At 48.7% G+C, this 57,671-nt stretch carries 45 protein-coding genes and 2 pseudogenes (1 of these 47 running past the window's edge); 40 read left to right on the top strand and 7 right to left on the bottom strand.

Annotation, left to right across the window (positions count from 1 at the left end):
• The 3 genes in view from L9W92_RS10510 to L9W92_RS10500 are tightly spaced (at most 59 nt apart) and all read right to left on the bottom strand, a layout consistent with a single transcriptional unit that may run on beyond the window.
• Positions 1–1,606, bottom strand: partial view of an AAA family ATPase gene (locus L9W92_RS10510; protein WP_240083715.1) — the 5' portion only. 1,460 nt of this gene lie to the left of the window's left edge; 1,606 of the gene's 3,066 nt are visible here — the first part of the coding sequence; it begins with the start codon at positions 1,604–1,606; its stop codon lies beyond the left edge, outside the window.
• A gap of 6 nt (positions 1,607–1,612) precedes the next feature.
• Complete coding sequence (locus L9W92_RS10505; RefSeq protein WP_240083714.1) at positions 1,613–2,803, bottom strand: exonuclease SbcCD subunit D; 1,191 nt, start codon at positions 2,801–2,803, stop codon at positions 1,613–1,615.
• Between the two features lie 59 nt (positions 2,804–2,862).
• Complete coding sequence (locus L9W92_RS10500) at positions 2,863–4,350, bottom strand: methyl-accepting chemotaxis protein (RefSeq protein ID WP_240083713.1); 1,488 nt, start codon at positions 4,348–4,350, stop codon at positions 2,863–2,865.
• A 426-nt stretch (positions 4,351–4,776) separates the two neighbouring features.
• Between L9W92_RS10500 and L9W92_RS10495 the strand changes: the two genes are divergently transcribed.
• Positions 4,777–5,382, top strand: coding sequence for a hypothetical protein (locus L9W92_RS10495; RefSeq protein ID WP_240083712.1), 606 nt, complete (start codon positions 4,777–4,779; stop codon positions 5,380–5,382).
• A gap of 153 nt (positions 5,383–5,535) precedes the next feature.
• Here L9W92_RS10495 and L9W92_RS10490 read toward each other — a convergent pair whose 3' ends face one another.
• The gene (locus L9W92_RS10490) at positions 5,536–5,754 is read right to left on the bottom strand and encodes a hypothetical protein (protein ID WP_240083711.1); all 219 of its coding nucleotides are present in this window, start codon (positions 5,752–5,754) and stop codon (positions 5,536–5,538) included.
• Between the two features lie 142 nt (positions 5,755–5,896).
• Here L9W92_RS10490 and L9W92_RS19325 point away from each other — a divergent pair.
• Positions 5,897–6,040: pseudogene (locus L9W92_RS19325) on the top strand (DNA alkylation repair protein); the annotation flags it as partial.
• Between the two features lie 3 nt (positions 6,041–6,043).
• Here L9W92_RS19325 and L9W92_RS10485 read toward each other — a convergent pair.
• A complete protein-coding gene (locus L9W92_RS10485) occupies positions 6,044–6,151 on the bottom strand; it encodes a TipAS antibiotic-recognition domain-containing protein (RefSeq protein ID WP_240083710.1) in 108 nt (35 codons plus the stop codon).
• A 97-nt stretch (positions 6,152–6,248) separates the two neighbouring features.
• On the opposite strand from L9W92_RS10485, the gene lepB reads away from it, so the two are divergent.
• The 19 genes from lepB (at position 6,249) to L9W92_RS10390 (ending at position 27,173) form a co-directional block, all read left to right on the top strand.
• Positions 6,249–6,788 carry a signal peptidase I gene (lepB, locus tag L9W92_RS10480; RefSeq protein WP_240083709.1) on the top strand — a complete coding sequence of 180 codons (540 nt, stop codon included), beginning with the start codon at positions 6,249–6,251 and terminating at the stop codon, positions 6,786–6,788.
• Between the two features lie 21 nt (positions 6,789–6,809).
• The gene (locus tag L9W92_RS10475; protein ID WP_240083708.1) at positions 6,810–6,986 is read left to right on the top strand and encodes a hypothetical protein; all 177 of its coding nucleotides are present in this window, start codon (positions 6,810–6,812) and stop codon (positions 6,984–6,986) included.
• A gap of 55 nt (positions 6,987–7,041) precedes the next feature.
• Entirely contained in the window at positions 7,042–7,551 is a 510-nt protein-coding gene (gene rsgA / locus L9W92_RS10470; RefSeq protein WP_240083707.1) for a GTPase RsgA, read from the top strand.
• Positions 7,552–7,708: 157 nt separating this feature from the next.
• Positions 7,709–9,958 (top strand): replication restart helicase PriA, encoded by a 2,250-nt coding sequence (gene priA, locus L9W92_RS10465; protein ID WP_240083706.1) that lies wholly within the window; start codon positions 7,709–7,711, stop codon positions 9,956–9,958.
• A gap of 14 nt (positions 9,959–9,972) precedes the next feature.
• On the top strand, positions 9,973–10,431 hold the full coding sequence (gene def, locus L9W92_RS10460) for a peptide deformylase (RefSeq protein ID WP_240083705.1): 459 nt from the start codon (positions 9,973–9,975) through the stop codon (positions 10,429–10,431).
• Positions 10,432–10,551: 120 nt separating this feature from the next.
• Entirely contained in the window at positions 10,552–11,508 is a 957-nt protein-coding gene (fmt, locus tag L9W92_RS10455) for a methionyl-tRNA formyltransferase (protein ID WP_240083704.1), read from the top strand.
• On the top strand, positions 11,505–12,293 hold the full coding sequence (locus L9W92_RS10450; protein WP_240083703.1) for a DUF116 domain-containing protein: 789 nt from the start codon (positions 11,505–11,507) through the stop codon (positions 12,291–12,293). Before fmt ends, L9W92_RS10450 begins: the two co-directional genes overlap by 4 nt.
• A 71-nt stretch (positions 12,294–12,364) precedes the next feature.
• Entirely contained in the window at positions 12,365–13,720 is a 1,356-nt protein-coding gene (rsmB, locus tag L9W92_RS10445) for a 16S rRNA (cytosine(967)-C(5))-methyltransferase RsmB (RefSeq protein WP_240083702.1), read from the top strand.
• A 47-nt stretch (positions 13,721–13,767) separates the two neighbouring features.
• Positions 13,768–14,841 (top strand): dual-specificity RNA methyltransferase RlmN, encoded by a 1,074-nt coding sequence (gene rlmN, locus L9W92_RS10440; protein ID WP_240083701.1) that lies wholly within the window; start codon positions 13,768–13,770, stop codon positions 14,839–14,841.
• Positions 14,842–14,931: 90 nt separating this feature from the next.
• Positions 14,932–15,693, top strand: a complete 762-nt coding sequence (locus L9W92_RS10435; RefSeq protein WP_240083700.1) for an FHA domain-containing protein — start codon at positions 14,932–14,934, stop codon at positions 15,691–15,693.
• 2 nt (positions 15,694–15,695) lie between these two features.
• Complete coding sequence (locus tag L9W92_RS10430) at positions 15,696–16,199, top strand: FHA domain-containing protein (RefSeq protein ID WP_240083699.1); 504 nt, start codon at positions 15,696–15,698, stop codon at positions 16,197–16,199.
• Positions 16,177–16,890 carry a Stp1/IreP family PP2C-type Ser/Thr phosphatase gene (locus L9W92_RS10425; RefSeq protein WP_240083698.1) on the top strand — a complete coding sequence of 238 codons (714 nt, stop codon included), beginning with the start codon at positions 16,177–16,179 and terminating at the stop codon, positions 16,888–16,890. The genes L9W92_RS10430 and L9W92_RS10425 overlap by 23 nt, the downstream gene beginning before the upstream one ends.
• Before the next feature lie 230 nt (positions 16,891–17,120).
• Positions 17,121–18,329 carry an FtsW/RodA/SpoVE family cell cycle protein gene (locus L9W92_RS10420; RefSeq protein ID WP_240083725.1) on the top strand — a complete coding sequence of 403 codons (1,209 nt, stop codon included), beginning with the start codon at positions 17,121–17,123 and terminating at the stop codon, positions 18,327–18,329.
• The gene (locus L9W92_RS10415) at positions 18,326–19,720 is read left to right on the top strand and encodes a peptidoglycan D,D-transpeptidase FtsI family protein (protein ID WP_240083697.1); all 1,395 of its coding nucleotides are present in this window, start codon (positions 18,326–18,328) and stop codon (positions 19,718–19,720) included. Before L9W92_RS10420 ends, L9W92_RS10415 begins: the two co-directional genes overlap by 4 nt.
• A 63-nt stretch (positions 19,721–19,783) precedes the next feature.
• On the top strand, positions 19,784–21,655 hold the full coding sequence (gene pknB, locus L9W92_RS10410; protein WP_240083696.1) for a Stk1 family PASTA domain-containing Ser/Thr kinase: 1,872 nt from the start codon (positions 19,784–19,786) through the stop codon (positions 21,653–21,655).
• On the top strand, positions 21,633–22,532 hold the full coding sequence (rsgA, locus tag L9W92_RS10405) for a ribosome small subunit-dependent GTPase A (RefSeq protein WP_240083695.1): 900 nt from the start codon (positions 21,633–21,635) through the stop codon (positions 22,530–22,532). Before pknB ends, rsgA (L9W92_RS10405) begins: the two co-directional genes overlap by 23 nt.
• On the top strand, positions 22,532–23,218 hold the full coding sequence (rpe, locus tag L9W92_RS10400; RefSeq protein ID WP_240083694.1) for a ribulose-phosphate 3-epimerase: 687 nt from the start codon (positions 22,532–22,534) through the stop codon (positions 23,216–23,218). The genes rsgA (L9W92_RS10405) and rpe overlap by 1 nt, the downstream gene beginning before the upstream one ends.
• 34 nt (positions 23,219–23,252) lie before the next feature.
• The gene (locus tag L9W92_RS10395) at positions 23,253–24,224 is read left to right on the top strand and encodes an REP-associated tyrosine transposase (protein ID WP_240083693.1); all 972 of its coding nucleotides are present in this window, start codon (positions 23,253–23,255) and stop codon (positions 24,222–24,224) included.
• A 381-nt stretch (positions 24,225–24,605) separates the two neighbouring features.
• Entirely contained in the window at positions 24,606–27,173 is a 2,568-nt protein-coding gene (locus tag L9W92_RS10390) for an adenylate/guanylate cyclase domain-containing protein (RefSeq protein ID WP_240083692.1), read from the top strand.
• Positions 27,174–27,191: 18 nt separating this feature from the next.
• Here the strand turns inward: L9W92_RS10390 and L9W92_RS10385 are convergent, their stop codons facing one another.
• Positions 27,192–28,445 (bottom strand): hypothetical protein, encoded by a 1,254-nt coding sequence (locus tag L9W92_RS10385; RefSeq protein WP_240083691.1) that lies wholly within the window; start codon positions 28,443–28,445, stop codon positions 27,192–27,194.
• Positions 28,446–28,589: 144 nt separating this feature from the next.
• Between L9W92_RS10385 and L9W92_RS10380 the strand changes: the two genes are divergently transcribed.
• The 19 genes and pseudogenes from L9W92_RS10380 to L9W92_RS10295 all read left to right on the top strand — a co-directional run bounded on the left by L9W92_RS10380 (position 28,590) and on the right by L9W92_RS10295 (position 55,679).
• Positions 28,590–30,791 carry an AAA family ATPase gene (locus L9W92_RS10380; RefSeq protein WP_240083690.1) on the top strand — a complete coding sequence of 734 codons (2,202 nt, stop codon included), beginning with the start codon at positions 28,590–28,592 and terminating at the stop codon, positions 30,789–30,791.
• A 202-nt stretch (positions 30,792–30,993) separates the two neighbouring features.
• The gene (locus L9W92_RS10375; RefSeq protein ID WP_312038089.1) at positions 30,994–31,539 is read left to right on the top strand and encodes a Pvc16 family protein; all 546 of its coding nucleotides are present in this window, start codon (positions 30,994–30,996) and stop codon (positions 31,537–31,539) included.
• Positions 31,540–31,550: 11 nt separating this feature from the next.
• Positions 31,551–32,351, top strand: coding sequence for a carboxypeptidase-like regulatory domain-containing protein (locus tag L9W92_RS10370; protein ID WP_240083688.1), 801 nt, complete (start codon positions 31,551–31,553; stop codon positions 32,349–32,351).
• A 125-nt stretch (positions 32,352–32,476) separates the two neighbouring features.
• Positions 32,477–34,219 (top strand): phage tail sheath family protein, encoded by a 1,743-nt coding sequence (locus L9W92_RS10365; protein ID WP_376741801.1) that lies wholly within the window; start codon positions 32,477–32,479, stop codon positions 34,217–34,219.
• Between the two features lie 53 nt (positions 34,220–34,272).
• The gene (locus L9W92_RS10360; RefSeq protein ID WP_240083686.1) at positions 34,273–34,707 is read left to right on the top strand and encodes a phage tail protein; all 435 of its coding nucleotides are present in this window, start codon (positions 34,273–34,275) and stop codon (positions 34,705–34,707) included.
• Positions 34,708–34,832: 125 nt separating this feature from the next.
• Positions 34,833–35,210 carry a phage tail assembly protein gene (locus L9W92_RS10355; protein WP_240083685.1) on the top strand — a complete coding sequence of 126 codons (378 nt, stop codon included), beginning with the start codon at positions 34,833–34,835 and terminating at the stop codon, positions 35,208–35,210.
• Positions 35,207–35,398 carry a DUF6760 family protein gene (locus L9W92_RS19150; RefSeq protein WP_312038088.1) on the top strand — a complete coding sequence of 64 codons (192 nt, stop codon included), beginning with the start codon at positions 35,207–35,209 and terminating at the stop codon, positions 35,396–35,398. The genes L9W92_RS10355 and L9W92_RS19150 overlap by 4 nt, the downstream gene beginning before the upstream one ends.
• Positions 35,395–35,844 (top strand): annotated as a pseudogene (locus L9W92_RS10350) (phage tail protein). The gene L9W92_RS19150 and the pseudogene L9W92_RS10350 overlap by 4 nt, the downstream one beginning before the upstream one ends.
• Before the next feature lie 41 nt (positions 35,845–35,885).
• Complete coding sequence (locus L9W92_RS10345) at positions 35,886–40,439, top strand: hypothetical protein (RefSeq protein ID WP_240083684.1); 4,554 nt, start codon at positions 35,886–35,888, stop codon at positions 40,437–40,439.
• A 30-nt stretch (positions 40,440–40,469) separates the two neighbouring features.
• On the top strand, positions 40,470–41,096 hold the full coding sequence (locus L9W92_RS19145) for a CIS tube protein (protein ID WP_240083683.1): 627 nt from the start codon (positions 40,470–40,472) through the stop codon (positions 41,094–41,096).
• 5 nt (positions 41,097–41,101) lie between these two features.
• Entirely contained in the window at positions 41,102–42,199 is a 1,098-nt protein-coding gene (locus L9W92_RS10335; protein ID WP_240083682.1) for a phage late control D family protein, read from the top strand.
• Positions 42,196–42,912 carry a phage baseplate assembly protein V gene (locus L9W92_RS10330; protein ID WP_240083681.1) on the top strand — a complete coding sequence of 239 codons (717 nt, stop codon included), beginning with the start codon at positions 42,196–42,198 and terminating at the stop codon, positions 42,910–42,912. Before L9W92_RS10335 ends, L9W92_RS10330 begins: the two co-directional genes overlap by 4 nt.
• A gap of 166 nt (positions 42,913–43,078) precedes the next feature.
• Entirely contained in the window at positions 43,079–43,480 is a 402-nt protein-coding gene (locus tag L9W92_RS10325) for a gp25 family contractile injection system sheath assembly initiator (protein WP_240083680.1), read from the top strand.
• A 22-nt stretch (positions 43,481–43,502) separates the two neighbouring features.
• The gene (locus tag L9W92_RS10320; protein ID WP_240083679.1) at positions 43,503–46,568 is read left to right on the top strand and encodes a putative baseplate assembly protein; all 3,066 of its coding nucleotides are present in this window, start codon (positions 43,503–43,505) and stop codon (positions 46,566–46,568) included.
• 33 nt (positions 46,569–46,601) lie between these two features.
• A complete protein-coding gene (locus tag L9W92_RS10315) occupies positions 46,602–48,854 on the top strand; it encodes a putative baseplate assembly protein (RefSeq protein ID WP_240083678.1) in 2,253 nt (750 codons plus the stop codon).
• Between the two features lie 21 nt (positions 48,855–48,875).
• Positions 48,876–50,990: a phage tail protein gene (locus L9W92_RS19140; protein ID WP_240083677.1), complete on the top strand. Its 2,115-nt coding sequence runs from the start codon at positions 48,876–48,878 to the stop codon at positions 50,988–50,990.
• Between the two features lie 83 nt (positions 50,991–51,073).
• The gene (locus tag L9W92_RS10305) at positions 51,074–52,660 is read left to right on the top strand and encodes a hypothetical protein (RefSeq protein ID WP_240083676.1); all 1,587 of its coding nucleotides are present in this window, start codon (positions 51,074–51,076) and stop codon (positions 52,658–52,660) included.
• A gap of 15 nt (positions 52,661–52,675) precedes the next feature.
• The gene (locus L9W92_RS10300; protein ID WP_240083675.1) at positions 52,676–55,117 is read left to right on the top strand and encodes an eCIS core domain-containing protein; all 2,442 of its coding nucleotides are present in this window, start codon (positions 52,676–52,678) and stop codon (positions 55,115–55,117) included.
• 22 nt (positions 55,118–55,139) lie between these two features.
• The gene (locus L9W92_RS10295) at positions 55,140–55,679 is read left to right on the top strand and encodes a hypothetical protein (protein ID WP_240083674.1); all 540 of its coding nucleotides are present in this window, start codon (positions 55,140–55,142) and stop codon (positions 55,677–55,679) included.
• A 1-nt stretch (position 55,680) separates the two neighbouring features.
• On the opposite strand, the gene L9W92_RS10290 is transcribed toward L9W92_RS10295, so the two are convergent.
• Positions 55,681–56,907 (bottom strand): hypothetical protein, encoded by a 1,227-nt coding sequence (locus L9W92_RS10290; protein ID WP_240083673.1) that lies wholly within the window; start codon positions 56,905–56,907, stop codon positions 55,681–55,683.
• Between the last annotated feature and the right edge of the window lie 764 nt (positions 56,908–57,671).

The raw sequence follows: 57,671 nt of genomic DNA, 5'->3' as shown, positions 1-57,671 counted from the left end.
TTAATTTTTCCGAAGGCAGCGCCGCTTTACTACTGGCGGGGGCCGGATGCTCAAGTGAGCCGCAGACAGGGCATGGCGAGCCTGCCGTTAAGCGGCCGGCCAGGATGGCGGCCTGCCCGTTGTTCCAGTCCTCTTGCAGCCGGGCGAGTTCTTGCTTTGCCGCGGCGAATTTGTTTGCCGCGCGCGACAGTTCTATACCGGCTGCGTCAACTTCCCGCAAGATTTTTGACAGGTCCTTGCGCAGGCCTGCAAGGGCAAGCCCTTTCTGGCTGAGCTGCTCGGCCGCCCCGCATATAGTTTCCAGCGCGGCGGCTTGGGCGGCGTGGCTGGAAGCTGCTGACAGTTCCTTGGATTTTTCCTCAATGGAAGCCTTGATAGCGTTCAAAGATGATTGAGCCATGTTTTGATTAGTTTCCGCCATCTGCAATTCTTGTTGAGCGACGGTAACTTTTTTACGGGCTTCGGCCAGCGCGGCGACTTTCCCGGACAGTTCCTCAAGCCGGGTTAATTCGCGGCCGGCGGCTTCACGTTCCGGTTCTTTCGCCAGTTCTTCTTTCAGCTTCTTTTCGGCGCTTTCCTTTGCTTGCAGCAATGCCTCTTTGCTCTGGAGCTTGCTCCGGTGAGACTTGGCTGCGTCGAGTGCTTCCTCCCGCCGGGTGCGCATGGTTTTTTCCACGTCGGCCAGGCTTGCGGCCTGGCGGGCTTTGGCCAATTCCACTCTTCCGGCTTCAATTGCCCGCGCTTTGGAGTCCAAAGCCGCCACGGCAATTTCAGCCTGCTTTTTTTCGGTCAGCTTTTCCAGCGCCTGTTTGCCGGCATTCAGCCGCTCCCGCGCAGCGGTGACTTTTTTTTGGCTTTCTTGCACCTGCTTTGCCGCTTCTCCCAACCGGATTATGTGCAGATTGTGCCGCTCGCTTAGTTCTTCCCGTGAGCTGGCTTTTGCTTCCTGCAAAATCCATGTCTTTTGGGCGGTAGTTTCCTCGAAATTCTTGTGCAGCGCTTTTGCGGATTGTTTTAAGGATTCTTCAACGCGGCGGTAATGTTCGGTGCGGAAAAGAGTTTCCAGGATGACTTGACGCTCACCGGAATTAGCGGTCAGGAGTTTATGAAATTCTCTCTGGGGAAGCATAACCACCTGGCGAAATTGGCTGCTTTGAAAACCGAGCAGTTTTTCCACGGCTGCTGTGACTTTGCCCCAGCCGTTCGCTAAGACAGCTCCTTCCGCCGCGTCGCCGACGAGTCCGGTCCGTTTCCACAAGGTGGCTTCCGCGCGCATGGTTGTCGTTCCTGCACCACGCTTTTTCGGCCGCTCTTGTTCCGGGTTGCGCTTGACGCGGTATATTTCGGCACCTACGGCAAAATCGAAAGTGATTTCAGTGACAGCCGACAGGTCGGCATGGTCGCTGCGCATCTGCCTGCCTTCCCGCTCCGCGCCGCTGGTGTCTCCGTACAGGGCGAAACACATGGCGTCAAGAATTGTGGTTTTGCCGGAGCCGGTCGGCCCGTGAATCAAGAAGAAAGAACGGGAGCCGAGTTCCGTAAAGTCCAGCGCCTGAGTGCCGGCATATGGGCCGAAAGCGCTTATCGTCAGCTTTAATGGTTTCATTTAAATTCACCTTTGTTCTTTCGGGTAGAATAATTCAACTGTTTGGGCGAACGTCCGGGCTTCCTCGCTGTTAAGGGGAACTCCGGTTACTTGTTCGAAGAATGAAGAAAAGAGATCCATATCGCTGAGGCGCCGGTGGTCGCCGCGCGGGCCGCGCAGCTCGCCGCCGTCAAGCAAAAATGGACGCTCGATGTGCAGAACGTTGGGATAGATTTCACGCAGCTTGCCGAGCGCGTCAAGGAGCGCACCGGTGTCTTTCAGAGTTACCATAATATAATCTTCTTTGTTTTCTCCGTTTTTCGGAGCGGTCAGAATATCTGTCAGGTAACCCTCCAGGCAACGCACGTCACGGCGCGGTGAAAGAGTGACTTTATCCAGATTTATATTGCCGGCCTCATCCATTTCCACCAGATTAATTGATTTCCGGTGCGGGGATTCAGAAAAGGAATATTTCAATAAAGAACCGGCATAGTAAATTCCAGTCCCGGTTTTCTGGGGTTTGTGCAGGTGCCCCAAGGCAGCGTAATTGAAGGATTGGAAACATGCGGCATCAACCATTTCCGTTCCGCCGATGGTAAGAGGACGCTCTGATTCGCTGCTTTCACCCCCGGCGACATAAGCGTGGGCAACGGCGACAGCCCTTGAGCCGCGGGGAAGCGACGCCGTATAATGCTTGAGCAAACAGCGCATGGCGCTGTTGTAGTCTGTCGCATCCGGAGCCGCCAGTGTTTCTCTTACCACGGAAGGCTCCGCATAGGGAACCGGGCAGAAATATACCGGCCCGTGCGAGTCTTGAAGAATGATGGGGGCAAGGTTGGTACTTGGCTGTCCAATGATAAAAAGTCCCTGGCGGGCCAGCAGGCGGGTGCCGAATCCAAGCCGTTCAGGGCTGTCATGGTTGCCGGCGATCAGCAGCACAGGAACTGAAAAGTCCATAAGAACGCGGGAAATTACCTCATCTAAAAGCTTTACCGCGTCCGTGGGCGGCACGGAGCGGTCGTAGACGTCTCCGGCAATAATAATCACATCCGGCTTGACGTCACCGGCAACTTGAAGAAACTGCTCCAGCACATAAGCCTGATCATCTGTCAGGTGGATGCCGTGAAAAATACGTCCCAAATGCCAGTCGGAGGTGTGCAGTATTCGCAATTCTATTTCCCCCATGAGATAATAATCGCCGCACGCAATGATGGTCATGTGTAAATTTCTATCCTTGGGGCGTGATTACCTTCATTATTGAGAAACGGAATTTGACTTTAATCATTTAACCGCACGTCCGCTCCCAGCACACCAATAACCGGGCCATGAATGTCCCGCACTGGAACGGATATGGTCAGGCATAATTTTTTAGTTATGGCGGATAAATAAATGTCCGAAACGTATTCCTCACCGGCGGCGGCCCTTTGCCACCACCGGCGAATCTTGGCGTTAGCCAAACCGGCCGGCGGTTCGGAAAAAACAAACGTGCCGTCCATACGGTTCGACCATACTGCCTCGAGTTCAGGCTGCCTGCTAAGCAATTCTCTCAGTACTTGTTGATGCTCTTTATTATCTAGGGACGTGATGCGGGATTTTTCAGACTCCGCGCGCAGTACTTTGAGCAGCCGCTTTATTTTTTCTTTATGGGCCGCGCTGCCTGTAATGGCGCTGACATCCAGCTTTACTTTCCCGCTGACATCTTCCAGCATATCTGCGGCTTTTTGCAGGCGCACTCCGGTCGCGCTGATTTCTCCGAAGTTTTCTTTTTGCGCTTCCGCCGCCGCGCCAACCTGCCGCAGATAATCCTTGATTTCCTCGCTGCTCTTTTCCACTGCGGATGAGATGGCCGACACCGCCCGGGCGATTTCAGTCAACACCGCTTCGGCGTTTACCGTACTCTTAACTCCGTCAGCGATGCTTCTCCGGTCGTTTTCCGCCGTTGATTTAACCTTTTCAACCTCTTTGCGGATTGATTGGAGTATTGCAACTGTATCACCCACTGCTGAAAAAGTTTTTTCAGACAGATTTTTAACTTCTTCGGCTACGACTGCAAAGCCACGGCCATGTTCACCGGCCCGGGCAGCCTCGATGGAGGCGTTAAGCGCCAGCAGCTTGGTTTGATCAGAAATTTCCGCTATGGCGGTAAGAATGACGTCAATCTGCCCCACTGCCGCATCCAACGTTGTTACGTATTCAGCCACTTGGGTCGAGTCAATATCAGCTTGTTCGATAGCGCGGCGGGCAGAACCCATTTCTTCCAGACAGGTGGCGACAGACCGCTCGTTCTCCCGGGTCTCTTGCCGTAATTTCCTGGACATATCAGCCAGTGAACCGGCCACTTCTTCCACCTTGGTAAAGTCTTTGGCAATTTGCCCGGCTGTCTCGATAGTCATATTCATTTGTTCAACAGCGGCGGAAACCTGCTGCGCTGCCAGCTGCGCCTTCCCCGCCATATCCTTTAACAGCTTGGCGGTTTTGTCGACGGCTTCAGTCAGACCGATATATTCCTTGGGATAATGGTGTTCCTTGTTTTGGACGGCAACCCTCCCCGCGGCAAGCTCCATTATCTCCTGGCGCAGGGAAGCAAGCCACTGGCTGCTGCCTCTCCGCCGCCACGTGCCGAATAACAATCCGGTAATTAGCGTGTTGACAATCAACGCCGTTACCGCCCTGACCTCCCAGTGGCAAAAATAAGCTAAAACTGCTACCGAGAGCAAAGCAGAGCATAGTAAATAAGCTCTTGCCAGGTGTTCACTTTTTAACATATTTTCAAACCACCCCACACTGGAAAATCCGCCTCCGGTGAACTGCGGGCGGCCAATAAAAAAGCCCTCACCGCTAGAACGGCCAGGACTTCACTGTCTTAATTCCTTATATCTCCATTGATCTTTAGGAACAATAAAATTATAACAACGCAATGGTTTAAGAGCAAGGATTTTTTAACAGCATTGGCTTTGGGTCCTGGCATGGTTTCTTGGATAAAAATCATTATTATAATTTACTGGGATGGTAAATACTAATTATGATTTTTAATTTGTATAATTACTTTATTTGTTGGGTGGTGTCAAAACTCGCTGTTCGTGGTAAAATGTTTGCATGTGATAATTTGGTTTTAAGTATTTTGTACAAGTTTAAGGGGCAGAAGGGTTTGCGCGTAAGCTGGATTATTCGTTGAACAGGAGGAGAAATCTGTGATTGACGAAGTAAATATGAGCGATATCGACCCCATGATATATGAAGGTGCAAAATGGGATGCTTCTGAAGTATTATATAAGCCGAACGAGTTTGAAGGCAGAACTCTAACGAATCCTCCCGACTTTGTGATAAAGAAAGATGGTATTGCCTTCTGGATACAGATGAAGGAGCTAGCAGAAACAGAGCGGGAGAATGGGCGGTCAAAGGATATAGCGCATATCAGAGGTTGTTTGACTGAGGCGGCCGGAGTATTCGACTGGGATACGGATGATCAGAATATAAATCTGATTGTTATGAAGACCGGCCAAGCCAGCTATCGAAATATTGATCTTGGACAAGCTGTATTCGGGGATGAAGTGTTTAAATATGGAAGATTTGGAAAACGGGAATGGCATAGGGAAAATAATGGATTCTTTCACGATCCCGGCTTTTGTTCTAAGGTGGCGGGGGTAATTGTTATAAAACGCGAAGAGCATTCGCCGATAAGCGGATATGCTAAACTGCTGTTTATTAATGATAGATTTAAAGATAGATTGGAGCAGATACGTTTAATTTTGGATTTCGATAGGGCTATCTACTTTAATGAATTGATGCTTGATTAAGACTAAAAAAACAGTTTATATATATTATTAGAAGTTAAGATGTAAATAGTTAACTAATTTTAATTAATGTATGGATATAACTGATAATGAAAGAGAGCAAGCATTGAGGAGTTGATTGGCAACGACGATGAACAGGTTATATTCCCGGGTTGGTCATGTCCTATTTTTTCTTCTTGTTGGGTAGGGTGTAACTATATACCTTACCCCTACAACCATCCTGATTAATTTATTTAAAAGGCAAATGATTTTTGCAAACTCCCAGTTACAGATATCCTTTGCAGCGGTATTGATATTGTATTTACTGATATCATTATCATTATTATTTTTATTGTTTTTTAAATTTCCGAAATTATTTAATATAAACCAATTCATTATTTATACCTCCACTATGTTGATTATTTGCATAAATAAATCTGAATATACATTAAAAGTGGAGGTGTGTTCACTTAGACAAACTTAAATCTTTCTAGTTATTTGTTTTTGCTCCAATTGAATTTGAGCTCTTAAAACAGGCTATTGTGAAGATGCGTTCGTAGCATTCGATTGGGCTTACCGGATGCAAAAAAATTATAAGCCGGTTGATATTGAGATGTTTGAACGGTGGGTTGAGCAATATGTTGATAATCGGGATTTAAAGGAACAGGTAATGAAAGGATAGATTTTATGCTTTATTCATACAATAATGCTGGATGGCGTCATTATAGTATGCGGCAAGACCGGGAGCAAATTTATCATAAAACGCGGTAAATCTCCCGTCGGAAATATACATATTGCATTGGAAGAATAAGCATAAATTTCAATAGTAGTAAATAAAAAAATAAGATATAATTGAGTAAATCTACCAGATAACTTTTAAGGAGAAAACAATGGGATCTAAAATAAAAGAAATATTTTTTGACTGGATAAAAATTATCGTGGCGGCCATTGTGCTGTCCTTATTTGTTAGAAACTACGTTGCTGAGGCGAAATGGATCCCTAGTGAGTCGATGCTGCCAACTTTAAAGGTTGGAGACCACATAATAATAGACAAACTTTTTTATAAGCTCAACGGAGCAGGGGGAATCAACCGCGGTGATATTGTTGTCTTCAATCCGCCGCAGTCTGCTAATTTAAGCGAAAAGGTCTTGATTAAAAGAGTAGTTGGTTTGCCCGGAGAAACGATTTCGGTAAAGAGCGGGTCGGTTTACATTAACGGAAAACAAATTAATGAACCATATATTCTTGAAAAATCCAGTATGGATTTTGCGCCTTTGGAAATACCTGACAATGAAATATTTGTGATGGGAGATAACCGCAATATCAGCTATGATAGCAGGTTTTGGGGGCCATTGCCCCTTGCCAATATTATCGGCAAGGCTGAATTTCGTTATTATCCCATTAATGAAATGGGAATAATTAATCCCTAGGTTTGAAAACGAGTATAATATTTGGAAGAATATTTAATTATATCTGAAGCAAAAGAAAATCTCGATATTCAGAGAAAAAAACAAGGATTGATTAAGGATTTTCATTGCATAATAAATCAAACGCTGAAGGAGCTGATCTTCATGTTGAAAGCACATATTGCGGAGTCGGTGGTAACAGGGGAGGTGCGTTCAGACTAAAATTAATCCGCCCTCCCCTTGCCATGCTATCAAAATAGGGAGGACAAATTTAATAATGAGTAAAATAAATTTATATGATATAGGGCTTTCCGCACGATATGCCCAGGAAGCTGCGATATATGGCGGCAATTTCTATTTGGCGAGAGTTTCAGCGCAGCACAATGACAAGGGCAGGCATACTACCACTAACAGACAGCTGCTTGTATTGCCTGAAGGCGGAGTGGTAATCGACACTCCCGGAATGAGAGAACTTCAGATACTGGACGCCGACTTATCGAAGTCTTTTTATGACATTGAGAAATTGGCCGAAAAGTGCTATTTCAGGGATTGCAGGCATGAGTCCGAACCGAAGTGCGCTGTAAGGAAAGCCATTGAGGATGGGATATTAGCCGCCGGGCGATTTGAAAATTACAAAAAGCTCCAGCGGGAGATGGTCTTCGAAGAACGCAAAAGCACAATGACCGCCGCGCAGGCGCAGAAGCAGAAGATGATCGATATGATGGGAACGCTTGATCGATATAAGCAGGTGCAAAAATTTAACAGAAAGAACAAAGGCGGCAGGTAATCCAAGAGGCTGTACCGCAATATTAATTTCGGTACGGCCTCTTTGCCGTAAGACGTCAATATTAACCTCTTTTCCCAGACGCCTGGTGATGTTTATCACCGGGCTTTTTTTTGATATAATAGCTCTAGGTTTGAAAAGATTTCCCCTGGAGGGTATAATGAAAAAAATTGGAGATTATGCCGAGGTGATTATCGCGCTGAATACCCGGAGCATTGACCGGGTTTTTCACTATGCCGTGCCGGCTGCTCTTCAGGATAAAGTTAAAATAGGTGTCAGAGTACAGGTTCCTTTCAACAACAGGCGTCTGACCGGGTATGTCACCGGCTTCGGCTTTCCGGAAAACACGGTAAATATCAAGGAGATTGCCGGGGTATTGGACGCTGAGCCGGTATTTACCCCGGAATTATTGGAACTGTCCCGCTGGATGGCTAAAAATTACCTCTGCAGCACGGCGGAAGCGCTTCAGCGGATCTTATCCCCTCGCTTGCTGGTAAAAGGAACGCGGCTGGTGAAACAAGTTCACCCGGCTATCCCGGCGGAAGAGTATGATAATGTGCTGAATTCACTGCGACGAGCTCCAAAACAGGCGGCCTTATTAAGAAAAGCGATGATTAATCCGGGGTTGACCCGCAAGGAACTAGCCGAGGCGGCGGGCGTGTCAACTTCAGTAGTTGACGCGCTAGTTGAAAAGGGCCTTCTGCTGACATCACCGGCGGTTTTGTCGCGGCGGCCGGGCCGGACCGCGCAGACCCAAGTTGCTCTTGATCCTAACGGGCTTATTCTCAATAACGGGCAGAAAGCCGTTTTTAATCAAGTCGCGCGGGAAATCAGACAAGGCTCTTTTAACGTTTTTCTCTTGCACGGCATTACCGGCAGCGGCAAAACCGAGATTTACCTGCATGCTGTTTCAATAGCCCTGGAAGCAGGCCGTCAGGCGGTTGTGCTGGTGCCTGAGATATCACTGACGCCCCAAATGGTGGAGTTGTTCCGCGAGCGCTTCGGCGGGCAAGTGGCTGTCTTACATAGCGCGCTTTCGGGTGGGGAAAGATATGACGAATGGCAGCGGATCAAGGAAGGCGAGGCGCCTGTGGTGCTGGGGACCCGCTCGGCGGTCTTTGCCCCTCTGCCCAGGGCGGGACTGTTTGTGATAGACGAAGAACACGAATCTTCTTATAAGCAAGACGACCACCTGCGCTATCATGCCAGGGAGGTTGCGATAAAAAGAGCCCAACTGGCAGGGGCGGTGGTATTGCTGGGCAGCGCCACGCCTTCCCTGGAATCGCAGCTGAAAGCTTCCGCAGACGGCCCGTACCGGTTGTTGAAGCTTACGGACAGAATTGACGGGCGTCCTCTCCCGCCGGTGCGGGTTGTGGATATGCGTCGGGAAACGAAGGATGGAAACAGCGGCATTTTTAGCAGAATACTTGTCGCCGCGGTAAACAGGCGCCTGGAAAAAGGTGAACAGGTGCTGCTTTTCTTGAATAGACGCGGTTACGCAACTTTTGTAATTTGCCGTGAATGCGGGCTGGTTCTAAGGTGCCCGCGGTGCGATATTTCCCTCATCTACCACCGGGACGGCCGCTTGCGGTGCCATTACTGTAATTATACCGTCAGGTCACCTGATTTATGTCCCACCTGCGGCAGCCAAAATATCAGGCATTTCGGGACGGGCACACAAAGGGTGGAAGAAGAGGCGCGCCAGTTTTTTCCGGAGGCGCGGATTCTCCGGATGGACAGTGACACAACTGCCCGCAAAGGAGCACACTTAAAAATAATCAGCGCTTTTCGCGACAGGCAGGTTGATATCTTAATCGGCACCCAGATGATTGCCAAGGGCCTGGATTTTCCCGGGGTGACTCTGGTAGGGGTGATAAATGCCGATACAACGCTGCATATGCCTGATTTCCGGGCGGCTGAGCGTACTTTTCAGCTATTGACTCAGGTGGCCGGCAGGGCCGGGCGGGGTGACTTGCCGGGTGAGGCGCTTGTCCAGACATATACCCCGGATCATTACAGTATCACTGCCGCCGCCGCCCATGATTGCGACCGGTTTTACCTTAGTGAAATGCCGGTGAGGCGCTCTTTGGGATACCCCCCTTTCAGTCACCTGGCCCGGCTCCTGTTTACCCACGAGGATGAGGAAGAAGTGAAGAAAGGAGCCGGACAGGCTAAAGAGATATTAATAAACATGTTGACCGGCAGTGATAAAAATATCTCTATTCTCGGGCCGGCCCCCGCGCCGTTGAGCAAGATAAAAGACAGATACCGCTGGCAGTTGGTTATTAGGGCTTCCCGTCGTGATTGGCTGAGAGATGTGATTAAAGAAAGCCTGTCCTTATTGGAAAAGGGGCCTTCATCGATCAGGCCGGCGGTTAATGTGGATATTAACCCGCAGGGAATGTTGTAAAAGGAGGAAACGTTTTGGCAATATATAAAATAGTGGAGTTGGGAAATGCCATTTTAAGAGAGCGCGCCAAAGCGGTGCCGAAAATAACCTCAAATATTTTAAAACTTCTTGATAATATGGCTGATACTTTGTACAGCGAAAAAGGGGTTGGCCTGGCCGCGCCGCAGGTAGGCGTGGCGAAAAGGGTGGTTGTTATAGACGCCGGCGAAGGCCTGGTTGAGCTTATCAACCCTGAAATAATCAAATTTGAAGGCCAGGCCACTGACACCGAAGGGTGCCTGAGTATCCCGGGCACTGTGGGGGATGTTACACGGGCCGCGTCTGTTGAGGTGAAATGTCAGGACCGTCATGGCAAGGAGCGAATTATTCAAGCAAGTGACTTGTTTGCCAGGGCGCTTCAGCACGAAATAGATCACCTGGACGGTGTCCTGTTCATCGACCGGGCGCAGAAGGTATGGAAAGTAAAGAATTAAGTTGGGAAGAAGCTGTATTCAGTAGTTAGTAGTCAGAATGAGAGAAAGTGGTTTATTATTTTGAAGTATGCTGAATTCTGACTCCTGGATTCTGAATACTTGAATATTGAGGGATGAGAGATGCGTGTAGTATTCATGGGAACGCCGGATTTCGCGGTGCCGTCATTAAAGGCCCTGGTTGAGGCCGGCCACGACGTGCGGGCTGTTATAACGCAGCCTGACAGGCCGAAAGGCCGGGGTAAAAAATATGCGCCGCCGCCGGTAAAGGAAGCTGCTCAAAGTTTAAAACTGCCCGTTCTGCAGCCGGCCCAGGTAAAAGAGCCGGAGTTTATTGAACAATTGCGAAGTTATTCACCGGAAGTTATTGTGGTCGTTGCTTACGGGCGGATTCTGCCGCCGGCTATTCTGTCACTGCCTGAACATGGCTGTGTAAATGTCCACGCTTCCTTGCTGCCGAAGTACCGGGGCGCGGCGCCTATTCACCGGGCGGTGATCAATGGTGAAAAGGTAACGGGGATTACCACCATGTTTATTGATGAGGGGCTTGACACAGGAGACATGATTCTTAAGGAAAAAGTTCCCATCTTTGGTGAAGATACCGTCGGTGACCTGCACGACCGTTTGTCTGTTGCGGGGGCGCGTCTGCTGGTCGAAACACTGGACATGATCGGGCGGGGGCGGGCGCCCAGAATTCCTCAGACCGGCGAATCCTCTTACGCGCCGGTGCTTACCGGCGCGGACGAATTGATCATATGGGACAAACCGGCTCAGGATATCTATAACCTGATCAGGGGCATGAACCCTTGGCCCGGCGCGCGTACCTATCTGGGAGAAAAAATGCTGAAGATCTGGCGCGCCGGTGTTCTTGATGACGAGCAAACGCTGGCCTGTCCGGGGAGAGTGATGGGTACTGTGCGGGAAGGTGTTTTAGTCGGTACTGGCAGGGGGCTGCTGGTAATTACTGAACTTCAGATGCAGGGAGCAAAGCGCATGAGCGCCGCCGACTTTTTAAGGGGCACCCCGGCCCCGCTGGGTGTGATTCTTTCAAATGCTCCGGGGAAGGACGGTATGCGGTGATATCAGGAACGTTAAACCCGGTGCGGAAAAGGTTGTTTGTCGGCCTGCTGAGCGCCAGCCTGCTGGCGGCTTGCTTGCTTCTAACGGCGATATGGTACATAACGGCCAACCCGGTTAGAAGCATGTTTGATCAGGTGCTCTTGCTGGCATTGGGAATTTTATTGCTGGGCGGTATCGTGGTGGCCGGTTTTGGGGTCGGGGGCATTGTGCTGACTATTATTTATGCGAGGGATATTTCGGCCTTCCGCGGCCCGATGCGGGTGGCCTTGAATATTTTCTTTCCACTCGCGCTGTTTCTCGGCCGTTCATTTCATATTGAAAAAGACAGGATTAAAAACTCATTTATCGAAGTGAACAATTTTTTGGTCAGATCTAAAACCCTCAACCTGCTCCCGAGTCAGGTCTTGCTGCTTGTGCCGCACTGCCTGCAAAAGAGTGACTGCCCGCATAAGATAACAGTCGATATTAATAACTGCCGACGCTGCGGCGGGTGTGTGGTCAGTAAGCTTCTGGAGCTGAGAGATCAGTATGGCATTAACATAGGTATGGCCACCGGAGGCACGCTGGCCCGGAAATTTGTCCGGGAGTACCATCCCCGTGGTATTGTGGCTATAGCGTGCGAGCGTGATCTCACCAGCGGCATTCAGGATTCCAACCCCATTCCGGTGCTGGGAGTTACGAATGAGCGGCCTTTCGGGCCATGTTTCAACACCCAGGTGAAATTGCCGAAGGTGGAGGAAGCCATCTGCTTTTTTATCAGTGAGAGAAGTAAATTGGTTGGCTGAAGCTTACAGCAACGAGAATAATATAGTAACCAGATATATATTTTGTGAATATTTGGAAAGGATGTATCCAGTTGCCCCAAATAACAGCCAGAGAACTGGCCTTGCAAGTGTTAAGAGCAGTGGAGGAAGACGGCGCGTATGCCAATCTGGCCTTAAATCAGGTCTTGGAAAGATACCGGCCCGGTAAGCTCGACCGGGCTTTTGCCACTGAATTAACTTATGGAACACTGCGGACACGCAATACTCTTGACTGGGTGCTGGGGCAATTTGTTAAAAAGCCGCTAACATCTCAGACTATTGCATTGCGCAATATCCTGCGCCTCGGTGTGTACCAGCTTATGTGCATGGACCGGGTGCCGCCGTCCGCTGCCTGCAATGAAGGGGCGGAGATGGCGCGCAGGCATGGACATCCCGGCTCGGTGAAGTTTGTCAATGGGGTGCTGCGCAACGTGGCAAGGCAAATAAAGGAAATTAAGTTTCCTCAACTGGCGGACGACCCAATCGCCCATATCTCGCTGCGCTATTCCCACCCGGCATGGCTGGTGGAAGGCTGGCTGGCGCGATTCGGCCCGGAGGAAACGATCTCCCTTTGCCGGGCCAATAATGAACCGGCGCCGAATACGGTGCGCACGAACACTTTGAAGCTGACGCGGGCCGAGCTCGCGGGCAGGTTGAGAGAAGACGGCCTGGCTGCGCGGGAAACCGCATATGCTCCGGAAGGGCTTAACATCGAAGACTTCTTTTCTTTGAACGCACTGGGTGCTTTTCAAGAAGGGTTGTTTCAGATCCAAGATGAAAGTTCCATGCTGGCCGGCCGGGCTTTAATGCCCCGGCCCGGCGCCCGTGTGCTGGACGTTTGCGGCGCGCCCGGCGGTAAAACCACTCATTTAGCGGAACTAATGGAAAACCGGGGTGAAATCCTGGCGGTGGATATCCACCCGCACAAGATCGCCTTGATTGAAGAGAATTGCCGCCGCCTCGGGATTAATATAGTCGAGGCGTTGGCGATGGATGCCGAAAGATTGCCGGAACAGCTGGATGAATGGGCTGATTTTATCCTGGTTGACGCTCCCTGCACCGGGCTGGGTGTCCTGAGACGCCGGCCTGATGCCAGATGGCGCAAAGAACCGGGCCAAATCCCGGCGATAGCGCGGCTGCAGGCCGGGATTTTAAAAAGCGCCGCCCGGTGTCTGAAGAAGAAGGGGGTGCTCGTATACAGTACCTGCACGATTACCCGTGAAGAAAATTTGCGTCAGGTTGAAGACTTTCTTTCCCGTCACCCGGACTTCAGTCTGGAAGACTTAAGCCCTTTTCTTCCGGTTGGCTTGGATGAGCAAGGGACTATGCGTTCCGGTTATTTGGAGATTCTGCCTCACCGGCATGGGATGGACGGCTTTTTTATATCCCGCATGAGAAAAAAGGGATAGGGCAAAATGATGGAGAATAGTTTTATTTAAGAAAGAGGAGCAGTTCAATGTCGGTCAAAATCGATTTGCGGGACCTCACCCTTTCTGAGTTGGTCGGTTTGACGCGGCAAATGGATGTCGAGACGTACCGGGCGAGGCAGATGGCAGAATGGGTCTTTCAAAAAGGCGCCGGATCTCTTGAAGAAATGACCAACTTGCCCCGTGATATGCGCGGGCGGCTGGCGTCCATAGCCGGGATTGGGCGCGTTGAAGTCATCAAAAGACAGGTTTCCCGGGGTGGAGACACAGTAAAGTATCTCTTCAAACTGGATGACGGTCAAGCGGTTGAAAGTGTTTTGATGAAACACAGCTACGGCAACTCTGCCTGTATCTCCACCCAGGCCGGTTGCCGGATGGGTTGCCGTCTCTGTGCCTCAAGCCTGGGAGGTTTCGTCCGGAACCTGCGTTCCGGTGAGATTTACGGGCAAGTTCTCGGTATGCAAAAGGACGCCGGAGAAAGAGTGAGCCACGTAGTGATCATGGGTTCCGGCGAACCGCTGGACAATTACGCGGCCACCCTTGCTTTTATAAAAAACGTTACTGCTCCTTACGGTCTTAATATAGGGCAGCGCCATATCACTGTTTCCACTTGCGGTCTGGCGCCCCGGATCAGGGAGATGGCCGGTGAAAAACTGGCGGTTACTCTGGCGGTGTCGCTGCACGCGCCGAACGATCACCTGCGGGATGAGTTAATGCCGGTTAATAAAAAATACCCGTTGCGGGTATTAATGGAAGCTTGCCGGGAATACGCGCTCAAGACAGGCCGGCGGATTACCTTTGAATACGCCCTGATTGCCGGTTTAAACGACGGGCATGAACTGGCCGCTGAATTAGGCGCGCTGCTGTCGGATATGCTCTGCCACGTTAATTTGATCTTAGCCAATCCGGTGCCGGAACGGGGTGTCAGGCCGTCTGCCAGGCGTCAAGCGCTCATATTTAAAAATATTCTTGAAAAAATGGGTATACCCGTTACTGTTCGCCGGAGTCTTGGCGGGGATATCGACGCCGCTTGCGGGCAGTTGAGGCAGAAAACTCTGGCAGGTTGGCATGACGCGTGCCTGCAGGGCGATTTTGAAGCCTGACGCAAAAGAGCGGGCGAGTGAGCTTGCAGAGAAGCGAATGAACTGGGCGAAGCGTTTGAAGTATAACCAGCGGATCAGGAGGTGAGCTCCTTGGGTGTTTTCTCAGGTTTGGAAGGCAGTTTGGAAAAATATATTGAAGGGTTTTTTAAAGACAGGTTTAAAGGACGCGTTCAGCCGGCCGAGATAGCGAAAAAGCTGGCCAGGGAGATGAGGGACCGCAGGCGGGTCAGTGTCAACAGAATTTACGTGCCTAATAAATTTACTGTTCACCTTAATGCTAGTGATTACGATCATATTGCGGCAATAGCTTCGGCATTTTCCGGTGAGCTTCAAGAATATGTAAATCAGAAGGCCAGAGAAAAGAAATATACCCTTGCCGGCCCGCCGGCCGTGGATTTTGTCAGAGAAGAGCTCGAAGAAACAGGGTTTATAAAAATAGAATCCGGTTTTAGCGAGGCGCCGCCGGAGGATGAACCAGCAGAGGCGGATGCGGGAGTGCTTGAACACACCCAGCTTTTTCGCCTGGCCAAGGATATTACTGTTGTGGAAAAGACGCCTGCCGTTTATGCCCGGCTGAAAGTTGAAGCCGGTCCGGAAAAAGGGAGGATTATTAATTTGAGTAAAGCCAGCCAGGTGATCGGGCGGCATGCCGGGTGTGATATCGTTCTGAACGACTTCAGTGTATCCCGGCGCCAGGCGCGGCTTGAATGGGTACAGGGCAGGTTTGCCATCACCGATCTTGGTAGCACCAACGGTACGTGGGTGAACGGTTCCAGAATCGTGTCAAAAGTGCTTGAACCGGGAGATGAAGTAGCCCTGGGCACCACAGTATGCGCATTTAAGGTGGATTAGACATGCTTACCATATTAATTACGGCTTTGCGGTATGCTTTTTTATTGCTTCTCCTTATTTCTATTTTCAGGCTGATTAAATGGATGATCGCCGACCTGAAAGAAGTATCGTCTCAACAGGTAATAGAAAACCCCCCCGGCAGGCCGAGAGAAGAACCCCGTTCTTCTTTCGGGACAACCGGTGAAGTAGAACTGGTGGTTGTCGAAAGCTCCGTATCCCAGCCAAAATCAGGCGACACTTTTGGTTTCCAAAGGGAAACTCTTATCGGCAGGGACGAACGGAGCGATATAATTATTGCTGGCACATTTGCCTCTGCCTGGCACGCGCGTATATACTTTAAGGAAGGACAGTACTGGCTGGAGGATTTGAAAAGCACCAACGGCACTTTCTTGAACGAAATCCAGGTGAATCAGCCGATTGTTTTGGCAAATAGAGATAAAATTAGAATCGGGGGAGTTATTTTTCAGTTTGTGAGGTGGGGGTATGAGATGGGCGCAGATCACTGACACGGGTTTATCAAGGAGGGTTAATGAAGACAGCCTGCTTGTGTTGCCGGAAATGGGGCTGCTGGCGGTAGCGGACGGGATGGGCGGACACCAGGGTGGTGAAGTCGCCAGCGGATTGGCGCTTCAAACGTTGCAGAAAGAGCTCGCCCGCTTGCTGAAAAAGGGTGAATCGCCTGAGAAAGCCCTGCTCAATTCAGTTAAAGTGGCCAATGTTTCGGTATTCAAAATGTCCGTACGGAAGGAAGAACTTAAGGGCATGGGAACGACATTAACCGCGTGTTTGAACTGTGCGGGCGACCTTATTATCGCTCATGTGGGTGATAGCCGGGCCTATTTGATTCGCCGGGGTGGTATTCGTCAATTGACTCAAGACCATTCACTGGTGCAGGAACTGCTAAGAAAAGGCGGCATTAACGAAGAACAGGCGCTTCAGCACCCCCAGCGCAATATGCTGACCAGGGCGCTCGGCACTGCGCAGTCGGTGGCGGTGGACCTTTACCGGGATAAATTAGCGGCAAACGATCTCCTCTTACTGTGCACCGACGGCTTAACCCGTTATCTTCGCCAGGAGGATCTATTATATGTGATCAAATCTTCCCAAGGGATTAACAGCGCGGTGCATGCCCTGCTCGGCAAGGCGCTTCAGTATGGAGGCGCGGACAATGTTACCATTATTCTGGCCCAGTTTTAAATTAGGAGTCAGACTCCCATGAAGCTTCGCTTCATCATCAGATAGCTGAAAATGGTAATGATTTATTTTTACCGTTCTCTTATTTTTCATTCATTAATATAAGGTTCCGGGGGAATAAAATGACTGACGGCAGTTACGGCAACTATATCAGCGCGGTGGCAAAAAGCGCGGCCCGCAGGAAAGGCCGGCGGGTTGAGTGGAAGCTGCTTTCTCTTATCGGGGTTTATGCCATGATCGGGGCGGCTGCGTTGTACCTGGGATCGGCCGGCGCGGCGGACCGGAAGGTCGTTTTCGCCTGCGTCTCAGTTGTCGCGGCCTACTTTTTGGTTAGTTTTTACTGGCATTATTCGGGCTACCGCGGGGATTGCTTTTTGTTGCCGTTAGTCGCCTTGCTTTCCACTACCGGCCTGATTTTCTTGTTTCGCCTGGATCCGGCTTATGGCGTGCGCCAGTTTTTCTGGCTGCTGATCGGGCTGGGAGTTCTGCTTTTAACCACACGGCTGCTTATTGATTTCCGGTTTTTAAGCGACTATAAATATATTTACGCGCTTGCCGGTTTGATTGCCCTTATCCTACCCGTTTTTTTCGGCCAGGAGCAGGGGGGGGCGAAGAGCTGGCTGGACCTTGGCATCTTTAATTTTCAGCCGTCCGAGTTTGTTAAAATCTTAGTAGTGCTTTTCCTGGCCAGTTACCTGTCGGAAAACAGGGCCGTCTTGACCGTCGGGACCAGAAACCTGGGCGGGCTGGCTTTGCCGGGGCCGCAGGAGTGGGGCCCGCTGCTGGCCATGTGGGGAATTTCCCTCTTATTGCTGGTGTATCAGAAAGACCTCGGCGCGGCGCTGATTTATTTCAGCACCTTTCTGACCATGGTTTATGTGGCCACCTCCCGTATTCTTTATGTTCTGTTTGGTTCGACGCTGTTTGCCGCGGGGGCGGCAGCCAGTTTCTACATGTTTGACCATGTGCGGGCCAGATTTGAAATATGGATGAACCCGTGGCCCAATATAGAAACTACGGGATACCAGATCATTCAGTCGCTTTTTGCGATTAACTCGGGCGGTGTGCTCGGCAGCGGTCTCGGGCTGGGATTTCCGGGATACATTCCGGCTGTGCATACCGATTTGATTTTTTCCGCTATTTGTGAAGAACTGGGTTTGGCAGGCGGCGCCGGTATTATTATCCTTTTTATGCTCTTTGTTTACCGGGGAATCAGGATTGCTTTAAAAACGACAGATGAATTCGCCGCCCTGGCAGCTTCCGGGCTGACCGCCCTGCTGGGTTTACAGGCTTTTATCATTATTGCCGGGGTAACCAAGCTGTTACCCCTGACCGGCATTACTCTTCCGTATATAAGTTATGGCGGCAGTTCGCTGGTGGCGAACTTTATATTGCTGGGGCTTTTATTAAATATTTCCCACGAGGAAGAAAGCGATTTATGAAGCAGAATATTCTAAAACTAGGTTTCTTGCTATTGGGCTTATTTTTAATCCTGGTGGGCTACCTGTCTTATTTGCAGGTGGTCAGGAACCCGGCCCTGGCCTCGAATCCTTATAACCGCCGCGTGCAGGAGATGGAGAATCAAACTGTGCGGGGAAACATCTATGATGCCAAGGGTGTTGTCCTGGCCCGGACGGAATTTGACGGCAAGCAAGGCCGGCGGGTTTATCCCCAGGGGGATGTCGCGGCGCATATTATCGGTTACGTTTCCGACCGGTACGGGCGGGCGGGCCTTGAATCCGCATACGATTCTTATCTGCTGGGCATGGAAGGATCCGACAGCGTCAGGAATTTTATCAATAGGCTCCTGGGTAAGGAGCAAAAGGGCGGGGATCTGACGCTCACTATTGACTCTTCCCTGCAGGAGCTTGCAGAGCAGCTGCTGGGGAACCGGCGCGGGGCGGTTGTTCTCGTTGACACCAGGACGGGAGCTTTGCGGGTAGTGGCCTCAGCCCCGGGTTACGATCCCAACCGCCTGGAGGAATACTGGCCGGTTCTGGTGCAGGCGGCGGACTCGCCCTTGCTGAACCGGGCGGCGCAGGGCGCTTACCCACCCGGTTCAACGTTCAAAATTATTACTGCGGCGGGAGCGCTGGCCGACAAACCCGGACTGGCCGACAGCACTTTTAACTGCCAGGGTTACTTGATGGTAGGCGGGTATAAGCTGACCGACCTGGCTGTGCATGGCGAAGTGGATCTGAAAAAGGCTCTCGCCGTCTCATGCAACACCACTTTTGCGCAGTTGGGCCTCGGGTTGGGCACCGACAGCTTTTACCGCACCTTTAAAGCTTTCGGGCTGGATCAGGACCCCGGCCCAGGAATCGCGGTGCGGCCGGGCACGCTTGCCGCTCCGGGTGATATGATTCAGACAGAACTGGCCAGCAGCGCCATCGGACAGGGCGAGGTGCTGGTAAGCCCGCTGCATATGGCCCTGGCGGCGGCGGCCATAGCCAACCAAGGTGTGATTATGCATCCCTACCTGGTTGAATCGGTAAGAGACTCCTCCGGTGCAGCCGTTCAGTCCGTAACGCAACGCCAGTGGCTTACCGCAACCACCCCGGCCATATCCGGAATCATTAAAGAAGGGATGATCGACGCGGTGCGCGGCGGCACGGCGACAGCAGCGGCTGTTTCCGGGGTGAAGGTGGCCGGTAAAACCGGCTCCGCGCAAAACCCGCACGGTAAGACGCACGCCTGGTTTATCGGTTTCGCGCCCGCGGAGCAGCCCAGGCTGGCTGTCGCGGTGGTTTTGGAAAACGCCGGTTCGGGCGCGTCTGTCGCGGCCCCGGTCGCGGGCAGTCTTCTGGCGACGGCTCTGGCGAAGGGGTATTAGATTGGCGAGCGGCGTGCAAAAAATAACTTTGCTAACGTTTAGTTTAGATTAGAGGTGAATAAAATGATCGGGAAGCTTTTGGGGAACCGCTATGAAATTGTGGAACAGCTGGGCGGCGGTGGTATGGCCATAGTTTATAAGGGCCGGGACACCATTTTGAACAGATTGGTTACCATAAAAGTGCTTCGTTCCGAGTTCAACAGTGACGAAGACTTCGTAAAACGGTTTCGCAGAGAGGCCCAGGCTATCGCCAGCCTCTCACACCCGAATATAGTCAGCATTTACGATGTCGGCCGGGTAGATGAAGTTGACTACCTGGTCATGGAATATGTTGAAGGCGACAACTTAAAAAATCTGATCCGGCTGCATGGCCCTTTAACCCCGGCCAGGTCCGCCCAAATTGCCCGACAGATCAGCGACGCGCTGGAACATGCCCATGAAAACAGCATCGTGCACCGGGATGTCAAGCCGCAGAACATTTTAATCACCAGGGACGGACGGGCCAAACTGACCGATTTCGGGATCGCCAGGGAGGCCACCGCCGCTACCCTTACCCAGACCGACGCCGTCATGGGCTCGGTTCATTACCTTTCCCCCGAGCAGGCGCGTGGAGAAAATACCGGACCGCGTTCCGACATCTATTCCCTGGGTGTCGTATTGTATGAAATGGCTACGGGAGCGCTGCCTTTCCAAGGGGACACCCCGGTCGGCGTCGCTTTGAAGCATATCCAGGATGAGCCGCCCCGCCCTTCCCTGCTGAATCCGGCGGTGCCGTTGAGCTTGGAAAAAGTAATCGCCCGGGCCATGACGAAGAGCCCGTCCGGCCGGTATGAAACAGCGAGACAGATGGCGCAGGAACTTGAGGATATAGCCGGAGCCGGCATAAAAGACCCGCCGCGGGCTGAGCCCGATGATGAATTCGCCACCAGAGTGATTCCCACCGTGCACAGGGCGGCCGGGGATATCCAGCCCGCTGAGAGGGATGTGCGCGGGAGAAAAAGAAGCAAGAGATGGCTCTGGTCGGCGTTGATTCTTCTGGTGCTGTTTGCCGCGGGGGCCGCCGCGTTTCAGTTTTACTTCAATATACCGGAAGTGACGATGCCTTCCGTCGAGGGAAAGACCCTTGATGAGGCTAAAAACATTTTACGCCGGCAGGGTATAAAAAAAGATCCTCAGGTGTTCTTGAACTACCATCCCAGTGTGCCGGAGAACAGTGTCATTTCCCAGAAGCCTGCGGAAGGCGACAAGATAAAAGTAAACCACACCGTAATTCTATATGTCAGCCAGGGAGCGGAACTGCGGGAGGTGCCTTCGGTCATCGGCCAGAGTTTCAGTAATGCAAAAAGCATGATTGAAAGAAATGATTTAAACGTAGCCATGCCCTATCAGGAAGGGTACAGCAATGAATATGCGGAAGGAGTCGTGATGGACCAGGAGCCCAAAGGCGGCAAACTCGCAAAAGGAAGCCAGGTAATCTTGCATGTCAGTAAAGGAAAGCAGCCCGTGATGCATAAGCTGCCCGACCTGACCGGCCTGACGCTGGAGAAGGCGAAAGAGGAATTGTTGAAACTTAAGTTAATCCTTGATGAAAATGTGAACAGGGTTAGAAGCAGCAGTTATCTCTCCGGGCAGGTGACAGACCAGAGCCCGGCCAAGAACACAGAGGTCGAGGAAGGCTCCGAAGTGCATGTAACCGTAAGCGACGGGCCGGGCCCGGAAAAGCGCACTAAAAATGTAACCGTCCCATTTAACGACGATAAGAAAGAGCACAAGCTGAGAATCGTGCTGAATGATGTGCGGGGCGCTACCGAAGTTTTTAACGGCACTGTCAGGAATGAAAAATCGGTGACCAAACAAATAACCTATTATGGTAAGGCGACTGTTCGAGTTTATGTGGATGAAGTCCTGGTGGATGGTGATATACCTCTTGATTAGCGGGGAAAACCTTGTTCAGGGCATTGTCCTGAAGGCGTACAGCGGCCATTATTTTGTTCATGACGGCGGCTGTGCATGGGAGTGCTCGTTGCGGGGGCGCTTCCGTTACGAAAAACAGCAAGTCCTGGTTGGAGACCGGGTGGAACTGGCGCCAAAAGCGGACCGGGCCGGGGTTATCGTGAAAGTATTGTCCCGCCGCTCCGCGCTGTTGCGGCCGCCGGTAGCCAACGTGGATCAAGCGATAATTATTTTTTCCGTACGGGAACCCGAGCCCAATCCCGGCTTACTGGACCGCTTTCTCATTACGGCAGTCATGAATCAGATTGAGCCGGTGATATGTTTCAATAAAATCGACCTTATAGAAAATGGCGAGGTTGCTCTTGTTTCCCGCTATCAGGGTGTATATACTGTGGCGCTAACCAGCGCGGTGACCGGAACGGGTCTGGACAGCCTGCGGGAGAAACTGCGGGGAAAAATTTCGGTATTCGCCGGCCCTTCCGGGGTGGGCAAATCGACGATATTAAACGCCATAGTGCCGGAGTTGAAACTTAAAACCGGCAGAGTCAGCGAAAAATTAAAGCGGGGCAAACATACGACCCGCCATGTGGAATTGATATCCCTGCCTGAAGGTGGATTGGTGGCGGACACCCCCGGTTTTTCCAGCCTGGACTTGCCCGATATCAAGCTGGAGGAACTAGCCGGCTACTTTCCGGAAATGGAAGAGTACAGCGGGGATTGTTACTTTAGCGGCTGCCTTCATGACAGGGAACCCGGGTGCGCTGTCAAGAAAGCGGTGGAACAAGGGGGAATTGAAGAATCACGCTACCGGCAATATGTTGAATTTTTACAAGAATTGAGAGGCAGGAGGCGGTATTGATGGTCAAACTGGCCCCTTCCATATTATCCGCGAATTTTGGGGCGCTGCTTGATGATGTTCGGCAAGTTGAAGAGGCCGGGGCGGAGTACCTGCATATTGATGTTATGGACGGTCATTTTGTCCCCAATATTACCATCGGCCCGCTGGTGGTGAAGGCGCTCAGGCCGAAAAGCCGCATGTGTTTTGACGTCCACCTGATGATTGAAAACCCGGAGCTGTACATTGAGCAGTTTATCAACGCCGGCGCGGACTTGATTACCGTGCATGTGGAGGCCGCACGGCACCTGCACAGGCTCTTAGCCCTGATCAAGGAAAAGGGTGTGCGGGCGGGCGTGGCGTTGAACCCGGCCACACCGCCCGGTGCCGTGGAGTATGTCCTTCCCTTGGTGGATCTGGTCTTATTAATGACCGTCAACCCAGGCTTTGGCGGACAGGCGTTTATTCCCGAAGTGCTGCCCAAGATCAAGGCTGTCAGGCAAATGCTTAACAAGCGGGGTTTAAAAGCTGAAGTCCAGGTCGACGGCGGGGTGAACCAGGACACGGCTGCCGCTGTGGTACAAGCCGGCGCCACGGTACTGGTAGCCGGCTCGGCGATTTTCGACAGCGCCGATATCGCTTCCGCCGTGCGTCAGCTCAGAATAATAATGGGGTCAGCCCTTGACATTGGACAGGTAAATATTTTATAATTTTCCATAATACCAGATAACGGAGTGGGATATCATGGCTAGACCCCTTAGGCTTGAATATGAGGGAGCGATGTATCATATAACGGCACGAGGGAATGAAAGAAAAAAGATATTTTTTATGCCTGACGATTATGAAAAATTTAAAGATTACCTTAAAGCTGCAAAGCAGAAATATGGCATAATTATACATAGTTACGTTTTAATGAGTAATCACTATCATTTAATATTAGAAACTCCCGACGGAAATTTAAGCAAGGTAATGCATAATATTAACAGTTCATATTCAACATATCTAAATATTAGGCGAAAGAGGAGCGGTCATTTATTTCAAGGTCGGTATAAGGCAATTCTCGTTGACAAAGATAACTATTTAATAGAATTAAGCAGATATATACACTTAAATCCCGTAAGAGCGGGAATAGTTAAACAGCCTGAAGACTATGAATACAGCAGCTATAGAGTATTTGCGGCAGGTAAAGAGGACGAAATCGTTGACCAAAATACGATATTAAATATGATAGCGGACCAGATGGAGACGGGTAGAAACCAATATTGTAAATATGTCAATAGCGGAATATCTGAAGAAATAAAGAATCCTTTTGAAGCGGTCTATGGCGGGTTGGTAATGGGCGGAGAAATATTTATAAAAGAGGCCTTGCGGCAACTTAAGGATTGCAATTTGGAGAAAGATGATATTTCATATAGAAAAGAATTAAAGAGCACATGCAATATCGAAGAGATAATAGAAAGAACAGCCAAGCTTTTAAAAGTCTCAATTGAAGATATTAAAGAGAGTAAGATTCCTCAATACAGAAAGATTGCTATATATTTTGCTAAAAAGAATACAGGTGCCACTAACAAAGAAATTGGGTCATACTTCAAAGGATTAAGTTATTCAGGAGTAGCAAAAACAAATGAACGATTTATTAAGGAAATGGATGGAAATAAGGAGATCAAGGCTTGGATAACCGAACTTGAGCAAAATCTGTCCAATGTCAAGGGCTGACCCCAAAAAATAACTGGGACCACCAAAAAATAACTGGGACCATAGAACACGGTTGGTGTTCTTGATGGGTACCCAGTTATTTATTTTTGGGTCTTTATATTTAAAAATATTTGTTTAAATTGTAAAATTGTTATTTAGATTTGTTAAAATATCAACTATAATGGGATAAAACAGTAATAATTGGCATTAGAGGCTGTAAAAATGAGGAAAAATTTAATTTATCTTTGGATAATCGCTGTTATTTTAGCAATAATAGGATTTCTAATTTATTATCATACTGACATGCTTAGTAAGTCACCTGTTAATAACAGTTTGTCATTTGTTAATATATCCCATGTGGAATCGGATGCAAATAATAACTTGTTCGTCATTGATCAGTCAATGAAAAGATTAGTTAAAACAAATCCTTCCGGTGTTTTAACCAGTATTATCGACAGCGATAACGGAAAGAAAGACTCTTCCGTGCTGTTTGCCGATGTTGTTGCCGATAACAGCGGCTCGTTTTACGTGTTATCCACCGTTTTAGACGCTCAGGGTTATTATGTGGAATCGGAAGAAATCAACCGGTATACGCCGGCAGGCAATTTTGACAAGCAGTTGTACCGGGTGGAATATGACCGGGAAAATAGACCGAATCGCACAGGACGGCTGAAAACGCTGGATATCAAAGATAATTTTCTTTACTTTTACAGTGTCGGGCAGGACAAAATAATACTGAACAGATTGACTCTGAATGGAGATAATGTTGATAGCTTATTCAGTATTTTCTTAGACGGGGAAATGTTTTTGTCCGAAATTGCAGGGCTGGAATTCGGTTCAATATTCTTCACTACAAAAAAAGGTGAAATTTATCAAATCAATGACTCCGGCAGGCCGGTTCTGGTTTATTCCAGCGGCAGCGGTGAAAAATCACTGCCGGTATATTTGGATGTTGGTGCGGACAAACATATTTATTTTGCCGATGTTTACAGGGAGGAAATTGACCGCCTGCGTACCGGTGAGATTAATTCCGCCGAGACACTTTTGTCGGAAAGAAAACTTTATGAGCAGGGGTATAGCGTTCCGTTTTCAGTGCTGAAAGATCTCAGTATAAAGCAAGACGGGTCGGTTCTCATTGCCGCCTCCGACCGGGTAATTTGTGTCCGGCCGGACGGCGGGATAAATTTTATATTAGAAAAAGTAAAATTCCCATATAAGACAATGGCTATGCGATTGTTGGCCTGGCTGCTGGTTTTGCTGGCCGTTGTTTTGTTTTTGCGCGGATGTAGAATTCTCTATGTCGATATCATGCAAAAGAAAATTTCTTTGATTTTTAAACAGCTTTGTTTTATTCCGGTGATTGTGCTGGCCATGGTTCTTGTGTCAAGCGTTATTAATGCAAGTTACTCCCAGAAATATGAAGCCGAAATTTACAGCAAATTAAAACTGCTGGCGCATATCGGCATCCAGATGATTGATAGCGAGCGTTTGTCCAAAATCACCACCCCCGGGCATTTTTTAAATAGTGACTATAAAGAGATAAAAGAAAAGATTAATTTAATATACGATGATAATTCATCTGAAAATGAAGAAGGCTTTTATTTTGTAGTTTATAAGTTGGAAGAAGAAAAACTGTATTGGTGTATTACTGATGATGACAATATGAGTCCGTTTTATCCTTTCAATATTCAAAATAATGACTACTACAAGGTGATCAGGGACGGGCAGTTTATCACCGGTCATGAAAGCGACGCGGAAGGCGAATGGATGTATGCGGTCGGGCCTTTGATGAACCCGGAAGGCAAGGTTATCGGGGCATTTGAAACCGGCATGGACCTGAACAGTTTTAACGAACTAAAAAGAAAATTATTCCTGACTGCCGGCAAGAGCATTGCAGCCGCGGCAATTGTTATTATCGTGTTATTTATGTTAATGACCTATTATTTGCTTTCCTCAATCCAAATTTTGCGGAATGGTGTCAATGAAATGGCAAGCGGAAACTGGGACGCCACTGTCTCGGTGAAATCCAGGGATGAGGTGGGAGAACTCTGCGGCGGGTTCAATAAAATGTCGGAATATATCAGGAAGTATATCGCGGATATTACCATTTTAAACGAGTCCTATTTGCGGTTTGTGCCGCAGCAGTTTGTACATTTTTTGGGAAAGCAAAGCATAGTCGATGTTCAACTAGGGGACCAGGTGAAGGAGGAAATGAGTGTTTTATTTTCAAGCGTCCGTTCATTCAGCCTGCTCTCAAAGACGTTGAGACCGGAGGAAAGCTTTGATTTGATTAACGCGTACTTGAAGAGAGTCGGTCCGATTGTCAGGAACAATGGCGGGTTTGTGGATGATTACACGGGCAACGGCATCATCGCCTTGTTTCCGGGTACTGCCGGCGAAGCGCTGCGAGCCGCCGTCGATATGAGAAAAGAACTGGAAAGGTATAATGAACAACGTCTGAAAGAAGGTTATCTTTCCATTGACACGGGTACGGGCATTCACCGTGGTCCGCTGATGCTGGGCATCATCGGGGAAGAAAAAAGGCTGGAAGGAACAGTCATTTCTGATAATGTCGACCTCGCGGCGACTATTGAAAGAATAACTGAAAAGTTCGGCGCGTCGATATTGATTACCGAGAATATGCTCGGTGAGGCGGGTGTAAGGGAACAGTACCAGTACCGGCTGCTGGGATTGGTGCAGGTAAGCGTCAAGGAAGAACCGGTAAAAATATTTGACCTTTATCAGGGAGATCCGGAAGATATAAAGAAGCTGAAGCATGAAACCAAAGATATATTTGAAGAAGGCATTATGCTTTACCGGGACGGGCGCTTTTATGACGCGCGCAGCAGGTTCGTCGAAGTGGTTAGAGAAAACTTCCGGGACGAAGCGGCTAAAATTTACTTCTTTTTATGCGACGAGTACTACAAAAAGGGAGCGCCGGAAGGTTGGAACGGCACTTTGCCTGCTTGAGTTTTGTCTCCCGATTCATTAAGGTGATGGTTTTCTGAACACCGGCATTTGGGGGATGACCACCTGTTCCTCATTATTTCGGTAACCCGGCTTTTGGGCTTTGATATTAAATGTATACGTTTGCGAGGTGTCCCAGGGGAAATTGTATAACCAGGTGAATTGATTATCTTCCACAACAACAGGCTGACCATTGATTGAAACAGCGGCCCCGGGTGTGGTGGTTCCCTCGATTGTCAGGCTATGCTCATTAACAGCGTTTGTTTTGACCGTTAATTCGACCTTGGGCGCTAGACGGTTAACCGCGATAAATCTGGTTGATTTTTTTTCAACGGGGCGGCTGGCGGTCAATTCAAACAGATTTATACCGATTTTGGGCAATGGGACCGAAATCTCAAAGTCACCGCTTTCATTGCTGACTGTATTTTGGTCGGCGATAAAAACATCGGCGCCCGGGGAAGCCTTGCCGCTCAATTTTATGCTTTCGGCATCGGTTTCTTCCGGCTGATTGACTGTCAGGTTGGTGAATGTGGAAACCTCAACTAAATATGACTCTGTTCTTTCCTGCCCGTCGACGTCTGTAACGCTGACCTGAATCGGCGTTTCAATTGTATCCGTTAAATATTCGGGACTTATGGAGGCCAAATTGATCAGATCGTAATTCCTTATTTCAAAATTCTCCCGGCCGGTCTTTGAGTTGGCCTTATTGAACATATGGTTGACGGAAATTGTATTTAAAGGATCGGTAACCACGGCAACCCGTTTAATGCTGTCACTATTTACAATGTCATCAGTTATACTAACTTCTAAAGTAATGGGTAATTTGTTTTTTTCTATAGTGTAATGAAATTTTCTTTTTATGCTACCGGGGGATTTAACCGTAAATTGTATTTCATTAGTCCCGCTTTTCAGCTCGCCGGGTAGAATTTTAAACGATGCCTGACCGTTTTCGTTGGCCGTTTTCGTTTCAACTCTGTCCATTGTAACGGAACTGCCTTTTGATATGTTCACAGAGGACGCTTTCTTCATATCCATTGTCACTAAACTGCCTTTGGGAGTCTTTGTTTCCAGGATAAACGCTCTGTCTGCGTTCTCTCCGGTGAGTTGATGCGTCGCGCTGAAAGTCGGCCGGTGGATGCAGAGATAGGTAAAGACGAGCAATAACACGATTGCCGATGATATGACAATGGCTTTAGTTTTGTTGATTTGATTGGCGCGCAATTGGTAATCGTTTAATTTCCGATATGCGGCCGACTTGAGTTGAGCGTTGTCCACTAAAGTTTACCCCCGGATTGTATGAATATGTATGAATATGAAATAATTCTTCGACATGATTGGTAGATATCCTGTTTAACTTGACAAAATAGCAGCTTTACGTAAAACAAGTTCACTCAAATTTAAGAACGGTGTTATGATTATATGTCTAAAGTAGCGGCAAGCCTCAATGAATTGAATATTATTCGCGAGTATGCCGGCTGTTGGGAGCATATTTCCGACGAGTTGAAATGGCTGGATTTAAAAATCCGGGTGCTTCTGGCAAAACAGCGGAAACAACAGCCGGCAGACCCGTATGAGCAATTGAAGGGCCTGGTGTTGTCGGAAGCTGAAGTATACCATCTTTTAGATGGTGTTGAACAGCCGGCTCATGAGCACGCGGTAGTAAAAAAGTTGACGGAGCAGTTAGTTCAGTTGGAGTCAAATATTCAAAAAAGACTTGGCTTGAGCAATGAGAAAGGCATCTTTCTGACACTGCCGTACCTATCAGATGTCTTTAAATTAACGCCTTTCGAAGAACGGTGCGTTGTAATTTGCCTGGCGGTTGAACTGGATCGCAAATATGAAAAGCTGTACGCGTTTTTAAATGATGATGTGACCTGCAAAAGCCCCACTGTGGATTTGAGCATGAAATTGCTTTGCGCGACGCCGGAAGAACGGCTGGCTGCAAGGATGTCTTTTACCCCGGGGAATAATCTGTTTAAATATCTTTTCAATGAAGAAAAAAGTGCCGATACCGGGAGTTCCCTGCTGGCAAAAACGCTAAAGCTGGAAGAGCGCATGATGAGATTCCTTTTAGAATCTGAGCAAATAGATGACAGCATTCGTTCTTTCACGGAAATATTTCTTCCCGTGGATGAATTGACACCACTTCTTTCGGGACAGGAAGTACAGGCGAAAATTCGTGAGTTCACCTGGTCTAAGCACTGCATCTTTTATTTGCACGGACCTTTGGGAGCCGGGAAAAAACTTCAGGTAAAACATTATTGCAAATATTTAAACCGTCCTTTGATGATTGTCGATCTTCGGATGGCCGGGGCGCAGGAGCAGCCTTTGGAGAGAATGATCGAAAAAGTAATGCGCGAGGCTATTTTGCACCAGGCGGTTCTTTGCTTTGACAATTTCCAGTGCTTATTTGAGAACGAGCAATCCCGCAGGAATGTTAAAGAATTATTTGAGCTGTTAAAGGTGTTTTCCGGAATGATTTTTTTACTGGCCGACTCTTTCAAAAAGCCGGTTGAGTTCAGCAGGGAATACTATTTTATTGATATTGAATTTAAAATCCCGAAGGATTTCGAACGGAAAAGATTTTGGGAATATTTCGGTAGGGGTCATAACCTGAGTAAAGAAATCGACTGGGGCGCTGTGGCCGGCAAATTTAGCTTTACGCCCGGTCAGATCCGGGACGCGTTGCTGACGGCGAAAAACATGGCTGCCTGGCATTGCAGAGAGGGCGAGAGGATAGAGAATGAAGAGCTTTACAAAGCTTGTTACGCGCAGGTGCGCCATAACCTGGGGGAAAAAGCGAGCCGGATCCAACCCAGGTATGGTTGGGATGACATAGTTTTGCCGCCTGAACAAAAAAAACAGCTGCAGAACGCGTGCAACCAGATCAAATATCGTCACATCGTGTACGGCGAATGGGGATTTGAAAAGAAATTATCTTATGGCAAAGGGCTGTGCGTGCTGTTTTCCGGCCCTCCGGGAACGGGGAAAACCATGTCGGCGCAAGTCATGGCGAAAGAATTATATTTGGAGCTTTATAAAATTGACCTATCCCAGGTGGTCAGCAAATATATCGGGGAAACAGAAAAAAACCTCCAGCTGATCTTTCAGGAAGCGCAATTGAGCAATGCGATTTTGTTCTTTGACGAAACCGACGCCTTGTTTGGAAAACGTTCGGAGGTAAAAGACTCGCATGACCGGTACGCGAATATTGAAACGGCTTATTTGCTGCAAAAAATTGAGGAATACGAGGGTGTCAGTATTTTAGCGACTAATTTTATCCAGAATATCGATGAGGCGTTTATGAGAAGGTTCAACTTTATCATTGAGTTTCCGTTTCCGGATAAGCAGTACAGGGAAAAAATATGGAAGTCAATTTTTCCTGATGAAGCCCCGCTTGGTGACGATATTGATTTTGAATTTATTGCCAGCAAGTTTGAAATAGCCGGCGGCAATATCAAAAATATCGCTGTTTCCTCCGCTTTTCTCGCTGCCGATGCTGCTGAACCCATCGGTATGAAGCATATTGTGGCGGCGGCAAAGTATGAGTTAAATAAAATAGGAAAATTGTTACTTAAAGAGGATTTAGGTGAATATAACAATATTATTATATTTGAGTAATTTATTGGAATAACTCTTAAATGAATCTTGTTTTGCCGCAGTAAATCAAAACATTTTATTTATTAAAATCTGCATCTTGTAATATAATTTTTCCAAGTTAAAACTTCACATATGAGGCAATCATTATTAGTAACTAAGTAACAAACATTAGTATGTTGATGCGGAGTTGATAATTATCGGAGGTTATACCGTAATTGCGGATGTGGGGAATACATTAATTAAATTATTGAGAGACCAAATGACGCCCGAGCCAATCCCGAAGGCGGAAATGATTGGTTTGTGTTCTCCGGCGGATAAGGGCGATTTTCGTTTGACCCTGTTTTTATACTGCATTGAGGAAATCGGGGAGTATTCTTACCCGGAGATGCGCAGCGTCGGTCCCGGCATTTGGCAATACCCCCCGTTGTCGTTGAATTTGTATTACATGATGACCGCTTATTCAACAGCCGATTTGCATTCGCGGTCGCTGGACGAGCACCGGATTCTGGGCAGGGCCGTGCAGGTTTTTTACGACCACGGCATTTTGAGGGACTCAACATTGCAAGGAACGTTATTTGAAGCAAGTGAAGAGATTAAAATTGTCCGGAATAATTTATCTGTGGAGCAAATCACAGAGATATGGAACCGTTTTACGGACGTTCCTTTCAAACTATCGGTCAGTTACAAGGTCGGACCGGTAGATCTCGACTCTACGCGCTTTAAGAAAACCAAGCGAGTGATGGAGGTGGAAGTTAATATCGACGGATAGAGACGGTAAAGATGGAATACAGACGCAAGGTCAAATTTAGCACGAAGGTTTCTTTGGTTGTCTGCCCGGTGGATGATTACACCGCCTCGCCCAAGTCCGGCGGCAATATCCATGTCTTTTTGCGCGAACATCCGGGGAGGCCGGTGAGAAAGGCGGACGGGTATTTCGTTTTTACCGGTTTGCCTGTCGGAACTTATCATGTAGTGGTGCAATCAGATATATATCTTAACGAAACAACGATTGTCAAGCTTGAAGAAATTGATCCGGCGGAGCCTATCGTGTATATATCTCTAAAGCCAAACTCCGCTTATCCGTTCCCCGCGGGGACGACCTTGCTCCGCGCCGCTCTGCGTGACTCCGGCGGCAATCCGGCTCCGGACGCGAATGTGAGAGCAACTGTCATGTCGGCAAGTTGCGCCGGCGCTAAAGTGGCGCAGGGCGGTGTGAAAAAAGGGCTTCATGAAATTAATTTAACAAATGTGGCAGGCAAAATAGCAGTTGGAGATATATTCTTGATAAAAGAGCAAGAGGAGGTGTGTTCTGAATACTGCGTGATCACCGGAGTTTCAAAAGGAACACATAGTTATCAAGTGGCCGAGCCTCTCCGGTACGATCATAAACGCGGGGTGTTGCTGCTGCCTGTTGTGGTAACCAGGGCGGATCAGCGGGGGGAAGTTGTCGCTTACTTCCGGGGTGCAAAGGAGAAAATTTTTGACGTTAAAGTCGAATTCAGCTGCGAAAATAAAATTAAAATAGAAGAGTTGAAGATGACAGAAGGTGAAGTGAATTATTTAGGTATTGTTCAAATCTAAAATAAATACAGAAAGGGGGGAGCTGGTTTCTATTTATACAAACTCAGGTCATGAAGGCAATGTTTGTATATTAATTTACTAGAAACCGGGTAAACATGCCAGAATATTTGTCTCCAGGAGTTTACGTGGAAGAGTTTGAGAGCGGTGGCAGACCGCTTGAGGGCGTCAGCACCAGTACTGCGGGGTTTATCGGTCTGGCGGAGAGAGGTAGTGTGGAAGGACTGCCGGAACTGGTTACCAGTTTTGCTGACTTTCAAAGAAAATTCGGGGGGTATTTGTCGGAAAACGCGTTTGGCGAATACCGTTTCCTCGCTTATGCGGTGGAACACTTCTTTATCAACGGAGGAGCCCGTTGTTACGTAATGAGGGTAGCGCCGGCCGATGCGAAACCGGCGGCTAATTTCGCGGGGGATAATAAAGATTCGGTGGTGCTGGATATTTACGCGAAAAACCCTGGCACGTGGGGCGATAAGATCAAGGTTTCAGTTTCGCCGTCCAGCAAAGCTAAGACGCAGATATTGGAAATTATCGGTGACGCCGCTGAAGCCAAACAATACCGTGTGAAGAACAACGCCGGTTTTAATCCCGGCGATATTGTCGCCTTTAGTGACGGTGAGAGCAAACAATACAACGAGATAGTCGCCTCCCAGGACAATGTGATCACCCTGTCAAATCATTTGCGGGGTGACGACAGTGTTGTCGACAAGGACCTCATTCCCGTTAAAATGCTCACCACCTGCGAGTTTACTCTCAATGTCCTCTATGAAGGTGAAGCGGAAACGTTTGAAAATGTGTCGCTTAACGCAGCCGCGGCCAACTATGTGGAAAAAGTTTTGTCCCGCTCTAATTTGATTGCCGTTGAACATAATTTGAACCCGAAACTAATCAAGGGCGAGGACGATGACAGCGACCCCACCCCGCCATATGAGACAATAACAGGGAAAAAAGAAGAAGAAACAGATTATGTAATGGCACTGGCCGGCGGCAGTGACGGCGCGGTTGCCGGTATTTCCGCGGCGGACTTTATGGGTCAGGACAGAGGGCCGGGAAAGCGCACCGGGATCCAGGCTTTCATCGACAATGATGAAGTCAGTATTATGGCCATACCGGGAGTGACGACACCGGATGTGCAATTGGCGCTAGTCGCTCACTGCGAAAACACGGCCAGCCGGTTTGCCGTTCTGGATATTCCCAGGGAAAAGGTCAAGGTGGCGGATGTGCAGGTGCACCGCAATATCTTCGATACTACATACGCCGCCATGTATAATCCATGGTTGCAGGTTTTCGATCCGCTTGACAAGCGGAATATTTACATTCCGCCGTCCGGCTCGGTAATCGGGATTTATTCCAGAACAGACCAAACGCGCGGCGTGCACAAAGCGCCTGCGAACGAGGTTGTCCGTTCCTGTGTCGGGCTGGACTGCCAGTACAACAAAGGTGAACAGGACATTTTAAACCCCAAGGGAGTGAACTTGATCCGGTACTTTACCGGTCAGGGCATTCGCGTTTGGGGAGCCAGGACATGCAGTTCAAATACTCTGTGGAAATACATTAACGTAAGAAGACTATTTATTTTCCTGGAGGAATCGATTAAGCGCGGCACCAACTGGGTCGTTTTTGAGCCGAATGATGAAAAACTGTGGGCCAGGGTTAACCGGACCATAGACGCGTTTTTAACCAGGGTGTGGAGAGACGGCGCGCTGATGGGCACCAGTTCGGCCGAGGCTTTCTTTATCAAGGTTGACCGTTCCACCATGACCCAGGACGACATCGACAACGGACGCCTGATCTGCGTCATTGGCGTGGCGCCTGTCAAGCCCGCTGAATTCGTGATCTTCAGAATTACGCAAAAAACGAGTGAACAATAATAGCACTGACTAACTAAATGCCGTCACTATAAATAAGCAAAGGGGGAAGAGATATGCCTGGCGAACGCAAAGACCCTTACAGAGGTTTTCGTTATAGAGTGGAGATTGAGGGTATTCAGCAGGCAGGTTTCAGTGAAGTGTCGGGTTTCAGCACTTCTGTCGATATAATTGAATACCGTGAGGGCAATGAAAATACAACGCCCCGCAAATTGCCCGGATTGACTAAGTATGGCAATATCACCCTGAAGTGGGGTGTCACCGATTCGGTGGATATGTATAAATGGATTGAAAACGCGGTCAACGGCACTATAGAGCGCAAGTCGGTCACGATCATCGCTATAGATGAAGCGGGCACGGATGTCGCGACATGGCAGATTATCGAAGCTTGGCCGACAAAATATACCGCGCCGAACTTCAACGCCAAAGGCAACGAAGTGGCGATCGAAAGTCTTGAGCTTGCCCATGAGGGGCTGACCAGAACAGTGTAGTTGTTGTTTGAAACAAGAGGTTGGAGAATGGAGCTTAATAACTTTCCTTTTTCTTGCCTCTTGTTTTAATCCCGGCAGCAAAGCAGCTGGGCACAACCGGAAATTTAAAAAGGAGAATAGGACAAATGGCATTTCAAACAGAATATGAATTTGAGTTGCCTAAGGGTTATGTGGACGAGCATGGTGATTTGCATAAAAGGGGAGTAATGCGTCTAGCCACAGCCGCAGATGAAATCTTGCCGATGCGTGATTCCAGGGTGCAGTCAAATCCAGGTTACCTGACTATTATTCTGCTGGCCAGGGTGATCACGAAACTCGGTGATTTGAAAGCGATAGACACAAAAGTGATTGAAAAACTCTTTACCGCGGATTTTGCTTACCTGCAAGACTTTTACCAGCGCGTCAACGAGTCCGAAAGCGCGCGCTTTAAGACAGTATGCCCGAAATGCCAGCATGAGTTTGAGGCGGAAATAAATTTTTCGGGGGAGCCGGAGGGAGAATAACAGGCTATCCGGTTGAGCGGATTTATGAGGAAGTTGCTTTCATAGCCTATTACTTCCACTGGCCGCAAGATCAAATCATGCTGATGGAACATCGCGAGCGCAAAAAATGGTGTGAGGAGATTTCTAACATTAACCGCAAGCTCAATGAAGAGCCGGAAAATGAGTTTGACGTGTTTGATCCGAGGTGACAACGACCTTGACAATTTTGGTAGATCCGAATGGCAGCTTCCGTTTTTGGGTGGAGATTGACGGCTTATTCGTGGGCGGATTTACGGAAGTTTCAGGACTCCGGTCGGAGACGGAGACGGAAGAATATCGTGAAGGCGGTGTCAACAATCATGTGCACCGCTTCCCTAAGATAACAAAATATCCAAGCCTGGTGTTAAAAAGAGGAGTAACCAATTCGGACGAGCTTTGGAACTGGTACAAGGATGTTGTCTGAGGTACGGTTGAGCGTAAGGATGGCGCGGTGGTATTGCTTGATCAGGCCGGTGAGGAAATCTGGAGATGGAACTTTTTTGATTCCTACCCGGTGAAATGGATCGGACCTGAGCTGAAGGCGTCCAGGGCTGAGGTTGCCGTCGAAGTTCTGGAGATAGTGTATAATCGCTTGGAGGGTATAGTTTCGAAATAAATCCTCCGGATTAGCAGTTAGCTTTTTGAAGGGGAAACTGAATGAGCTTGTCAAAGAAAACAGCGCCCCGGTGGAAGAAAAGGATATTGTCTCACCAGGATTTCGTTGAGAGAATATTAAATAAATATGGTCTGTTACGGAATAATTTTCTGGCCGGGGGTTCCTTGGTCCACAGGAGAATTTTTCAGCGAAAAGCCGGTTACGGCAATTTATCGCGTAGTTTTACGGTAAATGTCCGGTTGCTTTTTGCCGGGTTCCGGGAGCAGGGACCGGCCGTTTACCGGCCTGTAAATTTGCACTCAGTTTACCCGGATAATTCATTTAGACAATCTGCTGATGTGGAAACCAACGTTTTCTTGAGCAGCAAAACTGACGGCAGTAAAACGCGGCAAGTGTCAATCGCCCGCAGGCAAGACCCGGGTTCGCCGGTAAGAGTGTCTGAAACACAGGTGTTCCATACCGGTGGGCCGGCAGCGCCGTGGCACATTCAAAGCAATACTGATAATTACGTTATAACAGAAAGCAAGCCCGCCGGGTCCGGACGAGACGGTAGAACCAGAGGACGGGCGGCAGCCGGTAGGCCGGTAAAGAGAGTACGGATCGGCCAATTAACAACAATAAATGTCCGGCAAAAATCATCAAAGGGGAAAACCATTCCGGAACAGGCGGGAAAAAACGCGGAGCCTGTAAGGGAATCAAATATACATAAATATTTCTGCCTGCGGCGTCCGGCAAGCAGCGCAGAAGTGCCGCCGGGTAGGGACGGACAAGTCCAAAAGAAGACTCCGGAGCAATTCATAAGCAATAATATAATTGTTGCGGGAAGATTCATTCCCCAGCGCCCGGCAGTCAACAAAGGAAAAAGGGGATGGGGCGGGACGTCCGGCGCCGGGGGAATACCAAGTCGTCGGGATGCTGGTTTGGGCGGGAGACCAAATCCTCCAGGCCAAGCCGGTATGCCCGGCAGAGCGAGGCAAGGGGCATGGGTTCAGGCAGCGCTGCTGGAAGCTCAGTCTGCGTTGCTGCGTCTACAGCAGAAGCTGCAAGTCCCAAAAGCAAAACCGGGGCGGAGCCTGACGGCGGCCAGACGCGGCGCAGACGAAGCGGTGCAGGAGAAAGCGAGCGTTCCGGCGCTTCAGGCCACACCTCCCGGCAGGCAGGCCATGATGGCCGTGCCGGTAGGAACAGCGGCAGCCATAATTATCCGCAGACAACTGCGTACACTGGAAAGAGCGTTTCAAACACCGGCAAACGCTATCTTCAGAAGAGCGCAGGCGGTACAGCAGTACATTCAAAGCAATGCCGGCACATATAGAACAACAGGCGACACAACCAACACCCGGGCAACAGCCGGAGAACTGTCTGAGAGAGAACAAACCGGCCGGCTGACAGTGGCAGACATATCGCCAACAGTAACGGCAGCTGTATTAATTCGTAAGCAGCGGCGTAAACCGGCAGGAGCGTTTCAGATTCCGGCAGGATATGCCGGCGTGACGGCGCAGGTGTTGCAGCGGTATATTCAAAGCAGCGTCAACAAGTACGGCACAGCAAGCGAAACAGTTTACAGCCCGGCGGAGCCGGGGCAAGCCAGGGGAACCGGCAGCCGGACAGCAGCCAAAGAACCGGTAAAGGGAGAAAAAACCAGACAACTTGCCACGACAAGCATCCTGCAAGCATTAGCAAAGAAGAAAACTATTCCCGAACAGGCTGACAAGCACATAGAACCTGTAAGGAAATCAGATATCCAAGAGCACATCTACCGGCGGCGCCCGGCGAACAGGGCAGCGATGCCGCCGGGAGCGGAGCGCCATACGCAAACGAAAACCTTGGAACAATTCATACGCAGCAAATTTATAAAAGCTGCGGAAAGATTTTTTTCAGAGCGTTCCGTCTCCGGCAAAAATGCCAAAGAACCGGATAAAACGTCCGGTGCCATGGGGATAGCCTACCGGCGTGCGGATGTAGACTACCGGTCAGGACAGGCAGGTGCAGGTATGCCCGGCAGAGTAAAGACCGGGGCGCAAGTTTGGGCCACGCCGCTAGAAGTGCAGTTTATCATCCAACGTCTGCCGCAAAAGCTTCAGGTCCCGGCGGCTAAGCCGGGACAGATTATGCCGGTTGGCAGACCCGGAACAGAGCAGGCGGGGGTAGGGAAAGCAAATATCCCAGTGCTCCGGACCCGCAGCCACCGCCGGCAGCCGCCGGAAATAACACTTGATTTACGGACAAGCTACCTAAGCGAAATGCTGCGGGCGGCCCAACAGGCGGCCCAACAGTATATGCAAAGCAGTGCCGGCGAATATGGAACAGCGGGGAATAAGCCTGCTGGGGCCAGACGACCCGGCGAAACCGGCGTCCAGGCAACAGCCGTAAGGCTGTTTGAGAGAGAGCAAGCCAACTGGTTGAGAGAGGCAGACCTGTCCCCGGCGGCAACGGTATCCATATTTGCCCGTAAACACCGGCGTAAACCGGGAGGGGCGTTTCAGGCGCAAGTAGGTTCGAGCAGCAGGATAGGGCAAACGGCCCTGCAATATGTTCAAATCAATCGCAGCAACAAATACAGCCCGGCGGGCGGCAAGTCCGCCGGCTACAGGCATGACACCGGAAAAAACAGCCGGACAGCAGCCGGAGAACCCGTAAAGCGAGAGATTACAGGCCAATTCACAAAAGCAAGCATCCGGCGAATATTGTCAAAGAAAAAAACCTTTCCGGCAATGGTGGAAAATAATCAGGGACAGGTTCCGGCGGCAAAGCCGGGACAGAGAGCAAACATGCCGGTGTTCCGGACGTTCTTTGCCCGTGGCTATCACCGGTGGCTGCCGGGAAGGAAGTTTGAGTCGCCGGCAGGCCATCTGAGCGGGATGTCGCAGGCGGCAAAGCAGTATGTTAAAAACAGGGCCGGCAAATCCATGACAGCGGGCGACATCTCTGCCGAATCCGGGCGAGACGGCGAAGGTAGCGGCCGGACAGCAGCTACAGGGCTGTTTGAGAAAGGGCAGAACCGTTGGCTGACAGCAGCAGGTATACTGCCTATACTGCCGGCGGCGGCGATAACTGCGTTAACCCGCAAGCAGCGGCGTTCGCTGGCTGGAGCGTTTCAGACAAAGACAAACCCTGCCGGCGGGATAGTGCCGCTGGCACTATGGTTCAAGCAAAGCAGTGCCGGCAAATATGGAACAGCAGGGGATAAGCCTGCCGGATCCGGACAGGGCGCCGGATACAGCGGCTGGACAACTGCCGGGAAACCAGCGCGGAGAGAGCAAGCCAGCCGGCTGAGGGCAGCGAGCATCCGGCAGACATTGACAAGTAAGAAAACCGTGCCGGCGTGGGCGGACAAGAATCAAGGACCCGTAAGGAAATTACATGCGCAGGAGCTTGCCAAGCGGCGGCGCCCGGCGAACAACGTGGAAACGCCGCGGGGAACAGAGGCCAGTGCTCAAAAGGAAATCCTGGAGCGATTCATATACGGTAATGGCAGAAAAATTACGGAGAAATTCTTTCCGCAGCGTTCCGGTTACGGCAAAGACGCTAAAGAACCGGGCAAAGTATTCGTTGCCCGGGAAATAAACCGCCGGTATGCGAGTTTGAGCATAAGAGCAAGCGCCCCGTTCCAGGCAGACATGCCCGGTGAAGTGCATAATTATACATGGATTCAGCAAACGCCGGCCGAAGCGCGGTACAAACGGATGTCGCGACAGTCAAACCAATATGCCGACCGGCGGCAAAGATTGCCAATACCGGTGGCAAAACCGGTGAGGATACTGCCGGTCGAAAAACCGGGAGTTGCCGGGGCGGCGGCAAATGCAAACATGACGATGCAGCATGTCCCCATAAAAATAAGGCAAACAGGGTCCGGGACAGCGTATTCCGGTAGTCAGGCCGGGGCGGCGGCACCGGCGGGAACCGGGGTAGACGCAATTAGCCGCGCCAAGCGCCGGCGTCCAGCGGCGGAAGGATTATCTGAGTCGCGGTCAAGCTATATCAGCAAGTTGCTGCGGGCAGCACTGCGGCGTGTGCAAAACAGCATAAACAAATATAATGTATCTGCTCAAGCGGTGGTTGTTCCGCCGGTTGACAGAGAGGCGCCGCCAGGCCGTTCATTAATAGAGGAAGCGGTGAGAATATCCCACACCCAGGGGAGCAGCCGCCAACTTGTCCGGTTGCCCAATAATGGCCGCCGGCGGACGATAACAGGCGGTAATACTGAGCAAACCGGTAGTATGGATAAGTTCGTTCAGCGAGGTTCTACTGTAATAGTTGAGAGGTCAAGACGATACGAATTAATGACGGATAGGATAAAGTTGCGCCGCCTGGAGCTAAAAACCGAATCGGAGGAGCTAAGATTGCCGTTAAAAGGCGCATCCGCGTTATTTATTCCGGCACCCCGCATGGAATATTTAAAGCAGCAAGCGGCACCCGCGGATTCAGGGCAGGATGACGTGCCGAAATCGTCCGCGCAGGCGGAAGTGCATTTAGAAAAAATAGATATGCCGGCATCGCAAGGGCCGGAGATAAATATCGATAAAATTGTTGATAAAGTATACATGGAAATTGAAAGAAAGATAAAACTTGAACGGCAGAGAAGAGGATTTTAGCTGAAAACTATGGAGGGAATGAGGTAAAAAGTGGCGCTTGAAAAAGCGAAGGTTATCGTAGAAAGAAGCAAAAGACAACAGACAATTGAAGTTTTGTTCAACCCGAACGAGTATACGATCCAGATGGCTAATAGTTTTAAATGGCATAAAATTCCCGGGCTTTCCGTGCCGATTGGCAAATTTGTCAGTGGCGACGGCGCGAAATTGACTATGGAGTTATTTTTTGACACGTACGAAAAGGGAATTGATGTGCGTAATTATTCTTCACAGATAACAAATTTACTGAATGTGGACAAAGATCTTCATGCTCCGCCGATGTGCAAATTTGTTTGGGGTCCGATGTCCTTTCGAGGGGTAGTGGTAAGCGTTACCCAGAAGTTTACCATGTTTTTGGACTCGGGTACTCCTGTTAGAGCGAAATTAAATGTTACATTTAATAAATGTCAGAGTATAGTGGAGCAATTCAAGGAAACACCCCGGCAGTCGTCAGACCGGACAAAGCAAAGAACGTTGAAACAAGGGGAGCATCTTTGGATGATTGCCGGTGAGGAATATGAGGACCCGCGTTTCTGGAGAGAAATTGCCAGGGCCAATGGCATTGACAACCCGAGGATTTTAGAGCCGGGCATGAATCTGATAGTGCCGCCTTTGGAGTAGACTAAATGGGTGATGTGAGTTTAAACAACAACAGCTACGGTTTTGACGAACTGGCCGGAAAATACCGGGATTTCTACGCGCCTTATTTCAAAGTCAGGGTCGAGGGCGAGGATCTGGTTGGCCAGGGTGTCGGAATCAACAGTGTTAAGGTGGATACAAGTGTTGAAAAGGCCGATTCTTTTTCGTTTACGGTAATCAACGCTTATAATGCCGTGAACAGGGATTTTGATTGGCTCGATCAATATTTTTCCGCGGGGAAAAATATTGAAATCACCATGGGCTACGCGGACAAGCTGGAGACAGTTTTTATCGGTTTAATCACTTCCGTTAAGATTGATTTTCCGCCGGACGGCAATCCGACAATAACTGTCGGCGGCATGGATGCCACCTTTAAAATGATGAGGGGAGTTAAGTCACGCTCCTGGATGAATAAAAAGCACAGTGAAGTGGTCAGCGCCATCGCCGGCGAATATGCGTTGAAAACCAGTGTGGACACCACCAGTGTGGTTTACGATATTGTCGAACAGAGCCGCGCCACGGACTACCAGTTCCTGTCGTGGATGGCCCGGGAAAATAATTATGAATTTTTCGTGGCCGGGAAAACAGCGTACTTCCGGAAACCGCACCAGGACAAAACGCCGGTTATCACGCTGGAGTTGGGTAAGAACCTGCACAATTTATCGGTTGAGATTGACATTGTCGACCAGATAGCGAAAGTTGATGTGAGGGGTTACGATGAAAAAAAGAAAGAAGAAATCGCCGGCGTGTCAGGCAGCGTTAATAAACTGGGAAATGGTGCCAAAACAGGCCCCGCTATTTTGAGCGAAATATGTCCAAACGCCAAGGATTATATCTATACAAACGTAACCTCAAAGGCCGACGCTGATGAAAAAGCTACCGCCGTACTGAATGAACGGGCGATGCAGCTTGTTTCCGGCAGCGGGGAGTCCATCGGCCTTCCAGAAATCAGGGCGGGCAAGTATATTAAAGTGGCGGGCGCCGGAAGCAAGCTGAACCAGGTTTATTACCTCAAGTCCGCGACTCATACCGTTGACGATTCAGGCTACTTCACGGCTTTTACTATCGGAGGGAATGCATTTTGAGCTTATACGACTCGCTCTCTAGCGTGAACAAACCGATGAACCGGAAATTATATGGAGTATTAGTCGGTGTTGTGACCAATAACAAGGACCCGGAAAAACTGGGCAGGGTGAAGCTGAAACTGCCAATCAGGGAGTGCGAGAACGAAACCGGCTGGGCGAGAGTGGCGACGTTGATGGCCGGCAGCAGCAGGGGAAGCTTTTTCCTGCCCGAAGTGGGAGACGAAGTGCTGGTGGCCTTTCATGACGCTGACGTCCGGCAGCCGTATGTAATCGGCATGCTGTGGAACTCAAAGGAAAAACCTCCGGAAGACAATGCCGACGGGAAGAATAATATTCGCAAGTTCAAATCCCGCAGCGGGCACGAGTTGATTTTCGGCGATGAGTCCGGTAAAGAAAAAATAGAGGTTAAAACCCAAAAAGGGCAAATTATCCTGATGGATGATGCGGGAAACGGCAAGATTCAAATAAAAAGCGGCAACAATCAAATTACTATTGACGGGGCAAGCAATGAGATAAGCGTTAAAAGTGATATGAAAATAACAATAAAAGCCGGTTCTAATTCTATAGCGATTGATGCCAGCGGCATTAAGATAGAGAGTGCCGCGCAGCTTAAAATCAAGGCGCAAATGTTGGATATTGAAGCCGGCGGCATGATGAATATTAAATCCAGCGGTATAATGAACATCCAGGGCTCAATGGTGAAAATCAACTGAATGCAGTAGTCAGTAGTCAGGAGTCAGAATAAAATAATGGTTTATGTCTTGTATTATTCTGCCCTGAAAATAAATCATTACCATTTTCAGCTATTTGATGGTGAAGCGAAGCTTCATGGGAGCCTGACTACTGAATTCTGATTACTCTAAAAAGTAGGTTATGGCTATGTCCAAAGGTTTTTTGGGAAAAGGTTGGAAATTTCCTGTGCAAGTGGATCCCGTAACCGGCCGGATCATGATGTCGGAGTATGAGGAAGACATCTCTGAAGCAATTCGTATTATTTTGTCAACAGCTAAAGGAGAGCGGGTAATGCGTCCGGGCTTTGGCTGCGACATTCATAAATATATTTTCGGCCTGACGGACGTTACTTCGTTAAGACTGCTTGAGTCCGACGTTAAAGACGCGATTATGCTTTGGGAGCCGCGAGTTGACGATGTTGAAGTAAATGCGGATTTTGACCGGGAGAACCCGGGGAAACTGCTCATCAATATTCAGTATGTAGTGCGTACAACGAATAACCTTTTTAACCTTGTTTACCCGTTTTATATATATGAGGGCACCAAATAATCCTAAGGCTAAGGGGAGCATTATGCAGCCGCCGGTAATCGATCAAAGAGATCTAGACGCGTTAATTAAACAAATGGCTAAATTATATCCATATTACACGCCGGAATGGAGGTTTTCGCCGGAAGATCCCGATCCGGGCACGGCGCTTTTTTTGATATTCGCCGGGATGTTCCAGGAAAATATCAAGCGTTTTAACCAGGTAGCCGCGAAGAATTTTATGGCGTTTGTAAATATGTTTAATTTCCCCGTTCTCCCGGCCAAGCCCGCGCGCGCTTACGTTACCTTCAAGTTGAGCGAGGGGGCGGAAAAACCGGTGCTGATTCCCGCGGGAACGCAGGTTTCCGCGGATGTTCCGGAGGGGGATGAACCTGTTGTGTTTGAAACCGACGGCAGCATTCTGGCGACACCCGCCTACCCTGTCGCGGCGTACAATGTGAGTTCCAAGCTGGATTATATTTGTAAAATACCGGATGAATGCCTGGGTGATCCGGGGAAAAAGGATAAGCCGCCGTTTGCTTTATTGGATTTTCCGCACGCGCTTAACCTGCAGGAGCACAGTTTGTATTTGGGGCACGGCGATTTGTTCAATATCAAAGACACTGCCGTGGTGGAACTGGAGTTCAGAAACTCGCTGAAGAGATTTAAGGAGCCTTCGATTTGCGCCAAATTAGTTGATTTAGAATACACGGAATGGGCATACATCGGGGAAACCGGCTGGCAGGCTTTTGATGAAGTGTCGGCCGACGGGAATAAGGTAATTTTAAAGAAAACTAAACGGCTGCAAATTAAGCAGGCATCTGTGGGAGGGAGCTTCAGCAGGTGGATTAGGTGCAGGGCCAAAGCAGAAAAAGTAGCAGGCATTTGTGACATTGAAATAGACGGCGTGGGTGCCGGGGTGGCTTTTTACGACGTTGAAAACCGTAAGGGCATTGAACCGGATATGGTATTTTATAACGACGTCCAGCAGGATCTGACCGGGTTTTATCCATTCGGCCAGTACTTTGTCCAATATGACGCCTTTTACCTGTCCAGTCAGGAGGTGTTTTCCAAAAAGGGCGCTGATGTTAGTCTCCGGTTTAATTTAAAACATGTTGCCAACAGTCTGACAGACAGTGCAGCTGAGCCAACCGATTGGAAATTGGTGATGAAACAAGAGGAAATGGAAGTACCCCTCAAGACGGCGGAAGTGGCTGTAACGGCGGTAGCGTGGGAGTATTGGAACGGCAATGGCTGGGTAAGGCTTTCATTTGATAAAAAATACGAGGAAATTTTTTACCGGCAGGCGGATCAGGAACAGAGTATCGTTTTCAAGTGTCCGGCCGACCTGGAAGAGACTTTTGTCAACGAGCAATATAATTATTGGATCAGGGCGCGTATAACAAGCATTCAAAATAATTACGCGGCCAATTCGGTTTACCGCTCGCCGTGGCTCGAAGGTATTGTTTTAAAATATGAATTTGTGAATAACAAGAAGCACCCAATCGAGCATTGTCTGACGTACAACAATGTGGAATACCGGGACATGACGGAAGAGGCGATAAATGCCGGAAATATGTTTTTCCCTTTTCAAAGCCTGGTTTGCAGGCATCCGTCTTTCTACCTGGGGTTTGCTTCGCCGCCTCTGAAAGGGCCGGTTAGTATGTTTTTTTCTATAAAAGATCAAAAATACGCTGGTGAGGATTTGCCTTTTATTGAGTGGGAGTATCTGAGAAGCAACGGCAGCGCTGCAGAGACTGCAGAGTGGTCGGTATTGAAGACAGTGGACGAAACAAGAGGATTCACCAGGAGCGGTACTGTTGTTTTCGCAGGGCCGTCTGATTTTGTCAGAAGCAGTGTTTTTGGCCAGGAATTATTTTGGATCCGCGCCGTGAATCGTGACGGTAAATTCGAACTGGAGCAAAAACCGGCCGCTCCTATTGTTAAAGGAATCTATATGAACTCAACGAGAGTGACGCAGCAGGTAAGCATAAAGAATGAAGCGCCTGAGTTAGCCGGTGAAATCAACAAAGTATGCCAACTGGCGGCCTTGCCGGTGATTTCCGGGGAGGTTTGGGTAAACGAGGCCAGGTATCTGACGGAGGCGGAGAAGAAGCTTTTTGTTGATAATGAACTGTTTTCCGTGAGCGAAATTAAGGATGGCGAGGGAAGGACAACCGAGTTCTGGATCAAATGGCATCCTGTCGATGATTTTCTTGATTCCGGGCCGGAGGACCGGCATTATGTCATTGACCGCTCTTTAGGAAAGATTTATTTCGGAGACGGTAAGAACGGTAAAATACCACCCTTGTCAGATGTGAAAAATATCAAGGTGAAGTATAGCATTGGGGGCGGCACAAAAGGGAACGTGGGGCCGTTCGAGATTAAAAACCTTCAAAATTCGATTGCTTTTGTTGACGAAGTGTTCAACCCGGAGCCTGCCGGCGGCGGGTGCGATATGGAGACGGTGGCGAATGCTTTAAGACGCGGTCCGCAAATTTTGAAGCACCGCAACCGGGCGGTGACAGCTGAGGATTTTGAGTGGCTGGTCAGGCAGGCTTCCCAAAATATTGCGAGAGTTAAGTGCTTGCCGAATATCAACCTGCAAATGAAAAAAGAAACCGGTTGTGTTGCGATTGTGATTCTGCCCAAAGGAGGAAACGCCGGTTTGGCTGTCTTCCCTGAGTTAAGGCAGCAAGTGGAAAGGTATGTCATGGAGCGGACATCCGGCACTTTGTCATTCCCAGGTAAAATTCAGGTAATTAAACCGGCCTTCCTGGAGATATCTGTTTACGCGGTGCTTGTTGTCAAGGAAGTGGAAAATGTCGCGCCGGTGGAAAAAGAGGCGGTGGACAGGCTTAACGAGTATTTGGATCCACTAACGGGCGGTAATACCGGAAACGGGTGGGAAATTGGACAAAGCCCGCATATTTCTATTTTTTACGCGTTGCTGAAGTCCATCAGCAATGTTAATCATGTTGAAAAAGTCTCCATGACGGTTTATAAAATTGAAGATAATCTAAGAACGGAAATGGATCCGAACAATCTCGCTAATTTGCTCCACGGTATGGTCACCAACGGAAGCCACAGCGTGGATGTGAAAGTGTTGTAAGAATACCTGAATTTAATAATACAGGAGGGTTAAATGTTACCCTTACCCGAGTTAGACGACAGAGATTTCAAAGAGATAGTCGATGAATCGAAAAAAGCGATTCCCAAGCTGTCACCACAGTGGACCGATGAGAATTACCATGATCCCGGGGTTACTTTTATTGAGCTTTTTGCCTGGCTGGCGGAAATGCAGCAGTATTATCTGAACCGGATTACCGTAAAAAATGAGCTGAAGTTCTTGAAACTCATGGGAGCCAGGCCAAATGACGCTGCTCCGGCGAAAGCCGATGTAACTTTTGCAGGCGTCAGCAGGGAATTGTATCTTCCAAAGGGCACTAAACTGTCGGCGTCCGGTCAACCCTTTGAAACCGCCGAGCCTTTATTGCTGGTTGCGGCCCAGATTGAAAAAATCATTGTGTTTTCGGATGCGGATTCAGTCGACAGCACCTCGTCCGACAGCAACAAAGGTGTTTCGTATTATGCTTTCGGACGGGAAGCAAAAAAAGGCAGCCGGTTTTATGTCGGATTTGACCGGGAATTGCCTCTCGGCCGGAGCCTTTTCTTAACAATCAAATTATACGAGGACTACCCGGTCCCAAGAGGGGCTGCTGAGGATGACGATAAGGATTTTGTCCCTCCGGCGAGAGTATCATGGAAATACTATGGGAGTGCATCAGCGGATCCGGGTACGGCGCCGGGCTGGCTTCCCCTGCTGGTTCTCAGGGATGAAACCGCTCACCTGTCGCGTGGGGGAAGAATTCTGTTTCAAGTTCCCACGTCCATGAAAACGGTGAAGATCCATCCGGCGAACGACAAAAGCCGCTTCTGGATATGCTGTACAGTTGAAGAAGAAGGATATGAACTGTCTCCTCGTTTGGACAGAATCTTGATGAACACGGTATCCGCCGTCCAGGGTGAAACCTTGAGCGAAGTTGTTTCATTTTCCAGCAGCGGACAGCCGGACATGATTTTTGAGGCCGGCGGTAATCTGCCGTTGTACGGGGACTGTGAGGTACAGGTCCGGGATGAGGAGGACGGCTGGCGGTATTGGAAAGCTGCCGGAGATTTATCTATTCTAAACAGCAAAGATTCAGGTTATATGCTGGAACGGAATATGACTGAAAAGAAAGTGATCATTAAATTCGGCAATGGATTATGCGGGGCTATTCCGCCAAGGGGGCGGGACAATATCAGGCTGATTGCCCATTTGCCTTCGTTTGCGGGCAAGCGGTTTGCCGGCATAAGCAGCGGACTGCCGCACCAGATTTTCGATACATCTGTTCCGGGGATTATCCCATCCGGTTTTAAGCTGCAGGTTGGCGAGAAAAAGGCGGGGTCTGATGAGTTTATATGGCGGGACTGGGAAATGGTGGATGATTTTGACGCCTCCAAGCCGGGTGACTTTCATTTTGCCTTGAACAGTGAGACAGGTGAATTATCATTCGGCGATAATGAAAGAGGGATGATTCCACCACGCGCCGCTCAAGCTAACATTTGCCTTGTTTCCTGCCGGACGGGCGGCGGAAAAAGAGGCAATGTCAAGGAAAACGAGATAAATATGATCGTGGGGCAAGCCGATGAACTGCGGGCAATTACCGTGACAAACTATTATCACGCTGCCGGCGGGACCGGAAAGGAAAGTTTGGAAGATGCCAAACGAAGAGTGCGCAGGCAGTTAAAAAGACAGTTTCGTGCCGTCTCGTGCCAGGATTTTGAAGAGATTGCCAAAACCACACCCGGCCTCCGGGTGGCAAAAGTGAAAGCCATTCCCCTGTTTGAAATGGGGTTGAAGGATTATCCGCAAAACAAGGCGCCCGCGCAGGTAACCGTTGTCGTGGTGCCCTACGGCGAATCCAAAAAACCTGTTCCCAGCAAAGGTTTTTTGGAAACAGTGCGGCGGCATCTGGACAAGCACAGGCTGATCACGACTGAAGTGCATGTTGTACCGCCGCAATATATTGAAGTCACGGTGCACGCAGCGGTTGTCACCGCGCCTAATACAAAGATTGATTCGAAAAAAATAGTGCAGGCGCTTGACCGGTTGTTCCAGCCGGTGGAGCAGCCGGACGGTTCAAAGGGATGGCCGTTCGGCCGCGCAGTATCCAAAGGAGACATTTACGGGGCGATAAACCATATTATCGGAGTGGAATACATTAAAGACTTGTGGCTGGACGCGCAAGGCACGGGTATTCGTAAAACCCAAAGCGGTGATATTCAAATTCCTCCCTTTGGCCTGGTATACTCGGGCGAGCACAAAATTGAAATTGTGAGCCGGACGGATATATAAACAGACGCGTGCGGAGCTGAGGTGAAGGCAGTGGCTGAACAGGCCGGGTTTTTTTCGTTGAATAAAAAGTCCGATTGGGAAAAAGGTTGTAAAATCAACCTGGAGATTACAGATAACGGACTCGCGCTGCGGAAAACGAATAAATACGCGACGTCCAGGGTGATTAACCTGGATGCGCTGGACGCCATAGCTGAAGTGACTGATTTTACGGTAGGGAATAACGGGCAAATTTATCTCCTGGATGGCCGGGCTAATTTGTTTTTATATGATTATCTCAATGAGCAGCTGGATCTGTTCTTCGGGCGGGAGCAAGGATATTTTACGAAGAATGCCGCTATTTTATTTTTAAGAGGCACTATTTATTCAGCCGACCCTTTCGGGGAAAACAAAGTAGCGGCTTTTGCCGCGGCAACCGGGCAGATTTATTGGATTTTGAACAATTTTAACGGTTTGCCTTTATTTCCCCTGGCCATGACCGCGGATGAACAGCGGAATGTTTACATATTGGTGCCTTTGGCTGATGCCGGCAATAATGATGACCTTGAAGTGCCGGCGGAAGGACTCCTGGGTGTGGTAAAAATCAGTATGACCGGGAAAGTGGTTCTTGTTTTCCAGAATGAGAAGTTTAGGCTGAACCACAGCGACAGAATTATTGACCTGTTGAAAAAGTACTTCATTACAGTGTCAAAAGAAGGTTCTGTCTATGTTTTAAACACTGAAGACAATACGGTTTTTGAGTTTTCCAAAGATAATGTGCTAAAGAAGCAGTATTCAGTTCCGCTGCCCGGCAAGTCATCAGGTTTTTGCGTTGATTCATACGACCAAATTTATATTGGCGAAAGCCGGAAGATTGGCTTGAACGCGGAGGATGACAGGTTCATCCACAGATTTTCTTCAATCGGTGAATTTTTGGAGAAGATTCCAGGCTTTAGGGGCCGGACTGATAAATTCTTTCTTGATCAGAATAACAGTATATACATATGGAATCGAGAAACAGGCACGATTACTATTTTGGACTTGAAACCGAAAGTTCAGGAAATGAGCGCAACCGGGTTGCCGCATGGCATCTACTTTTCATCTTCTTTCGACAGTACAATTACGGAGATATCCTGGCACAAAATGATTTTGAACGCGGATATTCCGGAAAACACGCAGCTAAAAGTATCTTATTTTTCTTCAGATCGCAAGACCTTGATGATCAACGGCAAATTGACCGATATTGATGAATTCATCAATAACGACGCGACGCCGCCGGATGAAAAGATAAGTTCTCTCGAACCGTTTTGGTCCGAGCCGGTTGTCAACCCCGCAGACGCGCTTGTTCACGGCGCCAGGGGCAGGTATTTTTGGCTGAAAATTGAGTTTGTCGGGAATGAAGAATTAACCCCGGTATTAAGCAAATTTCGCTTGTATTATCCAAGAACGTCCTACTTGAGATACCTGCCCGCGATATATCAGGAGGATCACCAGAGCAGGGATTTCTTGGAGCGTTTTCTCGCGCTTTTTGAAGCTTTCTTTGCGGATATGGAGGAGAATATCAGCAATGTCGCCCGGTATTTTGATGTGGATGCGGTTTCCGGCCCATATTTGAAATGGCTGGCAACCTGGCTGGCAATTTCTGTTGATGACAGTTGGACCGGGGAACAATTGAAACAATTAATCAAAAAAGCACCGGTACTTTTCGAGAAACGGGGCACTAAACAGGGTATGGAGGAGATAATTGAAATCTATACCGGTGAGAAACCCTTTATCGTCGAGTATTTCCAGTATAAGCACCTCCGGGAGCAGCCCGAGTTAAAAGACCTGGTGGCGCAGCTTTACGGAACCGATCCTTATTGTTTTTGCGTTTTAATCAAACAGGAATGTGTGCCGACTGCGGGGCGGCGTTTTGTGGTGCAGCAGATCATTAATCAGGAAAAGCCGGCGTTCACCGAGGCAAAAATGGTTGTGCTGCAACCATGGATTTACATGGATATGCATACTTATCTGGGCATTAACACCTATTTATCCGAGCTATCATTATTGCGTCTTGACCAGGAGTCATCCATCCCGTATAGCACTTTGATCACAGACGTCGCTTTGGACAACAGGATGGGGGTACATAGCAGAGTAGGGTTAGACACTGAGTTGAAATAAAAGTGTTGCCTGGCGATTACCTTTGGGCGATTTTAAGCCATTTGCTACACATAAATTGGCAGTAAGGAACAGGAGGTTTCATAATGAAGAGTGCGCGGTATTATCCATTTGAAAGGAATCGTTATTTTTACGGAAAACTGCTGACCGTCCGGGATTTTGAATCTGAGCAAAAGTATATGAATGATAAGCGCCGGCTGATAAACAGGCTGCTGTCCGGCAGCGGGGTTGTGTGCGGGCTGCAGGTAGTCGCGGTTGATGACAAAACAATTTCCGTGGAAACAGGAGTCGCCCTCGATTCTTCCGGCCGGGAGATAGTCGTGGCGACGCCGGTTACCCAAAAGCTCTCCATGCTCGACGGATTTTCGAACAATGAATACGCGAAAGACGTATATTTGTGTATCGCCTATGATGAAAAGGGAAAAGAACCTGTGCATTCGATAGCCAGTTCTTCCACGCATTCGGAAGAGATGAGTGAATACAACCGGATCCAGGAAAGTTACCGGTTGTTCGTCAGGGAAGAAGCTCCCGGTCCTTCGGTTTTTGGTTTGCTGAACCTGGCGGAAGACATTAGTCTGGTTTACAGTGACAGTCAGGTGCGCATCTGGCAAAGAACACCCCGTTATGTGAACCCCGGGGGAGTTCTGGAAGTAACCATAAAAGTGGAAAAAGCTCTCCAGACCGCTAATTTGAGACTTTCATATGAAATCTTTTCCGAGCATTTTTATCCTGTCGACGGCGGCAGTACGCTAAAAGTCTCATTTATTGAACCTGACCACGGCCAGCAGACGGAATACGAGGCCAAATTTTTGTTGAAAGCGGTTGACAAAAGTGAGGTAACGGGTCAGGTGATGATTAAAGACAGTGTTGTCAAACTTGGGGTGGGGGATAAGCAAACGGACATAGAGACCGGCTGTGTAAATACGGTGCAAATTGTTGACGGGCCGGTCAAAGAGAGAATTCTGGACAGTTATTTTAACCTTACCCTGGATCAATACATGGAGAGCATTACCGAAGACTGTATATATCTGGCCAGAATAAGCCTGTTGCACGTGGGTTCCACGTTTATGATTGAAAAAGTGGAAAATGTCCCGTTCGGCGAGTATATTTACAACGCGTCGGTGCTTTACCAGCTGGGCTTGCTTGAAAGAGAGCATTCGGAAATGAGATTCACGGCGCGCGCCACGGCGACTGAATTGCCGCCCGGTGATAAACCGGAGGTTTTTGTAAACTACAACCATGAAAACAACGAATTTCAGTTTCAGGTTGGTGTTCCGCAGGCGAAGATAATCGTTGGGGACGTGACCACAGGAACCGCGGAAATAGAATTGGAAACAAACCAGAGATTCGGCAAAGGCTATTTTTCTGATGAAATTGAACACGGTCTCGGCTTGGGTCCGGTGTTTATTCATGTCGGCATAGAAGAAAACGTTGACAGCGAGACTGAGAACAACGGGCCGTACAGCGAGCAGATTTTTTACGGGGTAAACGAGGTTTTCCAAAAAAGCCCGTTCGAATCCCAGGTTCCTCCTTTATCTATCGGTACGGTAGTATACCCTAATACCGGGACCTTCCGTATCGGCATTAAACTGCAGGCTATCACAAAATTGCCTAAAATTACGTTGCGCTGGTGGGCATACAGGAAGCCCGCCGAAGTTAGCCTGGATAAATAGAAAGGTGATTAGGTAATGTATGATCATCAAGTAAGTAAAAAATCTAATGACATTACTAAATCTTCCGAACAGCACCAACAGGCGAGGAGCTTGGGTACAAGAGTACAGCAGTCTACTGCGCAGAATATTTTTCAACTTCAGCGCACGATCGGCAATCAGGCCACTCTTGATTTCCTGCGCAAAAACAGTGGTTTGTGGGTTCAAGCCAAGCTAAGAATAGGGAAGCCGGGGGATGAGTATGAGCAGAATGCTGATGAAACAGCTAATCAGGTGGTTGAATACATAAATATGCCTGAAAGTAAGTCTGCCCGGCGGGAATCCCCGCCAGGAGAATTGCAGACGCAGCCCGAATCCGGCGTGGCGCAGCGGCAGGAGGATGAAGAGGAAGAGCTGCAGATGCAGCCCGAATCCGGCACGGTGCAAAGGCAGGAAGAAGAAGAGGAAGAACTGCAGATGCAGCCCGAGTCCGGCACGGTGCAAAGGCAGGAGGAAGAAGAGGAAGAGTTGCAGATGCAGCCCGAGTCCGGCATAGTGCAAAGGCAGGAAGATAGAGAAGAAGAGTTGCAGATGCAGCCCGAGCCCGGCACGGTGCAAAGGCAGGAGGAAGAAGAGGAAGAGCTGCAGATGCAGGCCGAGCCCGGTGTGGTACAGAGGCAGGAAACGGGTGCGGGGGGCGTAGCAAAGCCGGGTATCGAAATGGCGATCCGGCAGGCGCGCGGCGGCGGCCAGGCCATAGAAAGCCAACTGCAGCGGAAGATGGGAAATGCTTTTGGCACCAGCTTCAGGGATGTCAAAATCTATACCGACACCCGGTCCGATCTTCTCAACCGTTCACTGGGCGCCCGTGCCTTTACGACAGGCAGGGATATTTTTTTCCGCCAGGGTGAATATAATCCCGGAAGCAACAGCGGACAGAAATTGCTTGCCCATGAGCTTACCCATGTTGTTCAGCAATCCGGCACCGCGTTAAGAATGTCTTTAAGCCCAATCCAGTTAAAAACGCGCAGCCATGCCGTGATCCAGATGCAGTACGACAAGATTGATGAATGGCTTGAAAAAGAAGCAGTTGACGATAAAAAAGACGGTTTATGGGCATTTTTTAACAGTCTCTCGGAGGCACAGCAAAAAATTGCCGTTTATATTATTGTTAATAAAAAGGATATAACGACTATTAAGCAAGAAGAGATCTCGGATTTAAGCAGCAAGGCGGCGGCTAATCAATTACCGGTCCCTGGTTTGAAAGATTTTCAAAAAAAGATAAAAAAAGGTCTAATCTTTAAGGGTGTAGACTGGGACCGTTTTTCCGATGTGATCAGGTTTACCAAAGGGGCTGTAACCTCGGAATCTGTTGCTCCGACCACCGGATCAGAAATAGCCGGGTATACGGCTACAGGAGTATCAGTGGGCGGAACAGGGATGAGCAAAATCTTAGGACTTGCCGTAGGATCTCCTATTGGGTCTATCGCCAGCGTTATCGGATCGGGGATCCAGGTCGGTACGGGATTACAGGAGGAATTTGGCACCGGCCTGACCGAAGGAGAATTTAATGAAACGCATACGGTTAAAGTAATAGGTGGCTTAGCGGATATAGGCCGTCATACCTCGACTGCCGTAACCGGCCTACAGGAACTTACCGATATCGGGGCATCTACCGCGACAGCTATGCAGGCCGCGGGAATTTTGGCTGTCATTGGCGGCGCTTATACCTTGATTGGCGGTATTATCGGGTTGATCAGCCATGAAGATCGGAGAAGCGTACTGGAAAAACTCGGTGGGAGTTTCAAGAAAGAACTGGAAGATTTTAAAAATGAGCTGGATGTTCATTCAAAAGAGCTAAAAGAATTAGCTAAAGTTAAAAATCCTAGTGAGCAGGATCAGAAAAAAATTAAAGAAACAGAAGCCCAGGTTAATGCGTTAATGAGAAAGATAAAAGAAAAAGAAAAATTGCTGCAGGCCGCCGATATCGGGGCCGGCACACAGGCCAGAATGCGTAATAAAAGCGCCGTTACAGCGGCTCAAGGCGCCGCCCTGATCGCTGGGGGCGCCCTGGTGATTGCTTCCGCCACCAATCCGGTTGGCTGGGTGATACTTGGTGTGGCCGCCCTGATTGGCGGCATCGGGGCGGTGTATAACTGGTACAAGAAGAGACAGCGCAAGAAGGAGCTTGTGGACGAACTCCTGAAAACAGATGTGTACGTCGAAGAACTGAAAAAATCGGGCAGTAAAAAGGTGGACAGGGACAAGGCAAGAAATCATTTATTGCAAAAACAAGGCTTCAATTCAGTGGATCAGCTGTATTCCTGCGTTTTGTTCAGCGCCGCGGAGGAGGCTTATAAAAAAGGTGTTGCAGGAGACGACAAAGAAAGCGCGGAATTAATTGAAAATCTCGGTTTGGAAATTGATAAAAAAACTAAGAGGCCGACTGTTGAGGAAATAGCCAAGAAATTACACGGGTAAAAACATCGGAAGGAGCATGTTCGTGGAATTATCGCAGGGTTATCCTTTTTCACTTGCTATGCTAAAAAAATGCCGCACACTGTACGAACAAGCAGGTCTGGTTACCAGTTGGGCGGAACCCTCGGAAGACGCCCCTTTTCATTCCCTGCTCGTGCGTTTCGACAAGGTGGGCGGACGGGAGTCCTCGGTTACGATGGAGCTTTGCTTTTTGCCGCATTTGGAAGAAGCCGCCTCGGAAGGAGTGTACTTGTTACAGACTTTTATCACTATAACGGAAAATATTTTTTCCGCTGCCGCCGCTGAGTTGCTTAAAATCGTGGCAAAAATAAACACCCAGCTTCCTGTGGGCGCGTATGGCTTTTTCGAGGATACCGGCGTTGTTTATTTCAAATACAACATCATCATTAACGAATCTGCCGGTGAAGAGGCAATAATCAAAACTATCAATCAACAAAGCGGCCTGATTCTTCACCAGATTTATCTGTTCATTGACGCCATCCTGGACGTGGCGGAGGGAATAAAGCCGGCGGCAGAAGCCTGGCAATCCGCGCCGCTGCTCTAATTTACTGCGGCTGTGCCGGTTCAGCTGTCTGAGCCGGTTGATAACTGCCGTTTTTAAACTCACCTTCATACAGCAAGTTTCCGCCGTCATCGAACATTTTCCCTTTTCCATCATATATTCCCCTGGCAAAGTTGCCGGTGTACCTGGGAGTGCCGTTGGCATTGTAAACTGTTCCTTCCCCGGAATAAAGACCGTTTTCAAAATTTCCCTTGTATAAAAGGACGCCATTTTCGTCATAAAGCTCGCCGCTGCCGTTGTATATCCCGTCCTTGAAAGCGCCTTTATACTTGACATTGCCGTTTTGATACAATTCCTTGCCATCCCCGGAAAAAACCCCGTCTTTTAAGGTTCCTTGATATACAAGTTCACTGTTCTCATTAAACAATTTGCCTTCTCCGGTATAGGCGCCGTCTTTGAACTCCCCTTGGTAGAAAAGAATTCCTTTTTCGTCGTACAGCTTGCCCTGGCCGTTGTACTCGCCGTTCTTGAATTCACCCTGATAGAAAAGGATGCCTTTTTCGTCGTACAATTTGCCCTGACCGTTATATTCGCCGTTTTTAAATTCACCTTCATATTTTATTTTTCCACCCGGGTGGAATTGTTTTCCCTGACCGGAAAAAGCGCCGTTAGTAAACTCACCTTGATAAACTAGGGCGCCCTTTTCATTGAACAGTTTGCCCTGACCTCCGTAATTGCCGTTATTGAATTCACCCTGGTATACAAGCGCGCCGTTTTCGTCGTACAATTTGCCCTGACCATTGTACTCCCCGTTTTGAAATCCGCCTTCGTACTTTATTTTTCCGCTGTCATAATATAATTTCCCCTGTCCGGAGTATGCGCCGTTGGCAAATTCGCCCTGGTACAGTGTTTTATCGTTTTCGTCATACAATTTGCCCTGGCCGTTGTACTCGCCATTCTGGAAACCGCCTTCGTATTTTATTTTCCCGCCGGGGTAGTATAGTTTACCCTGTCCCGCATAGGCGCCGCTGTTAAATTCACCAACATATACAACGTTTCCGTTTTCATCATAAAGTTTACCCTGGCCTTTAAATTCACCGTTAGAAAAAACCCCTTCATAGCGGACCGCGCCATTGCTGTGGAAAAGAGTTCCCTGCCCGTTGATCGCGCCTTTATCAAATTGACCTTCGTAGATCAAGTTGCCTTTTCCGTCGTAGAGTTTTCCTTTTCCGGTATACTGACCTTCGGTAAGTTTACCTTCATACTTCACACCCCCGTCTTTGTCAAGCAGGATTACCTTTCCGGAAAACGTTTTTAACTCCTTCGCATCTTCGCTGAGTGTTGTAACAGTTAAATAACTAAGCGGTGAGAACTTTAAAAAAATATATAAAAGTATGAAGAACGCGATAAATATGATTAACAGCAGTTTTTTTGAGATATAGAAGCTCCGGATTTTAAGATAATCATTTTGGGATAGAGGTTTACTGTGAAGAAGCTTAAATATGCGTTCCTGTATGTACCTTATTGCGGTATATGGCAATCTCTTAAGGTTAGTTAAGGACGATGTAAACCTGCCTCTGACTAATTGAATAAAAGGATAAAAAATTTTTTCCAGAGCGAAAATAATTTTATCAAGCACATTGGTCACCTTTAGGATATTATTTATTACCATTTTACAACAAGAATTAGCTGATGAACATCATTATATTTACTTTTCTAAAAGATATTTCATAACTATTTCAAGTAAATGATTTCTGTCTCCTCAAGTGTTTATTTTGCTTAAATGGGTGGTAAATCCTGTAATAACATATAAAGGAATAAATGTTTTGGTTGGGAAAATGCAACTATATTTAATGATATTTAGCCGCAATTGTTAATCCTTTATAAAAATTATGCTAAAATTATGTTAATGAATAGTAAATTATCCAAAGTCAATAAAACAAAAAATAGCTCTACGAAAACGTGAGCTGACTTTGGATAATTTCATTGGACGAAAGCGCTGACGCTAGTTTCTATGGGGAAATTAAAAAATTC

Source organism: Pelotomaculum terephthalicicum JT, assembly GCF_022410535.1.
Lineage (GTDB): Bacteria > Bacillota > Desulfotomaculia > Desulfotomaculales > Pelotomaculaceae > Pelotomaculum_D > Pelotomaculum_D terephthalicicum.
The sequence above is the reverse complement of the archived record's forward strand: the minus strand, read 5'-3'. Positions and strand labels throughout refer to the sequence as shown.

Excerpts from the sequence above, each read along its gene's own strand:
- L9W92_RS10505 (WP_240083714.1), bottom strand. The coding sequence starts at position 2,803 with ATGACCATCATTGCGTGCGGCGATTATTATCTCATGGGGGAAATAGAA.
- L9W92_RS10500 (WP_240083713.1), bottom strand. The coding sequence starts at position 4,350 with ATGTTAAAAAGTGAACACCTGGCAAGAGCTTATTTACTATGCTCTGCT.
- L9W92_RS10490 (WP_240083711.1), bottom strand. The coding sequence starts at position 5,754 with ATGAATTGGTTTATATTAAATAATTTCGGAAATTTAAAAAACAATAAA.
- L9W92_RS10485 (WP_240083710.1), bottom strand. The coding sequence starts at position 6,151 with ATGTATATTTCCGACGGGAGATTTACCGCGTTTTATGATAAATTTGCT.
- lepB (WP_240083709.1), top strand. The coding sequence starts at position 6,249 with ATGGGATCTAAAATAAAAGAAATATTTTTTGACTGGATAAAAATTATC.
- rsgA (WP_240083707.1), top strand. The coding sequence starts at position 7,042 with ATGAGTAAAATAAATTTATATGATATAGGGCTTTCCGCACGATATGCC.
- priA (WP_240083706.1), top strand. The coding sequence starts at position 7,709 with ATGAAAAAAATTGGAGATTATGCCGAGGTGATTATCGCGCTGAATACC.
- fmt (WP_240083704.1), top strand. The coding sequence starts at position 10,552 with ATGCGTGTAGTATTCATGGGAACGCCGGATTTCGCGGTGCCGTCATTA.
- rlmN (WP_240083701.1), top strand. The coding sequence starts at position 13,768 with ATGTCGGTCAAAATCGATTTGCGGGACCTCACCCTTTCTGAGTTGGTC.
- L9W92_RS10430 (WP_240083699.1), top strand. The coding sequence starts at position 15,696 with ATGCTTACCATATTAATTACGGCTTTGCGGTATGCTTTTTTATTGCTT.
- L9W92_RS10425 (WP_240083698.1), top strand. The coding sequence starts at position 16,177 with ATGAGATGGGCGCAGATCACTGACACGGGTTTATCAAGGAGGGTTAAT.
- L9W92_RS10420 (WP_240083725.1), top strand. The coding sequence starts at position 17,121 with ATGATCGGGGCGGCTGCGTTGTACCTGGGATCGGCCGGCGCGGCGGAC.
- L9W92_RS10415 (WP_240083697.1), top strand. The coding sequence starts at position 18,326 with ATGAAGCAGAATATTCTAAAACTAGGTTTCTTGCTATTGGGCTTATTT.
- pknB (WP_240083696.1), top strand. The coding sequence starts at position 19,784 with ATGATCGGGAAGCTTTTGGGGAACCGCTATGAAATTGTGGAACAGCTG.
- rsgA (WP_240083695.1), top strand. The coding sequence starts at position 21,633 with ATGGTGATATACCTCTTGATTAGCGGGGAAAACCTTGTTCAGGGCATT.
- rpe (WP_240083694.1), top strand. The coding sequence starts at position 22,532 with ATGGTCAAACTGGCCCCTTCCATATTATCCGCGAATTTTGGGGCGCTG.
- L9W92_RS10395 (WP_240083693.1), top strand. The coding sequence starts at position 23,253 with ATGGCTAGACCCCTTAGGCTTGAATATGAGGGAGCGATGTATCATATA.
- L9W92_RS10390 (WP_240083692.1), top strand. The coding sequence starts at position 24,606 with ATGAAAAGATTAGTTAAAACAAATCCTTCCGGTGTTTTAACCAGTATT.
- L9W92_RS10380 (WP_240083690.1), top strand. The coding sequence starts at position 28,590 with ATGTCTAAAGTAGCGGCAAGCCTCAATGAATTGAATATTATTCGCGAG.
- L9W92_RS10370 (WP_240083688.1), top strand. The coding sequence starts at position 31,551 with ATGGAATACAGACGCAAGGTCAAATTTAGCACGAAGGTTTCTTTGGTT.
- L9W92_RS10360 (WP_240083686.1), top strand. The coding sequence starts at position 34,273 with ATGCCTGGCGAACGCAAAGACCCTTACAGAGGTTTTCGTTATAGAGTG.
- L9W92_RS10355 (WP_240083685.1), top strand. The coding sequence starts at position 34,833 with ATGGCATTTCAAACAGAATATGAATTTGAGTTGCCTAAGGGTTATGTG.
- L9W92_RS10345 (WP_240083684.1), top strand. The coding sequence starts at position 35,886 with ATGAGCTTGTCAAAGAAAACAGCGCCCCGGTGGAAGAAAAGGATATTG.
- L9W92_RS10335 (WP_240083682.1), top strand. The coding sequence starts at position 41,102 with ATGGGTGATGTGAGTTTAAACAACAACAGCTACGGTTTTGACGAACTG.
- L9W92_RS10325 (WP_240083680.1), top strand. The coding sequence starts at position 43,079 with ATGTCCAAAGGTTTTTTGGGAAAAGGTTGGAAATTTCCTGTGCAAGTG.
- L9W92_RS10320 (WP_240083679.1), top strand. The coding sequence starts at position 43,503 with ATGCAGCCGCCGGTAATCGATCAAAGAGATCTAGACGCGTTAATTAAA.
- L9W92_RS10315 (WP_240083678.1), top strand. The coding sequence starts at position 46,602 with ATGTTACCCTTACCCGAGTTAGACGACAGAGATTTCAAAGAGATAGTC.
- L9W92_RS10305 (WP_240083676.1), top strand. The coding sequence starts at position 51,074 with ATGAAGAGTGCGCGGTATTATCCATTTGAAAGGAATCGTTATTTTTAC.
- L9W92_RS10300 (WP_240083675.1), top strand. The coding sequence starts at position 52,676 with ATGTATGATCATCAAGTAAGTAAAAAATCTAATGACATTACTAAATCT.